Genomic DNA, 57229 nt, shown 5'->3' on the forward strand with positions numbered 1-57229 from the left:
GCGACAGGCTAACATTGTCGTCGGTCAGCTGGATCTCGTTGCCGGCGCCGCGCTGCTGGTTGCCCAGAAGCTGGAAGATTTCGGGCTGCAGGATATAACGGCCGTTGATGTAGAAGTTCGACGGCGCATTGGCCGGCGCCGGCTTTTCGACCATGGCCGTCACCTCGAAACCGCCGCCAATGTCGGCGCCACGGCCGACAATGCCATATTTGTTGGTCTCGGTGGGATCGCAACGCTCGACGGCGATGACGTTGCCGCCGGTCTGCGCATAGAGGTCGGTGATCTCGGCCAGGCATCCGCGCCCGCCGAAGGAGACCATGTCAGGCAAAAGCAGGGCAAAGGGCTCGTTGCCGATGACCTCGCGGGCGCACCAGACGGCATGGCCGAGGCCTTGCGGCGACTGCTGGCGGATGAAGGAGGTGGCGCCGGCCACCGGCAGCATGCTTTCGAGCGCCTCCAGCTGAGTCTTCTTGCCAGTTTGCTCCAGGGTTCCGATCAATTCCGGATGCAGGTCGAAATAGTCCTCTATGACCGCCTTGTTGCGGCCGGTGACGAAGACGATGTGCTCGATGCCGGCCTCGAAGGCCTCGTCCACCGCATATTGCACGACGGGCCTGTCGACGACGGGAAGCATTTCCTTCGGCATCGACTTGGTCGCCGGCAGGAACCGTGTTCCAAGCCCCGCCACTGGTATCACGGCCTTCCTGATTTTCTTCATCGCAAATTCCTTCTGAGGAGATCGACTACAGTCCATTCACAGGCCACGAAAAATCCCTCCATGTGCCTGCATCTTCACCTCCCCGCCCCGACGGCAAACTGTGCCGCTACTCTTCGCAACCGCACGGCGATCGGCATGCCCATATGCCTGACCGCCGCCGGGTCGCTGAGCGCCGTCCGAATCGCCTTGAGCGGGGACCGCGCCTTGATGTGCTGGACCATCGCCAGGAACGAGGCCGCCTTGCGCAGGCTGCGGCCGCGCCGGGCGAATGCCGCCTGCGCGGCCGCGTCCATCGAATGGGTTTGAGCGAAAATCTCGTCGGCCTTGCGCATCGCCTCGACATGATGAGGCTCGAGCACGCGCGAGATGGAGCCGCTGCGGATATGATAGGCATAACCGATTTCAGGCTCGACCACGCATCTGCCGCCCATGGCGAGGGCTTCGGCAAACAGGATGTAGTCCTCGCCGATCCTCAGCTTCTCGTCATAGCGAAGCCGGTTTTCGTCGAGGAACCGGCGCAGGAAGATCGGCTTGAGATAGCCAAGATTGAACTTCGATTCGAAGACGACGTTGCCGGCGATGTAGGTGGCCAGCGAAATCTCGCGCAGGCCTTCCAGATACTGGCGCGGGAACATCGCGTCCTCGACCACGCCGTCCTCACGGACGACCTGGAGATTGTCGACGGCGATCTCGGCGCCCGCCTTTTCGGCGCGGCCGATCATGGCGGCGACGCGTCCGGGAAAGACGGCGTCGTCGGCATCGAGAACCGCTATCCACCTGCCGCGGGCGGCGTCGAGCCCGGCATTCCTGGCCCCTCCGGGGCCCCTGTTCTTTTCCAGCGCCACGACACGCACGACATGCTCGGGATAGGCCCTCGCCACATCAAGCGTGGCATCACGCGACTTGTCGTCGACGACGATGATCTCGAGGCTGACGCCCTTCTGGGCGATGGCGCTGGCGACCGCCCTATCAAGGGTTGCCTCGGCATTGTAGGCGGCGATCACAAAGGAAACATCGGGCACGGACGAAATGTCAGGCTGCACGCTTGCCTCCTTCCCCTGGTGAAGGCTGGCCATAGAGGCGCAGTTCGCGGACACCGACAAGACCGCTGACAACGCCGACATGCATGATGCCGCGCAACACGCTGCGGTTCCTGCGTACCGGACTGGCTGCAACCGGAAGTGCTGCGGCGAAGCAAAAAGCGGCCTTTGCCGCGGCAAGGCCGGCCTGCTTTACTCGCGCGATGCCGCTGGCGCCGCGGCCCAGGAGATGGCCGTGAGTCTGGCCAACCCGGAAGCGGCGGCGGCTGAGCCAGTCGAATGCGGCCCTGGCCCTCGGCACCGCCTCGTCCACCCATGCCTCCGGCGCAAAGGTGATCCGGCCGCCTGCCTTGTGCATCTGGTCGAAGAATTCGGTGTCCTCGCCGCCGGTCTGGCCGCGCGCCAGGCTGAAGCGGCGGCCGCGCAAGCTGTCGGATGCCCTGCGCAGCAGGACGTTGCAGGTGTAGCCGGTGCGGATTTCGCCGTGCACGCGGACCGGCAAGGTGGAATGGAAATCGCCGCGGCGCATCCATTCCGGCGCATCCGGACGATAGAGCGCGCGCACCGGGCCGAGAACCGCGGCGGCGCCGCTTTTTTCGGCCGTTGCCACCAGTTCGGCGAGCCAGTGGGCCGTAGCGGTCTCGTCGTCGTCGATGAAGGCCAGGAAATCGGCCTCGCTGGCCTCGAGACAAGCGTTGCGAGCGATCGAGATGTTGCGGGCCGGGCAATGCCGGTAGCGGACCGGCAACTTCAATTCCTGCGACAGCACCGTCACCAGGTCCCTGGCGCTCGGCGTGTCGTCATTGTCGGCGACGATGACGCCGACCTCGAAGCCGTCAGGCATGGCCAGGGCGGCGAGCGAGCGCAGCGTGTCGGCCAGTTCCGGCCGCCGGAATGTGCACACGCCGATGTCGATGCTGCGATGCTTGACCTCAACCGCCATCACACCGCCCTCCGCCGCGTGCCGAGGCCGAGAAGCTGCAGCCAGAAGCCGACGGACCAGCCGAAATGCATGACCATCGCCGAGACGCCGGCAAGCGCGATATCGGCATTGCGCTGGCTGATGGCCGCCACCAGGCCGTAGCCCAGGCAAACCGCCACCCACAGCACCAGAGGCAGCGCCGCGATCCAGTGCAGGAAGGAGAAGGCCGCCAGCAGAACCACCGGGAAGACCGCCAGCGGCACCATCTGCCTGACCTTCGGGATCACACGATGTTTCAGCACATTCTTGGCGCGGCCGCGGCCATAGCCGAGATACTGGACATAAAGGCCGCGCAGCGAGGTCCGCGGATAATAGACCATCTGCGTCCTGCCGCTCATCCAGATCCTGTAGCCTGCCCGCCTCAGCCGATAGTCGAGTTCCGCATCCTCATTGTGACTGAACGTCTCGTCATAGCCGCCAACGGCCTGGAAGGCCGATATCCGCATCAGTGCGTGATGGCCGTGGTCGACCCACTCCCCGGCGGAGAGATGGCGATGCTTGGAGCCGCCGGTGCCGAGCTTGGAGTTCTGCGCCGCCGCCGCCGCTTTCTGCACCGTGCCGCTGCCGCTGGTCAGCATCGACACCACGACCGAATCCGCGCCGGTCGCCAACGCCTCCTCGACCAGTCGGTCGCAATAGTCGTCGGGATAGCCGCCATGGGCGTCGATGCGGATAAGATAGTGCGCACCCTCGCCAAATTTGGCCACCGCCAGGTTGATCGCGGCGCTCTGGATGCGCTTTTCGTTGTGAAGCAGGATGACGCGAGGATCGTTCCTCTGGCGCTCGCCGACAATGGCCAGCGTGCCGTCGGTGCTGCCGCCATCGGCAACGACGATCCGCGCGCCGAGCCGTTCCGCCGCCGGGCAAAGCTGGTCGAGCAGCGCGCCGATATGAGTCGCCTCGTCGAGACACGGGATCACGATCAGAGTGGAGGCAAGCGCTTGCGTCATCGGGCGATCTCCATCCTATGCCAGGGCCTCGGTCGCGAGCGGCCCGCGCACAGTGGTCAGGCGGCGCAGTTTTTCGACTAGGGCGCCGCAGTCGCTGCGATCGTAGCTCCACATCCTCGGATTGTGGGCCAGCACGCGCGCCTTCAGCCTGCCGAAGCGGTGCTGTTCCATCCCGCCAAGCGCGGTTTCGAGCGCTTCGGGCGTGGCCTGCGGCAGCAAAACGCCGATATCGCGCTGCCGCAGGAACCGCCCGGTCTCGGTGTTGTCCATCGAGATCGGCACCGCGCCGAAGCGGCAGCCTTCATAAAGGCGGTTGGGCAGCAGCCATTCGGAGTTCTGTCCCTCCTCGAAGAAATCGATCGCCCAGGAGAAATGGACGTCGTGATAGATCGCCGCCATGTCCTCCGGGTTGCGATACGGCCCGCGAAACGACATGTAAGGTTCGGCATCGACGAAGGCATGGAAATCCGGGAACTCGGAAAGTGCCGGACGGCCGCGCAAGACGATTTCGAACCGGCCTTCCATGTGACGCGTGAAACCGGCCAGCAGTTCGAGCGAACGGCGGCACCGGAGCGCCCCGAACCAGCCGATCCGCCACGGCGGGGCGAGAGGTCCTTCCACCGCCTCGCGCTCGGCCGGCAGAATCGCCGCCGCCTCGAAATATTTGTTCTCGACCAGTTCAACCGGCGCCGCGACCTGGCGGAAAGGCTTGAAATAATTGGCGATGAAGGCGGGCGAACTGGTCACCAGCAGCCGCACATCCCGCGCCAGATGACGCTCGGTGGCGCGCAGCGCCTTACCCAGGACATCGTCGCGAAGCACCAGGCGGTGAATGTCGAGACATTCATAGACGATCGGGACAGCGGCGCCGAAAGCCGACCGGGCGCGGCGGGCCAGCGCCAGCATCTCCAGGTTACGCGCGATGATGATGTCGGGCTTCGGCACGTCCCTGAGCTTCGAACCTATCGAAACCGCTGTTTTTGCCACCGCCACCAGGCGCTGGGCGAATCGCCCGTCGCGCGTCGCGCCAAGGTCGATTGGCCGCAAGCCTTCGATGTCGGCAATCGGAGTGGCGGCGCGGCGGAAGCCCGCCAGGGTAACCCGGGCGCCACCTGTCCTGAGCATCGTGATCCGCCGGCGAACCGCCGGGTCGGAAACATCATGTACCAGGTACAAGACATGCAGCATGAAAACTCGACCGCTGTTTGACCCACCCAGGGGAAGCCTAGTACAGCTCTTGCTGCATCGCAACATTTTTGGCGCACCGTTCCACGTTTTCTGTTGCACTGCAAAATTATTGCCGTAGTTTGTGGTCGGCGGCGGTTGTGGATTTCGGGGCTCCGAAATCCGCGCAAAGATCAGGAATCCTGAATTTGGAAGCCAATCCATTCGATCCGCCGGAAGGCTCACTGCGCAAATCGGTCGGCCGCGGTGCCGTCGTGACCGCAATGGCGCAATCGGTGCGGGTCGCTACGCAGATCATTTCCGTCATCGTGCTGTCGCGACTCCTGTCGCCGCAGGATTTCGGCGTCGTGGCCATGTGCGCTCCTGTGCTCGCCTTCATCGCCCTGTTCCAGGATTTCGGCCTGACCCAGGCGACCATCCAGAAATCGGGCATCCGGCATGAGGAGGTGAACTACCTCTTCTGGATCAATGTCGCCGTCAGCGCGGTCCTCGCCTGCGTGCTCGCGGGCGCGGCACCCCTGGTCGCCGCGTTCTATGGCGAGCCGCGCGTCGCCGGTCTGGTGGCGGCACTGGGATTGCAGATCCTTGCTTATGGCCTGGGAGCCCAGCATCTGGCGCTGCTGACGCGTCGCATGCAGTTCGGCCGCCTGGCAATCATCGACGTCGCCGGGGCCGTCGCGGGTCTGGCCGTCTCGATCGCCTGGACTTTCATCGACCGTTCCTACTGGGCGCTGTTTGCAGGCACGCTGACCGGCGCGGTGCTGCCGACGCTGTGCTACTGGGCCAGTTCGCGCTGGCGCCCAGGCATGCCGCGCAAGGTCGTCGGGATCAGCGAGCTGATCAATTTCGGTGCCGGGATCACCGGTTTCAATTTCGCCAATTTCTTCGCCCGCAATCTCGACAACGTGTTGATCGGCAAATACTGGGGCGAGGCCCAGCTCGGACTCTACGACCGCGCCTACAAGCTGCTCCTGTTCCCGCTCAGCCAGATCACCAATCCGCTGTCGAAGGTGATGGTGCCGGCGCTGTCGCGACTGAAGGACGAGCCGGACCGCTATCGCAGCGCCTATTTGCGCGTGATGCCGCTGATCCTTCTGGTGGCGCTGCCCGGCGTCGCTTTCGCCACCGCGATGTCGGATGTGCTGATCCCCTTCGTGCTCGGCGAGCAGTGGCGCGCCAGCGCCTCGATCTTCCTGGCGCTCGGCTTTGCCGGCCTGCTGCAGCCGCTCAACAATCCGGCTGGTTGGCTTTTCGTCAGCCAGGGCCGGTCCGGCGACTTCATGCGCTGGGGCATCATCACGGCGGTGACCTCGGTGCTTGCCTTCGCGCTCGGCCTGCCCTACGGCGCGCTCGGCGTGGCGGTCGCCTATGCGGTCAGCGAGTATCTGCGCACGCCCTTCCTATGGCTCTATGTCGGCAAGAGCGGACCGCTGCGAGCCAGCCATGTGCTGCGCACGGCAGCGCCGTTCGTGATTGGCGCGCATCTGGCGCTTGGGGCGGTCTGGCTGGTCAAGCCGATGCTGCCGCAGCAGCATGTCGTCGCCTTGGCAAGCGGCGTCATCCTGGCCTACGCGATCACCATCGTCGTCGCGCTGACCTTCGCCGCCGGGCGCGAAGCCTTGCGGGAGGCCTTGAAAATGCTGCCGGCAAGGGCGCCGGCGGCGACGCCGCGCGAGGCGCAATAATTTCGGCGCCTTTGTCGTCTATTCCATATCCCACCCGAGCATCAGGCCTGATCCATGCACTACCGATCGATCTCCGACATGAACGACGCCATCGTGAGCAACCTTCACCGGCTGCCACGCGACATCGACTTGGTGGTCGGCGTGCCCAGAAGCGGCGTGCTGGCGGCGACGCTGGTCAGCCTTGCGGCCAACATTCCGATGACCGACCTGGACTCCTTCCTCGAAGGCAGGGTCTACACGTCAGGCATCACCAAGCGCCGCGCGGCCCTGGACCGCAAGGTTTCGGACATGCGCAAGGTGCTGGTGATCGACGACAGCATCGCCGGCGGCAATGCGATGCGCGACGCCCGTGCCCGCATCAAGAGCGGCGGTATCGAGGCTGACTACACCTTCGCCGCCGTCTTCGGCCTGGAGCCGGAGCATCAGGAGACCGATCTGGTGTTCGAGGTCGTGCCGCATCCGCGCATGTTCCAGTGGAACTTCATGCATCATAAATTCCTGGCGCGATGCTGTGTCGATATAGACGGGGTGCTGTGTCTCGATCCGACCGAGGCCGAGAACGACGACGGGCCGGCCTATGAAAAATTCCTCAGCGAGGCGCGGCCGCTTCATGCCGTGACCCACAAGATCGGCTGGCTGGTCACCAGCCGGCTCGAGAAATACCGTGCGTTGACGGAGGCGTGGCTCGCCAAGCACGAGATCAAGTACGACAAGCTGATCATGCTCGATCTGCCGAGCAAGGCGGAGCGCCAGCGGCTTGGCGCGCATGGCAGTTTCAAGGCCGATTTCTATCGCAAATCCGACGCCATCCTGTTCATCGAAAGCGAACATGCCCAGGCGCTGAGGATTGCCAAACTATCGGGGAAACCGGTCCTGTGCGTCGAAACGCACATGGTCAGTTTTCCCGATGCGCTGTCGCTGCCAGCACTTGGCCAAGCCGCGCGAAACCTGCCGGCGAGGCTGCGCCAGGTCAACTCGCAGGAGGGCCGCAAGAGCGCCGCCAAGACCATTGCCCGCGCCCTGCTCGGTGCACGCGGCTATGAAACGCTGAAGAACAGGGTCAAGCGCCCAGCCTGATGCAGAACCGATCGCGTCGCTGCTTGGCTACGCGGCCTGGCGTGCGCGCTGCTGCACCGCCCTGTCCAGTATCGAGAAGAAGGTGCCGAACTGACGGTCGGGGTCGAGTTCCGGCCGGCCAGCGAAGCCGCGCGCGAGGGCCGAGACCCGCTGATATTCCTTGTTGTCGTTCCACAAGAGCCTGACGGCCGCGACCCAGTCGGCGAGCGGGGCATCATAGTCGAGCACCGTGCCGCCAGGGCCGACCGCTTCCGGCAGGCCACCGCGGCGCGAACCGACGACCGGAATGCCGCTGCAATGGGCCTCCGAGGCAACCCGCCCCCAGGCCTCTTCCCATTTGCTGGGCGCCAGCAGGATCCGGGTGCGGCCATAGACCGTCTTCATGTCACTGGTGCGGTTCTCCAGCGTGACATTGCCGAGCGGCGTGATCGTCTGTTCGATGCGTGCCCGGTGATCGTCCGCCAGCTTCCAGCTTTCGACGAACAGGAACGGGATTTCGGGGCACGCGGCGGCGATCCGCACCGCAAGCTCGAAGCCCTTTTCCTCATAAGGGTTGATCAGGGTGACGAACTGGCCTGAGGTCGGCGTGCTGTAGTGGGCCGGATTGATGGTCGGAGGGATCACCGCCGCCTCGATGCCGAACTCCCTGGCGTAGGTACGCGCGGTGAATTCGGAATTGGCGATGTAGAGCGCCGAGCGCAGGTCGCGCAGGTCGCCCCCAAGCTCGTGAAACTCGACGTTGCGGAGGTAGACGACCAGCGGCACGCCCTTGGCCTGCAACGCCTTGCCGAGTGGAACCGACTTGTGACACTGGACCACCGCCACATCCGGCTTGACCCTGTTGACGGCGAAGGCCGCCGCCTCCCAGGGAAACCACGCCCGGATCACCGGGTAGCCGGGAAAACTGTCGACGACCGCCGGCTGGCGCAAAAGCTTCATCTTGGCACGCGCCTTGAAGCCGAAGACACCATCGCCAAACAGCGCGGCGAGCACCGCGGCCTCATGCCCATGCTCGATCAACTGCTCGGCCAGATGATGAGTGCTCGACTGGACGCCGCCGCTGAACTCCGGTGGGTAGCCATTGCCGCCTGCAAAGAGAACTTTCATGGTCCTGGCTCCTCGTCTATCGCGTTTCAATGCCCACGGCCGATGAACGGCAGCGTCAAGTGCAGCCTCACGCAGTCTTTAGCGGATCAAGCGTCGCGAACGGATTTGTGCATGGCTGCCATCCGGTGAACCGGATGGGATCACTAGGCGAACTGCGCGAGGCGTAGTCCGTCAACATGTGAAATTCGGCCACGACCCAGCGGTCGAAATGCCGGAGGTCGCGCTGCTTCCGCTTTGGCAACAACTTGCGTGCCTGGCCGAGCTTCACCGTCTCGAGCAAAGTGACGGCGTCGCCCAGTTTTTCGCTGGGAAACAGCCACGGATTGCGGTTGCGGAACTCCAGCACGAACTGCTGCAGGTGCTCGATGCGCATGTTCAACCCGCCGAGATATTTTTCGAGCGTGACGCGAACCAGGTCCTCGTCCGAAAACGAAGACACCGCCGCGAAGGTCACGCCAGTCGATGCAACTCCACCAGCCATGATGGCCAAGACCGAGCGCCGTGAGATTTCCATCATCGGTTACCTCCTTCCCTTCCCGTCACGCCATCCGGCTCGCCGCGCGCAGGGACAAAGCTGCCGCGGTCAGGCTCGGGTTGGCGCAGGAGCAGCTTGGATAGGTGCTGGTGCCGACGACGACCAAGTTTCTCAACCGGTGATGGATCATGTTGCTGTCGATCACCGAATCGGCCGGGCCGGTGCCCATCCGCAACGTGCCCTGGACATGCGATTCCGTTGGGCGGATGCCGCGGTCGAAGAGCCGTTCGACAGGCAACGGGGCAAGCAGTCCGGGCAATTTGTCCAGCGCCCGGGCCATGCCTTTGACGGCATAGTCCGACGGCGCCTTGAAGGAGACGAAGGCGTTGTCAGCCTCGTCGAGGGTGACGAAATTCTCGTGATCGAGCAGGTTCTCGGTGACCACGACCAGCGGCAGCGCCTGGCGCAGCCGGCCCTTCTCTGCGCGCATCCCGTGCTGCCAGCGGTTCTCGAAATAAACGAGGGCCGCCGCGTGCTCGGACCGGTGCGGACCGTCATAGAGGCCGAAATTCAGGCCGGTGGTGATGGTGCTGCCGTCGAAATTGTCGACGCCGTCGAGATAGACCTCGAAATTCCAGCCATAGGATTCATGCAGGCCGCGCCCGACGAATTCATCGCCCAGGCCCGAGCGCAGCATGATCGCCGCGCTCTGGATGGCATTGGCGCCGAGAACGAAGAGGCCGCCGCTTACCTGATATTCCCTGCCCTCATGCACGAAGGCGACCGAACGGACCGTGCCGCCGACATGGTCGAGCCGCCGCACTTCGGAGCCGAGGCAGACCGAAACGTCGGGATGCTCGAAGACATGCATCAGGCCGTTATTGGCGGTGAACTTGGCATCGACCGGGCACAGCCAGCAGCGCAGATTGGCGCAGCAGGAGCTGCGTTGCGCGGTCGGCACGCGCGCCCGTGCGGTCGGCATGACGAAATGCTGGTCGGGCTGGGCCGCCTTCATCATCCTGTCCGGCGTCGACATGCGATGCGGTGGCTGCGGAAAGGGCTTCGAGCGCGGCAGCATCGCCGCCATGTCGGGATCGCCGGAGATCGACATGATGTCTTCGGCGTCGCAATAGAACGGCTCGACATCGTCGTAGCTGATCGGCCAGTCATTGCCGACGCCGTAGGTGCTTTTCAGCCTGAAATCATTGGGGTGGAATCTTGGCGTCTGCGCGAACCAGCAATTGGTCCCGCCACCCAGCCCGATCGTGTAATTCCACGGCTTGTCGGAATTGGTGCTGTAGGTCGTCTCGTCGTCTATGTCGGTGTTGACGTTCTGGTCAAGCTGCCATTCATGCGTGTTGTGGCGACCCCACTCCAGAACCAGGATGCGCGCCTTACGCCGCCTGGCGAATTCATGCAGGAAGAAAGCCGAACCGAAGCCGGAACCGATCGCGACAACATCGAAATGATCTTTGGTGACTTGCTCGGGCTTTACGTCCAGCACCATCAGCTACAATTCCTTCTACGCCGGGCGTTTGGCCCGATCCTGCTTTCGGCTCTCCGCGCCCGATCTCATGCCGCCATTCTGCCGATCGAGTGATATTCGATGCCGTGGCGCGCCACGACCTTGGGATCGTAAAGGTTGCGGCCATCGAAGATGACCGGCGTGGTCAGCGCATCCTTCAGCGCATCGAAGGACGGTGCGCGAAAACTCTTCCATTCGGTGGCGATCAGCAGCGCATCGGCGCCGCGCAGGGCCGCCTCCTTGGTGCCGCACAACAGCAGGTCGTCGCGCAGCCCGTAGATGGCCTGGCATTCCTGCATGGCCTCGGGATCATAGGCCTGCACGGCCGCGCCGGCGTTCCAGAGCGCCTCCATCAGCACGCGCGCGGGCGCCTCGCGCATGTCGTCGGTGTTGGGCTTGAAGGCCAGGCCCCACAGCGCGAAGGTCTTGCCCTTGAGGTTACCCTTGAAATAGCGGTGCACCTTGTCGAACAGAACGGATTTCTGATCATTGTTGCGCTCCTCGACGGCGCGCAGCAGCTTGGCGTCGTACTTGACGCCCTCGGCGGTCTTGATCAGGGCGCGGACGTCCTTGGGAAAGCACGAGCCGCCATAGCCGAGACCCGGATAGATGAAGTGGTAGCCGATGCGCGGGTCGCTGCCGATGCCCTGGCGCACTTCCTCGATGTCGGCGCCGAGTTGCTCGGCGAGATTGGCCATCTCGTTCATGAAGCTGATCTTGGTCGCCAGCATGCAATTGGCGGCGTATTTCGTGAATTCGGCGCTGCGCACGTCCATCACGATCATCTTCTCGTGGTTGCGGTTGAAGGGCGCATAAAGTTCGCGCATCACCGCCTCGGTCTCCTCGCTCGACGTGCCGACGATGATGCGGTCGGGCTTCATGCAGTCGGCGACCGCGGAGCCCTCCTTGAGGAATTCGGGATTGGAGGCGACGTCGAAGCTCAGATCCTCGCGGCCCCGCTTCTTCAGCGTCTCGGCGATCCTGGCCTTCACCTTTTCGCAGGTGCCGACCGGCACGGTCGACTTGCCGACGACGATCTTGGCGGTATCCATCTCGCGGCCGATGGTCTCGGCGACCGCCAGCACATATTTGAGGTCGGCCGAACCATCTTCGCCGGGCGGCGTGCCGACCGCGATCATCTGGATTTCGCCGTGCCTGACGGCTGCCGCCGCATCGGTGGTGAACTTGATGCGGCCGGCGGCGTGATTCTCCCTGACGATGGTTTCAAGACCCGGCTCGAAGATCGGAACGAGGCCCTGATTGAGCCGCTCCACCTTGTTTGCGTCGATATCGACGCAAACAACCTGGTGGCCAACCTCGGCAAGCACCGCCGCCTGCACCAAGCCGACATAGCCAATTCCAAACACCGTCAAGTTCATTCGGTTTCATTCCCATCCAGGGCAGCGGACCGCTTCTCGGCCCTGCCGGTTCAATTCGTCTTTCCCAGCTCTTTTACACTACACACCAGCGATTCCGGAAATTGGCAGGGCTGACCCAGCGCGGTGAACGCGACCCGCTCGACCTGCAGCGAAAGCTTGCGGCCCGGGTCCGCAAACGCTCCCATCCAGCCCTTCATGGTGTCGCTACCCCAAAGGCTGAAGAAGATCTTCTGCGCATGGCTGGGCAGCTTCGCGGGATCGGTGATGGTGTTCACCAGCTGGCCGTTGAGATACCAGCGCAGGCTATCTTTCTCCCAGACGAAGGCATAGTCGTTGAAGGCACTGTCGGTGCCGCCCGGCACGTCGACCAGCTTCTCGTTCTTGCCCTTGCCGGCGATATAGGCGTTGACCTGCACCTTGGAGGTGTCCTTGGTCAGGATCTCGAAGTCGATCTCGTCCCAGGGCTGCTTGTCGGATGGGCCGATATAGGAGAAGAACGCCGCGTTGAGGCCAGGGCCTGTGTCAGTCTTCATCCGCGCCTCATAGGTACCATAGCCGAAACGCTGCTTGGTCTGGATCTCGCCGCAGGCAAACTCGCGATCCTTGGTCTTCTGCTTCGCGAATCCGAGCGAAAGAACGCCATCGGAAAGCTTGACCAAGCCTTTCGACCAGGTGCAATTCTGATGGCTGCCGTTCGTCCAGCCGTCTGAAACGTACCAGCGCTCGTGGTCGAAATTCTTGAAATCGTCGACGAAAGAGGGCGCGGACTGGATATCCTGCGCATGAGACGGGGTTGCCGGCAGGCTGCCAAGAGCGACCAGCAGCAAAGCGACAGCCAGACCAGACCGCCGCCAGGAAAGCAGGGCTGAAGGGGCGTCGATTGCTGTCGTGGACATGGTCTTTGGATCCGAATTCATGAGTGACTCACCTTTGCGCTGTGTCCCCAACCCAAAGTCGACGTTCGAACCGCTTCCAAACGGGCCAACCTTGACCTTTTCAATCACCCTCCCGACGTCCAGCCTTGCATCACCTTCGCCGTAACGGTCCCGCGCCGCCGCCTTCAATTTCGGCCGGCTCCCGCCTGCCTGGCGGGGTCGACCGCCGCCGGATCGGTGCTCGTATTCTCGTCGAAGACCACGTCCAGCGAATGACGGAGCTCGCGCATCCTACCGCCCTGGCGCGACAGCGCAGCGATGCGGCGCTCGCTGTTCAGGATCGACTGCGTCAACGCGCTGACTTCGGACGAGCGGCGATCGGAGGCGGAGCCGTTTTCCATGGCTTCGACCAGAAAGGCCGCGTTGGTCGCCTCCTTGCGGTAGCGGCTCTCCAAGCCGGTTTTCTCCGCCTCGATCTCGGCGGCGATCTGCTCGAACAGCTTCGCCAGCCGGTCCAGGCGCGCAACGTCGGTCTGCCTGTCGCGGGCCGGATCCCTTGATCTGAAGCCGAATATCGAGGCCATGAACTTAAATTCCCGTCATCGCCGGCTTCCTGGACCGGCTTTCAGGCCAGGCCACTGGCCGATCCCCGCAACCGGGGCTGAAAACTCGTAACCGCGTCGCCCAACTCCTCTGACGAAGAGAGACTTCGCACCAGTCCGATCGGGGGCCAGTTCGGCTGGTCGTTTAATTTGTTGCACCGCAGCATAGACTGCCATCCCCAGAGCCGCGAGGCAACCACCCAATTCGTAAACTCATAAATCCGATGGAAATGGTTGCGTGGCGGCCTCGCGGTCGGCAGGTAACACCGCGCCTTACCGTCCTTTGCCGGTACTGGTTCCAGCCATCAGGAAACGGAGCGGCGGCACGTGCTTGTTCCTGGAGACCAGGCCAACACTGCGAAACAGCGCCTCGATCTTGTCGGACGCCACGCCCTGGACGATGGGGACGAGGTTGGATTGGCTTGCGAAGGCGTAGGCCGCGGCAGAAGCCAGGCCCCGCTCGGCCTTCACGTCGAGGAAATTGCGCAGCCGGTATTTGTCGCGCACATGCCGCTCGTGCCGCCGCAGCACTGCTTTCGACCCTTCCGGCAGGCTGTCGATCGCCAGCAGCGCCAGATCGGCATCGGCCAGCCGCTTCAGATCCTGCGTCTTGTGGCGGCCGCTGAGTGAATCGGCGCGGACGATGGCGCCGTAGCCGCAGGAACGGATGACCTTGAACCGTGCCCCGTGGGCGACCGCTCGCGCGTAAAGCTCGTAGTCCTCGCCTAGCCGCAGGCTCTCGTCGTAGCGCAACCCGTGGCGGTCGAGAAAGGCACGGCTGATCACCGGCTTCAAGAAGCCGAGTTCGCCTCTTTGGACGCGGCGCCTGGAGATGTTGCCTTCCACGAATCCTTCGAAATCGAGGAATTCCGGATCGGCGGCAAAATCCGGGGCGACGATTTTGGTTGCATCGCCAGCCGCGTCATCCCTGATGAGCATGATGTTGTCGGCGGCGAAATCCCAATCGGCGCCGACAAACAGGTTGCGAAACCGGCCCTCGAGGAAGAAATCGTCGGCGTCCAGAATGCTGATGAACGGGGCTCGTGAACCGGCGATCGCCGCATTGCGGGCAAAAGAAGGGCCGCGATTGACGTCGAGGCGCATCACCGCAAGCCGGCCGCTGCCATCGTCGGCGGAGCGTGCGACCTCGGCCGTATTGTCCGTGGAGCCATCGTCGACGACGACGACCTCCCCGACTTCCGGTTCGCGCAACGCGGACGCGATGGCGACGGCGATCGTTCGCGCCGCGTTTTTGGCCGCGATGATCACGCAGACTTGAGATTTCGTCATCGACATGGAATTGCCTCTTGCACAGGTTCCGATCTGCCCTCGCCCTGTACGCGTTCGATATCCGCCGCCTTCACGGGCCGGCTGGCCGTTCGAAGATGCGGCGGCTGATGTCCGCCGACGCCGCCCAACCGGCCTCGGAAAGGTAACGGACCGGAGCCCGGCCGCACAATTCCCACAACACCGTGCGTCGCTGCGGCCAGCGCAGCGACGACAGCCATGGCGCGATGACCATGTTGAGCAGGTCTTCATTGCCGATGCGCGACAGGATCGGCTTGGCCCGCTCCGACAGAAGCGTGCCGGTGCCGCCGAGCAGCACATCGGCGGAACGCAGGCCGAGCAGCAGCGTGTCCTCCAGCCCCTGGCTCACCGCCGCATCGAGCACACGCTGCTGATCGGCGTGGCCGAGACGGCTGGCGCTGGCCCTGATATCGCAGACGTAGCCGGCGCAAGGCTCCCGGTTGAACAGTGCCTTGGCGACGCTGATGCAGGCCAGCATCAGCGTGTCGGCAGCCGACGTGAACGGGACTTCGGCGCCGGTGATCTCGACCAGTCGCTTTCGCCGCAGGAACCCGTCGGCATCGCGCGGACTGGGCGAGCCGGGCTGCTGAAGCCGGTAATGAAGGTCGACAGTGGATGATTTCGACCCATTGCCACGGATCATGTGCTGTTCGCCGAGGAAGCGGACCCACCAGACCGAACGCGACTTGCCCGATACTTCGTAGCCAATCGAGCGTAACGCTTCGCGTGCCTTCAAGAACCCGGCAGGCGAAACCAGAATATCGATATCGCCCGAGGGTTTCATGAAATGATCGTCGTAAAGCAGATGCTGCTGGAACGGCCCTTTCAGGAACACAAAATCAATCCGCCTGTCGAGCAGCGCCTCGTGAATGGCGATCGAATCCATCAGGCAGGCGGCGTTCATCGACACCGTCCTCCTGCGATAGGTTTCGAGCCACTGGAACAGTTCGGCCGGCCTCTCATGCGCCGGCGTACGCGACAGCGCCTTCAAGACGAAGGTACCGACCTTGTTCAACCTGGCGATATCAGTGACGACAGCGTCGGAAAGGCCCGGCGTCCACGTTTCACCGGCCGAGGCGGCCGGCCCCGCGAAATACAACCGTAAGCAGGCCCGCACATAAGCGATCTCGTCGGCGCAGTCGGTGGCGCGCAGTCTTTCATAGGAGCTTTCCGGCAAGGCCATTGAGCGCACAGTCTCCAAAAAGCGGTTTGCGCGAAGCGTATGCTGCAGCTGCTAAGCAAAGCATCGTCAAAAACGGCGGCGCCGTAAAGCCTTTCCTTTCGCAGTGCGAAATTTTACAACCATAGCGTTTGCCGGCTTCGCGGAAGGGGATGAGATGTATGGAGAAATTCCCACCCTAGCGCAGCGCTTCGGCCGGGCCATCGATGGGATCAGCTGAAAGTTGAGTATCTTTCGGCGTTGTCCAATGGCAATGGCCAAGCATTGGCTTCCTCTTGTTTATGCAAAATCAATGGTTTACGGAATCTCCTGTGACGAGGGGCAATCACACCCGGCTTCATCTCGAAAGAGGTGGATTTCTTACACGCGGGGTGACGTCCGCAACCCATAATTGATTAACGACCGGTAAATCAGGCTTGACTCATAAATGTTGCTGTGCAGCTATTGCGATGCAGCATGAAAGTGCTGACGGCAATCGACAGGCCGTTTCCAGTCCTTATGGAGAGTAAAATGGAACAGAATGTTGAAAAGCATGAGTACGAAACGCCAAACCTGACAGTACATGGTTCAATCGAAACCATTACCCAAGGCGGTGGTGGCAGCACGGCAATCGACGCGTCGTTTCCCGCGCACACCCCGATTGGCGACCTGACGTTCTCCTGAGACCAGCCTGATTCTGGAGGAATGACGTTGGGCCTCCGGGATCGAAGACAATGAAATGGAGCCGGGGATGAAAATCCCCGACTTTCCATTGAACCTGATGACGCGTAGACCGTGTGTTGCAAACGAGGTTTTAGGATGAACTGGAACCCATCCGAGCACGATTGCGTAAAGGCCACCAAGGACGCCGTTGCTTGCGAATTCGGCGATGGCCTCGCGCTTCTCAACCTGAAGTCCAATATCTATTACAGCCTCAACGGTGTCGGCGCCTTCATCTGGGAATTGATCCAGGAACCCAAGCCGATCGCGGACATCCGCAGCGCCGTCCTCGCTCGCTACAATGTCGACGCCGAACGCTGCAAGGCCGACGTCGACGCATTGCTGAAAGGCCTGGCGGAAAACGGGCTTGCGAGGCTTGAGCATGAGGCACTCGTCTAGGCAGGTGTCGCAGAAGGCCATGGTTGCGCGGCAAAGAGCTGTGACGCAGAGAAATCCCCGGCCGATGAAGCAGCGGCCTGACAGGCGCGGCCTGGCCAGGATCTTGTCCTTGAGCGGCTCGGAAGCGCTTTTCCTGTGCCGGTGCCTGCTGGTGGTCACGACCGTCCGGCTCGGGCTGACATTGTTCTCCTACAACCGCGTCCGCGGGATGGTGACGCGGCTCAACGCGCACCAGTGTGCCAGCATGGGCGAGTTGCGGCTTGTCGCCTGGGGGGTTGCGGCCGCCGCACGGTTCGTTCCGGGCGCCACCTGCCTGACCCAGGCGCTGTCGGGCCAATACCTCCTCGCGCGCCAGGGCAATGCGTCGAACATCCGCATCGGCATCGAGCGCGGCACGGGCGAGCAATTGAAGGCGCATGCCTGGCTGGTCAGCGATGACCACATCGTGCTTGGCGGATCCGTCGATGGTTTCGCCCACCTGATCGACCACGGCAGCCGATGAGCGGCGTAGCCGGAATCCTGCTGCGACAAGGCCCCGCGCCGACTGAAGCGGCGAGCGACATCCAGCAGATGCTGGCGCGCATGCGCCATCGTGGTCCCGACGGAACCTCGTGGTGGCAGGACAGCGGCGTCGCGCTTGGCCATGCCTGGCTCAACACCACCGACGAAGCCGGCCCCGGCCCACTGACCATGGCCGGCGGCAAGCTGGCCATCACCGCCGATTGCCGGCTCGATAACCGCGACGAGCTGCTCGCAAGGCTCGGCATCAGGGACAACTCAGTCGCCGATGCGGCGTTGCTGATGCGGGCCTATCTGCGCTGGGGTGAAACGTGCCCCGTGCATCTGCAAGGCGACTTCGCCTTTGCCATCTGGGATGCCGAGCGGCAGCTTTTGTTTTGCGCGCGAGACCATTTCGGGGTCAAGCCTTTCTACTACCACGCAGCGGAACGCCGCTTTGCCTTTGCCTCCGAGATCGGGCCAATGCTCGGCCTCGACGGGGTCGGTGCGCGCCTCAGCGAGCACCGGATTTCGGGGTTCCTGGCCGGGCTGCCCGATGACCCGCAGTCCACGCCCTACAGCGACATCTTCGCCCTGCCGGCGCGTCACAGCCTCACCGTCACCGCGCAACGTCTGGTGCTGCGCCGGTACTGGCAGATCGAACCATCGCAGCGAGCACCGCGGCCTGATGCCGCGGAGGAATTCGCCCATCTGTTCGCGCAATCGGTCCGCAACCGCATGCGAGGAAGTCCGTCGATCGGCGCGATGCTGAGCGGCGGCCTCGATTCATCCTCGATCACCTGCGTGGCGGGAGTGCAAAATGCGGCCGAGCGCAAGCCGAGGCTACCGACCTTCTCGCTCGTGTTCGAAAAGGGTTCCTCGATGGACGAGCGCCCATTCATCGATGCCGTGCTCGATCAGCGGAAAGCCGATCCGACATTCATCCCAGTCGGCAATTATGCACCCTTCGCTGAATTCGAACGGGTGCTGGAGGAACAGGAAGGCACGTTCCTGGCGCCGGGCCTGACGCTGACCCGCGGGATCTATCGAACGGCCGGCGCCAAGGGCATCAAGGTCCTGCTCGACGGCCATGGCGGCGACGAGGTCGTTTCACAGGGACATGGCCATCTGCACGAGCTTGCCAATGGCGGCAGGTGGCTGGACCTTTGGCGCGAGGTCCGCAGCGCCTCCAACACCTATGGCGACAGCACGCTCGGCCTCTATTTCCAGTTCCTGACCATCTACGGGCCGGCCTGGCGCATCGCCAGGCTGAGACAGCTGGGGAACCGAGCCTTGAACAGGATGCGCAGGCCTGCCCGATCGAAGCGTGGCCGCAGCTGGCGCGACCTGATCAATCCGGACCTTGCCAGGCGAACCGAGCTCATCGACCGGTTCCATCGGGCTGGCTACATGCCGCCCGGCGTCCAAGCCAGCGACGCGCTCAGCCACCGCTGGATCCTGTCCAACGGCTATGTTCCGCACTCTTTCGAAGTTTTGGACAAGGCCGCCGCCAATTTCGGCATCGAGCCGCGGTATCCCTTCTGGGACAAGCCGCTGGTGGAATTCTGCCTGGGGCTGCCGGGCGAGGAGAAGCTCCGTCATGGGTTTGGCCGCTACGTGCTGCGCCGGGCCATGGAAGGCATCCTGCCGGCGGCGGTACAGTGGCGGCGCGACAAGATCGATTTCACCGCCAATCTGGTCAACGGCATGGTGCGCAACCATCGCGACCTGCTGGAGCAGTTGCTGGTCGGCGATGCGGGTCGCATCGCACCCTATGTCAACCTGCCGGAAGTAAACGCCGCCTATGCGCGGCTGCTGCGCCAGCCGGACCAGGCGGCACCGCTCGATGTCCAGTATGTCTGGCGCTCGGCGTCGCTGTCGCTGTGGCTGCGGCAGGTCCAGCATGGCGGGAGCCCCGCATGATGTCTCGCCATGAGCCGTTCGCCGGCGACCTCGACCGTCTTCCCAACCGCGACAGGACAGCGGGAGAACGAAGTTACTACCGCGCCTACGGCCTGCTCATCGCGTCCGACGTGTGGCTGCCCGAACTGGAGCCGGCGGACCCGGCAACGGCCGACATCGAGATCGTCATCGGCCCGATCGATATGCCCAAGCCTTCGGCGAAGGCAGCGACCGTCTTCCGTTTCGAGCCTGGCCGGCAGTATCTGGCCTGGGAGGCCGTCGGCGCATTCCTGATCAGCGACGCCCGCCGCATCGATGTCCAGCCGGCGCCCGGCGTCGACGACGCCTTGCTTGCCTTCCCGTTGCTGGGGCCAGTGCTGGCGCTGCTGCTGCACCAGCGCGGCCTGCTGGTGCTGCATGCCAGCGCCATCGCGGTGGCCGGCAGGGGCGCCATCTTCATGGGCGACAAGGGCGCCGGCAAGTCGACGACGGCAAGCGCCCTGATCCGGGCCGGACACGACCTGCTCACCGACGACGTCGTGGCGCTCGATCTCACCAACCCGGACGAACCGATGATCGTTCCGGGATTTCCGCAGATCAAGCTTGCCGCCGACGCCGCGGCGGCAATCTCGCTTGGGCAAGCGCAAGTGCGACCGCAAGTGCATCCGGCAATCGAGAAGATGCAGCATCGCCTGCACGGCGCCTTCTCCGGCAACAGGGTGCCGGCGGCCAGGATTTACATCCTCGAGCGCGGCGAAGGGGCGGGGATCACCCTCCTGCCTCAAATCGCCGCCTTGCCAGCTATCATCAAATTCTCCTACGTGACGCGGTTTGGCCGCGCGGCGCTCTCCGGCGATTTCGCGGCGATGCATCTTCGCCACTGTTCAGCGATCGCTAACCATGTCGGCGTGTGCCGGCTGGACGTTCCGACGGGCATCGACAGGATCGGCGAGGCTGTGGCGCTGATCGAAAAGGAATTGGCTGGAGATGCCTAGGTCATCGGTCTTCAGCCTGTCGCTGTTTCGCGATGTCGCGGCATTCGGCGCGGTCATTGCCCGGATCGGCGGACGACGAACCTGGACGGCGCTGCTGTTCCTGATCCTCGGCAGCCTGACGGAAGGCGTTTCCATCCTGCTGCTGGTGCCGTTGCTGCACCTGGTCGGCCGTGCCGACCAGGATTTCGCGGTAAGGCTGCCCAATATCGAGTTCGTGCGCTGGCTGGTGCCCGGCGGAACGCTGCAGCTGACGACGGTGCTTTGCGCGCTGGTCGGGCTTGTTGCCGTGCAAGCAGCCTTCAACCGCTTCAAGTCGGTGTACATGGCAAGGCTGCTCTTCGATTTCATCAACCGCTTGCGCATGAACCTGTTCGAGAGCATCGGCAAGGCGCGCTGGGGCGTGTTCACGCGCATGCGCGGCTCCGATCTCGACCATGCCCTGACCGGCGACATAGACCGCGTCCAGGGGGCGGCTTTTGCCCTGCTGATGCTGGTGCAGATCGCCGTGCTGCTGGCGGGCTATCTGGTGATTTCCATGTTCATTTCGCCGGTCATGACGGCCTTTGCCGTCGTCATCGGCATCGTGATGTTCATAGCGCTGCAGCCATTTCGCTCGCGAGCCACCGCCTTCGGCCGGATCCTGACGACCAATCGCCAGGACCAGTACCGCACGGTCTCGGAATTTCTCGGCGGCATCAAGGTGGCCAAGAGCCTGAACGTCGAGGCCAGCTATTTCGCGCAGCTGCGGGTCACGCTCGAAAAGATGAAGGCCGACAATATCGCCTATGTCCGCAACTCTTCGATCGGCACCGCCGTGTTCCAGGTGGCGAGCGTCGTGGGCTTGAGCGTCTTCATCTATGTGGCGTTGGTCCGCTTCCACCTGTCGCTGGCCGAGATCGTCGTGCTGCTCCTGGTCTTCATGCGCATCGCGCCGCGCTTCATGGACATGCAGACGCAGGCCCAGCAGGTGCTGATCAACCTGCCCGCCTATACGGCAATGCGCAACCTGCAGGCGCGTTTCGACGCCGAACGGGAGCCTGGCCACGTCGAATCCACGGATCACCGCAAGCTGACCCTCGATACGGGGCTGAACATTCGCGACGTCTCCTTTGTCTATGACGACGGCGCCGGCAAGGCAGTGGTGAGCGACATCACCTTCGGCCTTCCGGCCGGCAAGGTCACGGCGCTCATCGGCCCGTCCGGGTCAGGCAAGAGCACGATCGCCGACATGCTGCTCGGGCTGCTCGAGCCGACCACCGGCAAGATCCTCGTCGACGGCGTCGAGCTCGATGCCGGCAATCGCCGCCGCTGGCGCGATCAGGTGGCCTATGTGCCGCAGGACGTGTTCCTGCTGCATGACACGATTGCGGCGAACCTGCGCCTTGCCGCGCCCCAGGCCAGCGAGGACGACTTGTGGAAGGCACTGCGCGCCGCTCACGCCGGCGATTTCGTGGACCGACTGGACCTGAGGCTGAATACCGTGGTCGGCGACCGCGGCGTGCGCCTCTCGGGTGGCGAGCGCCAGCGCATCGCGCTGGCACGCGCGTTGCTGCGCAAGCCGTCACTGCTCATCCTGGACGAGGCGACAAGCGCGCTCGACTGGCAGAACCAGTCGCTTATCGCCCGGTCGATCGACGGCCTGCGCGGCGCAATGACGATCCTGACCATCGCGCACCGGCCGTCGATGATCGCCTTCGCCGACTGGGTGGTGGCGATGGAGGATGGTCGTGTGGTGGAGGTCGGGCAATATCAGCGGTTGAAGGCGAAGCCGGGGAGCCGGCTATCCCGGATGCTGTCGGGAGAACAGTCGGAGACCGAACCCGCTGATGTGGCCTGAGGACGATGATGTCCCCGTGGATCTAATGCAGCCCCCGCCGGACGCTGCCCAGCTTCTCGCCCTCGGGCACTTCGGTGGAGTTTTGCTTTCTCTCGGCTTCGCGCAGCCTGTCGGCCGGCGTTGGCGCGCTCCTGGCGATCATGGCATAGACGACCGCGAAATAACCGGCCTGGATGACCACCGCGCAGATGATGACACGCAGCAGTGTCGTGCCAAGCGAAGCTCCACCCAGCCAGGACCAGGCGACGACGATCGCGAGCGCGAACAGCATCCCAACGATGAATTTTGGAAGCGACATACCCAACAGCCCATAAACCGGCTCGGGTATATCCAACGATAGCCCCACCCGAGCGCCGTCCCTTGTGATGCGGGCTTGTTAAACCACCCGCTCTCGACCGGTTGCTTCCGGCCTTTCAACCTGTCGCCACCGTGACAGGTATAATTTGCAATTCTATTAAGGCGAGCAGAAGGCGGCAAGGGCAACCGCACATATTTTTGATTGCGCTTACGCGTTCGATTCTGCCATGCTGCAACGCACCCGGCCGCATTTCACTCAACCTGCAGCCATTGCAGATCTGGAGTACACCCCATAATATTAGATGGTATTTTAGGTGAATAGTCCAGAATATAGCATCGTCAGTAAGGACTCGTATGCTCTGGATCCCGACACTGGGAACGCGCCGCCCACAAAACGCCCTAAAAACGCCCGGATTTTTTTATGCTTGCCCATTTATTGTCACAAATGTGCTAAACATTTCGAAATTTGTGCAGCGCGAGCTTATTATTTAGTCAATTCATGACGCGACTATTTCAGCGGCGTGGGAAATTGTGTGTTGCGCTGCAGCATTTTTTTGGTATCGTGCGGTAAACCATTCGTTCAACGCATGGAGTTTCCGTATGAGGGATATTGCCAAGTCGGCCACGGCGGGGTTTTCGCAGGCCGACACCGACTTTCCGCCGCCGATCGGCGGCCTCATCAAGCGGAGTTTCGACATCGTCGGTTCGCTGGCTGGACTGATCGCGCTCAGCCCGCTGTTCATCATGATAGCGCTGCTCGTCAAATTCTCCGATGGCGGATCGGTTTTCTATGGTCACCGCCGAATCGGGCGCGGCGGACGGCTCTTCTCCTGCCTCAAGTTCCGCACCATGGTTCCGGACGGCGACAAGGTGCTGGCAGCCTATCTCGCGACCAATCCAGAGGCCAATGCGGAATGGATAGCGACCCGCAAGCTGAAGAACGATCCACGCGTCACCCGCGTCGGAACGGTGCTGCGCAAGCTGAGCCTCGATGAATTGCCGCAGATCATCAACATCCTCCAGGGCGACATGAGCCTTGTCGGGCCTCGCCCGGTGGTCCGGGACGAACTGGAAATCTATGGCAGCGCGGCTGTCTATTATCTGAAGTCCCGGCCCGGCCTGACTGGCCTGTGGCAGGTCAGCGGCCGCAACGACGTTTCCTATGACAGCCGCGTCGCGTTCGACCGCCACTATGTCGAGAACTGGTCGCTGTTCGAGGACGTTCGCATCATCATCAGAACAGTGCCGGCCGTCTGGATGTCGCGCGGCTCTTACTGATCGGCCGGCAGGATCAAGGCATCCGGCGGCAAGCTCATCGGGCGATGGGGCTAAAACGGATCGGAACGCTCAGTTGAAGATAGACATTTTCGAAGCCTTTGGCAGCGGCCCGTTTTCCGGCCGCTCGCGGCTCCTGGCGACCTGCCTTGCGATGTCGCTTGCTTTTCCCCAGATGGCCGCCGCCGACGATTACCGTCTGGGCTCCCAGGACAAGCTCACCATCCGCATCGCCGAATGGCAGACGGTCGAAAGCACGTTCCGCGACTGGTCGTCGGTCAATGGCCAATATACGATCGGCCCGGCAGGCACGCTGTCGGTGCCTTTCGTCGGCGAGTTGCCGGCGGCCGGCAAGACTACGGCGGAGGTCGCCGCGGCGATCGGCGAGGCGCTGCAGCACAAGCTCGCTTTATCGGACAAGCCTGAAGCCTCGGTCGAAATGGCACAGTTCCGCCCCTTCTACATTTCGGGCGAGGTGCAGAATCCCGGGCAATTTCCCTTTGTGCCCGATCTTACGGTGCTGAAAGCGATCAGCGTCGCCGGAGGCATCAGGCGCAACGCCGACTACGGTCCCCAGCTCGGCAAGGACCTGGTCACCGCCAAGGGCAATTTCGATATCTCCGACGACCAGCGCGTTCGGCTGATCGTCAAGCGCGCCCGCATCGACGCCGATATGGCCGGCAAGACGAGTTTTGAGGCACCCAAGGAGGTCGAAGGCGATCCGCGGCTGCCGACCATCGTCGCCGACGAGATGACAATCCTTACCGCCGACCAGAAGGCGCTGAAGCTCAAGCTCGAGGCGCTCGACGATCTCAAGGGTGTGCTGCAGGCCGAAATCGAATCGCTGCAGAAGAAGATCGTCAACCAGCAGAAGCAGGTCGACCTGGCCCAGCAACAGCTGGCCAGCATCGGTCCGCTGGCCCAGAAGGGACTGGTGGCCAATGCCAGGCTTCTGGATTCGCAGCAGTCCGTTACCGACCTGCAGGGCAAGATCCTGGACTACGAGACAGCCATCCTGACCGCCAAGCAGGCGATCAGCAAGGCCACGCAGGACGCCATCGACGCCCAGAACACCTTGAGTTCGAGCCTCGCCGCCGATCGCCAGCAGACCGAAGCCGACCTGAACGAGGCCGCGCTGAAGGTGAATATGCAAAAAGGCCTGATAGCCCAGGCCACGGATCCGGCAACGACGGCCGCCATCACCAACGACCAGCAACCTACCTTGCTCTATTCGCTGGTGCGCAATGTCGACGGCAAGACCAGCGAAATCGCCGCCAAGGAAGACACACCGGTACTGCCTGGCGATGTGATCAAGATCAAGCTGGCGCCGCTGGCCAGCCAGTAGAGACGCGGAAGGTCGCGCGGCCCGCCGCGTTCGATCCATAGCGCAAGGGCCTTGAGCCTCCGCCAAGCCTGCTTGGCGGAGGTTTTTGCTGATATATTTTCAGCACCGGAAAACCAGAATGGCTGTTGACGCAATCCCGAACGGAACCGCTACGCGGTTTTCCCGCGATGGCTTTAGCGGACTCTCATCATTACTCGGCTGCCGCGGGACGGTGAGGCCAGGCTGCCTGTCCGGCCTTGGCATCCCCCGGCTCGAAAGCCGGTGACCATCGCGTGCGGGTGACCGGCAGCCTCGCCAGCTTGAAGAAGCTGAAATACATCAGGAATGAACCCATGATGTAGGGGTTGAGTATCTCGACCTCGACGAAGGAGCGGATGAGCAGCAGCACCATCACGCCGATCAGAACCACCGATTCGGCCTGCCATGTCTTGAAGACCACCGCCGCGATGTGGCCGAGGAGCGTGCGCAGCATGATCAGCGATATCAGCACCGCCCCGGTGAAGCCGAGTTCGACAAGGGCTTCGACATAGGTGTTGTGGAAATGGAAGCCGGTGCGGGTGCTGATGTAGAATTCGTTCCACAGCCGCTCCGCCTCGGCAAAGCCCTGCACCCAATAGGCGGCATAGCCGACGCCAAGGATCGGCGATCGCATCGCGGCGTTCCAGCCCTGCTCCCACAGATAAGTCCGCCCGGTGAGCGTCGAATCCTTGCCGAAGATGCCAAGCACGAAGTCCATGAGCCCGAGATTGAGGGCGACGATGGCCACCACGACGATCATGCCGGCGCCGACCAGGAAGATCACCCGGCGGTAGCGTCGCGACAAAAGCTTGCTCATCGCAAGAAGCGCCACCAGCGCCAGAACCGCCGGTATCGAGGCCATCGAGGTGGCGGAATGCGAGACGACCAGCACATAGGCCGACAACAGCACGACCGGCACGGTCAGCATGAAACTCAGCCGGCCACGCCGAAGGAAAGCAAGGAACACGACCGAGAAATAGATGCCGAGCGAGCCGACGAAGCCGATCTGGTTCTTGGAGGCGAATGCGCCGACGAAATTATAGGTGCCGTCGAGGACGTCCTCGGAATAGGCGCCGACTTTCAGCGAATAGAGCAGGACGAAGAATATGCCGACCAGGGCGCCTATTGTCAGGGTACGCACGCTGACGGTGCGTGCGGCGACATAGGCGCAGGCGATATGGGACAAGTACTGGACCGCCGTTCTGGCGGTGACGCCGGGCGCCTGCGACCAGAATACGGAAAAGCAGACATAGGCCGCAAAGAGCAGCGGCAGCCAGGCGCTGGACAGTTGCCGCAGGAAACGCCGGTAGTCGACCAGGATAAGCGGAAGCCAGACGGCATAATAGGCCAGGATCAGCACCTGGCCGAAAATGACGGAATAGGAGAACGCCCAGATCGAAACGGCAACGGCAAAGCTGCCATAGACCGAATTCTTCTCGGGATCGACGAGCAGGGATTTGGGAATTTTCATCTCACGGTCCCGTCGACGCGACCCAGGACCGGCAGGCCGCAAACCAGCCGGCATATCCGCGAACAGGGTCGTACAAGAAACGGCGTCTCCATTGTGCAGTGCAATATAACCTATCGCACCCCGTGCTCAATGGCAAATCCGGTCACCTTGTCTTACAGCGCGGCGATCGCCGAGAGATGTCGGCCGTGGACGGGCCAATCGGTCATGCGCTCCGGCTGCCCATCAGAACGAGACGCTTCCCTTGAGGTTCCTTAGTCCATGCGCACGCCTAGATCGGCCCCGCCGTGGTGGGTATGGTGGAAGCGCTGCGCGACCAGCTCGAAGGAGCCGCGCCATAATCCGGCCGATTGGCCCAGACGATCCGGCCGCATGCCGGCTTGAACTCGGTCGGCGGTCACCTCACAGTCCCAGGACGGGCCAGCACGCGGGGCGGCTTCAGCCAACATGAACAGGGGGGAACACATGCCAATGAATTTCGCGGGACGCTTCGCCGACCGGTCGGCGGTCATCACCGGCGGTGCCTCGGGCATCGGCCTGGCGGTCGCGCAGAGGATCGTCGACGAAGGCGGGCGCGTCTGCGTCTGGGATCGCGATCCCGCACAGATCGAACAGGCGAAAGCCATTGTTCCCGGCCTGCGTGGAGTGACGTTGGACGTTGCGGATGCGGCAAGTGTGGAGGTCGCCGCACGATCGACGATCGACGCCTTCGGCGCGGTCGACATACTGGTCACCAGTGCGGCCATCACCGGCCCCAACATGACCACCTGGTCCTATTCGGTCGAGGACTGGCGTGGAGTCATCGACATCAACATCAACGGCGTCTTCTACTGCAACAAGGCGCTGGTGCCACACATGCTCGAGCGCAACTATGGCCGCATCGTCAACATTGCCTCGATCGCCGGCAAGGAAGGCAATCCCAACGCTTCCGCCTACAGCACCTCGAAGGCGGCGGTGATCGGCCTGACCAAGTCGCTCGGCAAGGAACTCGCCAAAACCAAGGTGACGGTCAATTGCGTGACGCCAGCCGCCGTGCGCACCGCGATCTTCAAGCAGATGAAGCAGGAGCACATCGATTTCATGCTCTCCAAGATACCGATGGCGCGGTTCGGCGAGGTCGAGGAAGTGGCGGCGCTGATCTCATGGATCGCCTCGGAGGAATGCTCGTTCACCACGGCCGCTGTGTTCGACGTCTCGGGCGGCCGCGCCACCTACTGATGCACTACAAATCCGCGTGAGCAGGCAACGATATGCCATCGCCGACGTATAGTCGGTGATGGAAGGTGTAGAAACGGCAAATATTTCAGACAGTTCCACGGGTGTGACCTTTCGCTGCGATCTCGGCGTCCAGGGCGAGGAATTCCCCCACTTCTGGGAACATACGGTCGGCAGCGGCCACGCGACGCTCGCCCTGCGCGCGGACTGGCAGGCACAGATGCGCCGGGCGCATGACGAACTCGGCTTTCGCCATGTCCGTTTTCACGGGCTGCTCGATGACGACATGGGCACGCTCATCGACCAGGACGACAAGCCGCTCTATTCGTTCTTCAATGCCGATCAGATCTTCGATTTCCTGCTGTCGATCGGCATGCGCCCCTTCGTCGAGCTGAGTTTCACGCCGACGATGCTGTCGTCGTCCGGAAAGATCGTCTTCCGTTATCGCGCCAATGTCAGCGCGCCGAAGGACTACGACCAGTGGTCGACGCTGATTTCGAAACTCGTCGCTCACTGGGTTGATCGCTACGGCCTCGACGAGGTGCGGCAATGGTTCTTCGAGGTCTGGAATGAACCCAATCTCGAGGCGTTCGGCAGCGGCAAACAGGAGGATTATTTCAAGCTGTATGCCTACACGGCAAGAGCAATCAAATCCGTTGACACGCATTTGAAGGTCGGCGGACCAGCCACAGCCGACAATGCCTGGATCGATGAGTTCATCGCTTACTGTGGCCAGAACGGCCTTCCCGCGGACTTCGTCAGCACGCACCATTATCCGACCGATGCCTTCGGCCAGCCTGGCGACGACACCGAAGCCCAGCTCTCGAAAAGCACGCGAAGCGTCCTGCGCGAGGAAGCGCGCACCGCGCGACGGCAGGCAGGCGACCGTCCGCTCTACTACACCGAATGGTGCACATCGTCGAACCCGCGCGATCCCATGCACGACGAGCCCTATGCCGCCGCCTTCATCGTCAAGACGGTCATGGAGGCGAGAGGGCTGGTTCAGGGCTACAGCTACTGGACCTTTTCGGATATTTTCGAAGAGAATTATTTTCCATCCCTGCCCTTTCATGGTGGTTTCGGCCTGATGAACCTTCACGGCGTAGCCAAACCGGCTTACCGTGCCTTCGAAATGCTGCATGGCCTTGGAACCGAAATCCTGTCGACTCAAGGCAATCATCCCACCGTCGACAGTTGGTGTGTGCGCGACGGAAATTCGTTGACCGTGCTGATCTCCAACTTCGCTTTGCCGCGGCATCCGATCGCGAACGAGACCGTGCAGATTCAACTTGAGAATGCACGGCGGCCCGACATGGTAACCATCCGACGCGTCGATGCGGCAAATGCCAACCCCAAGGCGCTATGGGCGACGATGGGAAGTCCCGATTACCTGAGCCGAGCAATGGTAGAGCATTTGCATGCGGCCTCGGCGATGCCGAAACAGCCGCAAGCGATCGCCTTCAGCGATCATACCCTTCTGTTCGATGTCACCGTACCTGCGCAGGGCGTTGCTGCCATCAGGCTGGAGTTTTTATCGATTGCTTAGAGCAGATCCCGCCGCGCTGGCCGATGACGAACTGCTGGACCGCTGTCAACGCGCCGCGTTCGGCTATTTCCTGGAGAACGTGAACCCCGACAACGGGCTGGTCGCCGACACGTCGCGGCCCAATTCGCCGTGCAGCATCGCCGTCGTCGGTTTTGCCCTGTCCTGCTATCCGATCGGCGTCGAACGTGGCTGGATAACGCGTGATGCGGCTGCCTGCCTGACCCTTGCGGCGCTACGCTTTTTCCAGACCAGCACGCAAGGCAGCGGCCACGACGTCACCGGCCACAAGGGTTTTTACTACCACTTTCTCGACTTGAGGAGCGGCTTGCGCGTTTGGCGCTGCGAACTGTCGATGGTGGATACCGCCCTGCTGATCGCCGGCATGCTGGTGGCGAGCGCCTATTTTTCCGGCGACAACGACGAGGAAGCCGAAATCCGCCTCCTGGCCGAGGCGCTCTACAGGCGCGTCGACTGGCGATGGGCGCAAGGCAGCAGCCCAACGCTCCGCCAGGGCTGGAAGCCGAGGAGCGGCTTTCTGCATTATGGCTGGGAAGGCTATAACGAGGCGACGATCCTCTATGTGCTGTCGATGGCCTCTCCGGACCGCCCGACCTCGGACGACAGCTACGAGGCCTGGACGGCGACCTATCAATGGGAAAACATCTACGGCCACGACGTGCTCTATGGCGGGCCGCTGTTCATGCACCAGTTCTCGCATGCCTGGATCGATTTCGCAGGCATCCGCGACGCTTTCATGCGGGAGAAGAATTCGGACTATTTCGAAAACAGCCGCCGCTCGACATACCTTCACCGCGACTACGCCCGGCACAACCCTTACGGCTTTGACGGCTATGGCGAGAATTTGTGGGGTCTTTCGGCCGGAGACGGACCGGGCGGCTTCCGCGCCAGCGTGGAGCGGCGGACCCACCGGTTTTCCGGCTATGCCGCGCGCGGCGCGCCTTTCGGACCGGATGACGGGACAATCGCGCCATGGTCCTATCCGGCGTCGCTGCCTTTCGCGCCGGACATTTGCCTGGCGGCGCTGCGTCACCTCGTCGATCGTTATCCGGAGGTTCTCGACGATTTCCGCCTGCCGAGCGGTTTCAACCCGACATTGGCCAACCGCCGCAAATTCGGCCGCAACGGCTGGGTCTCGGAAGGCCATTACGGGCTCGACCAGGGCATCGCGGTGATGATGATCGAAAACCACCGTTCCGGACTGATCTGGGGGCTGATGCGTTCCAATCCCCATATCCGTCGCGGCCTGGGCAAGGCGGGTTTCACCGGCGGATGGCTGTCGCGGCCGGTACCCGGAGGGCGCGATGTCGCGTGAACCGACGAGAGCCGCCGTCTTCCCTGTCGACAGCAATGATGTCGAACTGATCAGGGGCGCGCATCCCGCGCACTGGAAGAACCCGACCCCGAACGGCCCCTACAATCTCGTCGTCATCGGCGCCGGGCCGGCCGGGCTGACCGCCGCGCGTGACGCCGCGAGCCTTGGCGCGAAGGTCGCGCTGATCGAACGCGGGCTGATCGGTGGTGCCTGTGTCAATGTCGGCGGCATCCCGTCGAAGTCGATCATCCGCACGGCCAGGCTCTATGCCGATATGCGCGACGCCGAGAGCTTTGGCGGCGACCCGCCAGACCACCTTCGTGTCGACTTTCAACGGGCGATGACACGGATGCGGCAGATACGGCAGCGGATCAGCCGTGCCAATTCGGCCGTTTCCGTCGCAGCCGAGGGCATAGACCTCTATTTCGGCGAAGCGCGCTTCGCCGGACCGGACACCGTCGTGGTCGCGGACAGGACCCTGCATTTCAAGAAGGCATTGGTCGCGACTGGCGCGCATGCGAGCGGGCCCGCGATTCCGGGGCTTGCCGAGGCCGGTTATCTCGACAACGAGACCATGTACGACCTTACGCAATGCCCGCCGCGGCTCCTCGTCATCGGCGGCGGGCCGCTCGGCTGCGAGACGGCGCAGGCTTTCTGCCTGCTCGGCGCCAAGGTCATCCTGGCGCAGAGCGATCCGATGTTCCTGCCCGGCGAGGAGCGCGACGCCGCGCAGATCCTTTCGGATGCGCTGGCGCGCGAGGGGATCGAGGTGCGGCTGAACACCGAAGTGGTGGCGGTGCGGATGGAGGGCGAGAAGAAGGCCGCCGACCTGATGCGGGATGGCGACACGACGACGATTACGGTCGATGAGATCATCACTGGCGTCGGCCGTTCGCCCAACGTCGATGGCCTGGGCCTCGATGAAGCCGGCGTGGCCTATGACGCCAGCGGCATCAAGGTCGACGATTATCTGCGATCCACCAACCCAAATGTCTACGCAGCGGGCGACGTCTGCCTCGAATACAAGTTCACCCACACCGCCGAGGCAACAGCGCGCATCGTCGTGCGCAATGCCCTGTTTCGCGGCCGCGAAAGGCTCAGCGAACTCGTTATCCCCTGGTGCACCTATACCGATCCGGAGATCGCCCATGTCGGTCTCTATCCCCTGGAGGCGCGGCGCAACGGCATTCCGGTCAAGACCTATACGGTCCTGATGCACGATGTCGCCCGCGCCGTGATGGACGGCGAAGAGGAAGGGTTCGTCAAGATCCACGTCAGGGAGGGATCCGACCGCATCCTGGGAGCGACGGTCGTCGCCAGCCATGCCGGCGAGATGATCAATGCCGTGACCCTCGCTATCCGTTCGGGGATGGGATTGCATGCGTTGGCCGATGTCATCCATCCCTTCCCGACACAGGCGCAAGGCATCAAGATGGCGGGCGACGCTTACCGACGGACACGGTTCACTTCATTGCGCAGGCGCCTGGCGGCCCGCTGGCTGGCCTGGTCCAGGCGATAAGCCTTTGCGCTCGGTCCCAGCCGGATCCGCATTGCGACCGATCCGCAAGGCAAGCGCGCCGGGCATCAGACTGTGATCCAGCGCTTGACGAAAGCACGGTTCGGCTAAACAAGTCGAAGCTGATTTCTGTGGCTGCGGGGGCCTCGTTAATGTCGTCCGAGAAAGAGCTTGCGCAACTTCTGGCGCGAAGCGTCGGGCGTCCGCCTTGAGCGCGCGGCCCGATGCCGACATGCCGGCGCGCGGCAGCGGGCGACGCGTGCTGATCGTGTGCCATGAGCCGGCGTTTCCGCCGACTTCCGGCGCGGATCTGCGCAACTATCGCAATGCCGTGGCGGCGGCCGCGTTCGGACCGGCCTGCCTGGCCTCGGTGCGGCCCAGGGCCATCGCCATGACCGCGCCCAATCCGCTGATCCGCACCGAGGCGCTGTCGATCGAGGGAGAGCCCCGGACGGCTTCCATCGGATGGTGGCGTATAAGGGAGGAGCATCGCATTTCGCGCGCGGCCCTGGCACGGCTGGAAGCACTGATCCTCGAATTCCGCCCTGACACCGTGGTGGTCGAGAGCATCGGCCTGTTCAAGCTGCTGCGGCCTTTGCGATCGCTGGCAAAGCAGCTCATCCTCGACATGCACAATGTCGAGTCCGACTTGTCCGCGCAGATGAAACGCGCCGAAGCGACCACATCGCGCCTTTCCGTTGCCGCATCGGTGCCTGGCATCAGGCATCTCGAAAGAAAGGCGCTCGCCCTTGTCGACAGGGTCTGGGTCTGCTCGAACGAGGATCGCGAGAAGCTGATGCGCTTTGGCGGGCGCGCGATGCCCATCGATGTCGTTCCCAACGGGATTCCCAACGTCGAGGCGATTCCCAATGTGCTGCCCCCGGAACCGTCGGCCAATAGCGGCTTTCCGGTGATCCTTTTCATCGGTCATCTCGGCTATCCTCCAAACGTCGACGCCGCCGTGCGATTGGCCCGGACCATATTGCCCCGCATCCGCCAGGCCTTGCCCGACGCGAAGCTGGTTCTCGCCGGACGCGGCCCGGAACCGGCCGTGCTGGCCCTGCGCGGGTTGCCCGATGTCGAGCTCGTCGAAGATCCCGAAAGCGTGGGGCCGCTCCTGTCCAGCGCGCATCTCAGCATCATCCCGCTCAGGGCGGGCGGGGGCACGCGCATCAAGATTCTGGAGGCGATGGCCTGGGGGGTGCCGGTGATCGCGACACCGCTCGCGGCCGAGGGCCTGGGCCTGGTCGAGAACGACGAGGTGCTGCTGTCGGCCAGCGACGAAGGCTTGGCCGCCATGGCCGTCCAACTTTCACGCGACGCCGGGCGCCGGGCAAGGCAGCGCGTGCGCGCCCACCAGGCCGTATGGGCAAGGTTTGGCCCGCAGGCGATCCGCGATGCCGTCCGTGCCGGGCTTGTCCTGGACAATGACGGCGATGACGACCAACCATCTCCGATCACCCCATGAGCCGCCGATTATCCCACCGATCCACCAGACGTGGAAGACGGACAGCGTTCCCGAACGCTTCCAGCCTATGCCGAGAGCCGGAAGGGCCTTGGGGCCGCAATGTCCTACCGGTCCGTTCGCACACGCCACGCGGAGCCCGGTTGCCAGGGTCAGTCGTGCAGATCCCGCGCAATCGGCGGACCGACCGAAAATCCGGAGAACGTGACTTCGAAACCTTCACGCTGCGGCGAACAGCACATCAACCCGACATCGACGATCTTCGAGGTCGGGAAATAGGCGAGCCGCACCGGCTTCCAATGGCCGTCGGAAGCATCCAAATACTGGACGCGGACCGCCTCGCCGTGGCGGGTCAGGCGGATCCTGACGCCGTCAGGGCCGGCGGCAATGGCCACCAGCGACCAGTCCGAGGTGTCGTTGGTGACGACGACGGAGAAATAGGCAAGGCCATCGGTGTATTCGATGCCGGCCTTGATCCAGTGCGTTTCGCTCAGCCGGACCATCAGGCCGGCCTGATCGTAAAGCACCTCGTAGTCGCCCTTGACGGTCACTTCGGCGGTGAAATCGCCCTCGACCCGCCGATACAGGAAGTGGCCGTTGTCGCGCCAGAAGCCATAGAAGGTCTCACGCCAGAAATCGGTCTCCTTGCCGGTGCGCACGCGCACGCCATCACCTTCGATGGCATGGTGCGGCGGCGGGTTGAGCCAGGTCAGGTCCTGCAATGTCATCCCTTTGCACCGGTCCGTTTCCAGAGGAAGTGACGGTCCGCCGGCGGTCGGCCGGCGCGCCAGGTTATCCCGCGAACGTATAGGCGGTCTTTACCGTGGTGTAGAACTCCATGGCATAGCGGCCCTGTTCGCGCGGACCGAAGCTCGAGCCCTTGCGACCACCGAAAGGAACGTGGAAATCAACGCCCGCCGTCGGCAGGTTGACCATCACCATGCCGGCTTCGGAGTTGCGCTTGAAATGCGTGGCGTGCTTGAGGCTCGTGGTGCAGATGCCCGAGGTCAGGCCGAACGGCGTGTCGTTGGCGACGGCAAGCGCCTCGTCATAATCCTGGACGCGGATGACACTGGCGACGGGGCCGAAAATCTCCTCGCGCGAACTGCGCATGGCGTTGGTGGCCTCGGTCAGCAGCGCCGGCTTGAGATAGAAGCCCGGCGTCTTGCGGTCGAGCCGTTCGCCGCCGAAAGCGAGCGTGGCGCCTTCACGGACGCCGATGGCGATATAGTCCTCGTCCTGCTTGAGCTGGGTGGCGTCGACGACCGGGCCGATCTGTGTCTGCGCGTCGAGCGCGTCGCCGATCACCAGCTTCTCCATGCGCTCCTTGAGCGCGTCGACGAAACGGTCGTGGATGCCTTTGGTGACGATCAAACGCGACGAGGCCGTGCAGCGCTGGCCGGTCGAGAAGAAGGCGCCGTTCAGCGCGCAATCGACAGCCACCGCGAGATCGGCATCGTCGAGCACGACCAGCGGATTCTTGCCGCCCATTTCAAGCTGGAACTTGCGCATGTGCTCGACGCTTGCCGCCGCGACGCGCTTGCCGGTTCCCACCGAGCCGGTGAAGGAGATGGCGTTGACGTCGGGGCTGTCGAGCATCGCCTGGCCAACCACCGAGCCCTTGCCCATGACGAGGTTGAGCACGCCCTTGGGCAGGCCGGCGCGATGCAGGATGTCAACGATGGACCAGGCGCTTTCGGGAACGAGCTCGGCCGGTTTGAAGACGATGGTATTGCCGTGGGCCAGCGCCGGAGCGATCTTCCAGGCGGGAATGGCAATAGGGAAATTCCACGGTGTGATGATGCCGACCACGCCGACCGCTTCGCGCGTGATCTCGACGCCGACGCCCGGCCGCACGCTTGGCACCACCTCTCCCGACAGGCGCAATGTTTCGCCGGCAAAGAAATCGAATATCTGGGCGGCGCGGATGGTCTCGCCAATGCCCTCGGCCAGCGTCTTGCCTTCCTCACGCGCCAGATTGCGGCCGAGTTCGTCCTTGCGCGCCATGATCTCGTCGGCCGCCTTTTTCAGCACCGCATGGCGCGCCAGCGGACCGGAGCGGGACCACGCCGGAAACGCCGCCTTGGCCGCCGCTATCGCCTGGCCCGCCTGTTCGACCCCCGCCGAAGCATATTCGCCGACGACGTCGCCGGTATCAGAGGGGTTGATGTTGCGGGAGCCGGCATCGCCGACCCATTCACCATCGATGAGGTTCTTTCGAAACGCTGTCATGTCCTTGCCTTCCTGGCTGTTGGCCGCGCGGCGGCATCTGTCTGAAGTGGTATTTGCCAGACAATTGCCTTGCGGGAAAGCACGCACTGGGCCTGGAGACCGCGACAAAAATCCCCGGGCCTGCACTCACGCCTTCGCGGCAGCGGCAACGGAGCCGCGTCGCCGAGCAATCCGGCTAACATGGGCGGGCAGCGCTCCGGGTCAAGGCCGGATTGCCCTGTACAAGCATGTCCACAATCTTGATTTGCCTGGTGTGGCGTGTCATGCGTCGTCACGATGGCAGCACTCGAAACGACGATCCAGCGCGCCGGCGCCACCGGCAACGTCAAGGCTACCCGCGAAGACTGGCTGAAGCTGGCGCTTGAAACCCTGATCTCGGACGGCGTCGAACGCGTCCGTGTGCTGACGCTTGGCCAGCAACTCGATGTCTCGCGCTCGAGCTTCTACTGGTATTTCAAGAGCCGGCAGGATCTGCTCGACCAATTGTTGGACCACTGGCGGCAGACCAATACCCGATTCATCGTCGAGCGTGCCGCACGCCCTTCCACGACTGTCATTCGCGGGGTGATGAGCATTTTCGAATGCTGGGTGGACGAAAAGCTGTTCGATCCCCGGCTGGATTTCGCCATCCGGGCATGGGCTCGCCGCTCCCCCACCATCCGGCGTGCGCTCGACGAGGCCGACGAAGAACGCGTCACTGCCATCCGCGGCATGTTCTTGCGTCATGGCTATGAGGAGGAAGACGCGTTCGTTCGCGCTCGCGTGCTCTATTTCATGCAGATCGGCTACTATTCGCTCGAACTCAATGAGCCGATGAGCAGTCGCCTGCCGCATGTTGCCGCGTATCTGCGCAGCTTCACCGGCCAGGAGCCTTCGGCTGCGGATGTCGAGGATTTTTCGTGCTACGTCGCGAAAGCGGTCTCCGGCGGCCGGTAGCCCGAAGACTCCGAACTCGTGATCCCAATAGCGCTTCGCCATGGAACGAAGAACCGGCGGCGATAGGATGGTAGGTTCCGGCTAAAGCGTAAACGACCAGAACAGGCAGGCTAGCGTGGCGGCGGCAAAGATCACGAAGAACAGGCTGCGCAGCAGCACGTTGCGGCGTAACTCGTTCATGACGAAGTGGCAACCGACGACCGCCACGGCAAACAGGAACCGCCAGTTCAACAACGCCAGAAGAGCGCTGCCCTGACCGAAGGCCCATCGGGCGAGCAGGCCGCCGACGATGGTGGCGAACAGCACAATGACAGTCCAGAAGATCGCATCGGCGGCATGGAGGAGGACGATACTGGCCGCGCGGATCGGCAGGATCATCATCAACAGCGCGCTGAAGAAGAAAATTGCCGCAAGCGGAATGAACGTTCCGGCGTCGGCGATGCCGTCGAGACGCTTGACGCCGATCGCCCCATAGGGATAGCCGTGACGGGCCACCGCAAGGCTCAGCGCCATGAGCAAGGCGGTCAAGACGGAGACGAGTGCGAAGGTCGTGAGGGCTTTGCTCATGGGGTTCCTGTCCCGAACGAATCAGACAGGAACCGGTGTAACCGATGGTCCTAAATTGCGCGTAAGCTTTCACCCGCCGCCGGCATCCCGAAGGGGATAACCGTCAGGGCAAAGCCACTCGGCGACGACCAGGTCGACCGCAGCGCGCGCCGTCCGCCTCCGGCAGATCAGCTCCAGGCGTGCAGCGGCGGATTCTCGCCGTTGAGGAAATATTTGCCAAGGATCGAATATTTCCAGCGCACCGGATCGTGCAGCGTGTGCGTGCGGGCGTTGCGCCAATGGCGATCGAGATTGTGCTCGGCCAGCGTCGAGCGCGTGCCGGCCAGTTCGAACAGCTTGTTCGTTGCGGCGATGGCGATTTCGGTCGACAGGATTTTTGCTTCCGCGGTGACGATCTGGGCATGCGCGACCGTTTCGGCTGTCGGCTCGGCCACCGCCTTGTCGATGGCATGGCCGGCCTTTTCGAGCAGCGCCTGCGCCGCGTGCAGGCGCAGCGTGAGGTCGCCGACAGCCTGGATGGTGTAGGGATCGTCCCAGGCATTGTCGAAGCCGCTGTCGATCCAGGCGCGGCTCCTGGTCCTGACAAAGTGAACCGTCTCGTCGATCGCCGCCTGGGCGATCCCGGTGTCCACCGCCACCTGGATGATCTGGAAGATGGCGCCGTCGGCGGTCGGCTTGTCGTAGCCCTTGTAGCCCGGCACCAGATACGTCTTCGGCACCTTGACGTTGTCGATGATGACGGTGCCGGAGAGCGTCGTGCGCTGGCCGAAGCTCGACCAGTCGTCGATAACGGTCAGGCCGGGCGCGCCACGGTCGGCGATGGCATACCAGGCGCGACCTTCGTCATCGAGCGCCACGATCGGCACCAGATGGGCAAGCAGCGCGCCGGACGAATAGAATTTGCGGCCGTTGACGACGACATGGTCGCCGGCGTCGGTGAAGCGGGTCTCGAAATCGGCGGCGCGCTTCGAACCGAACTCGGAAAAGGCGTTGCCGAACCGGGTGCCCTTCAGCGCCTCGGTGAACAGCAGCTTCTGCTGTCCCACATCCGACACGGTGCGGATGGCCGCGATGACGCCGAGATGGTTCTGCGCGACCTGGCCGATTGAGGAATCGGCCGCCGAGATGATCTCGATCACCTTGACCAGCGTCGCATAGGACAGTTCCGGCCCGCCGAATTCCTTCGGCACATTGATCGACCACAGGCCGCTTTGGGAGAAGGCGTCGAGCTCGGCAACCGGCCAGATACGCTCGCGGTCGCGCGTGGACGCCCCCTTGACGAATTCGGCGGCGAGCGCATGGGCGATGGCGATCGCCTCCGCATCGTCCCTGATGATGTGTGCTGGTGCCGAGGGCCTTGCGACCGGCGGTACGGCGGCGGAAGCATGGTCTGTCTTGACGGTCGAGACGGTCATTTCATTGCTCCTTCAAATTTCGGTTCAGGCAACGGCGTGGAGACGGGATGGCTTGGCGGCGGGCGACGGCTGCTGGCCGAGATAGAGCGCCCTGATATCCTCGCGCTGGCGAAGATCGGCGGCCGCGCCGGACAGGACCGAGACGCCGTTTTCGAGCACAGTGGCGTGGTCGGCATAGCCAAGCGCGACCGCCGAGTTCTGCTCGGCGACCAGGATCGACAGACCGGTCTCGCGGTTGAGTTTCTTCAGCGTCTGAAAGATGTCTTGCACGATGAGCGGGGCAAGCCCCATCGAGGGCTCGTCGAGAACCAGCAGGCGCGGCCGCGACATCAGCGCGCGGCCGATGGCAGTCATCTGCTGTTCGCCACCGGAGGTGAGGCCGGACAATGTCCGGCGCTTTTCCCTGAGACGCGGAAAATAGGAATAAACCCGTTCGAGATCCGCGTTGATTTCGGCTCGGCGGCCGCTGCGGCCGATGCCGCCGGCGACCAGGTTTTCCTCGACGGTGAGGCTCTTGAAACAGTGACGGCCTTCCAGCACCTGGACCAGCCCGGCGCGTACGAGATCGCCCGGCTTGCGGCGCGAGACATCCGAGCCATCATAGCGGATGGAGCCGGCGTTGACCTGGCCGCGCTCTGCCGGCAGCAGGTTGGAGACGGCCTTCAACGTCGTGGTCTTGCCGGCGCCGTTGGCACCGAGCAGCGCCAGAATCCCACCCCGCCTGATCTCGAAGCTGACGCCATGCAGCGCCGTGATGGCGTTGATATAGGTGGCGTGGACCGCGTCCACGGCCAGGATGATGTCGTCGTTCGGCATGGCTGTTTCCGTGCTTTGCGGATGGGCCGGGCGCCGCGGATGGTGTCCACGGCACCCGGCCCGGAGATCAGTTGGTGGTCACGGCGTTGGCATCGTCGGCGGTGCGCAGCTTGATGCTCTTCTCGGCGGCATAGGCCTCGGCCGACTTCTCGATGATCGGCCGCAGCAGCGCCCAATCCGGCGCGATCCAGTCGGAAACGACGTTCCACTTCTTGCCGTCCCACTGCTGGAAGGTCACGTAGCCCTCGCCCTCGTGGTTGTCCCAGCTGACATTGATCGAGTGGAACAGGTCCTTGGCGCCGAGCGCCTCGACCTTGGACGGGTCGAGCTTGAGATGTTCGAAGCCCCAGCGGACTTCGTCGCCGGTCAGCGTGCGATGGCCGAACTTCTCCTGCGCGACGCGGATCGCCTCGACATTCAGGATGCCGTTGACGATGCCGAGATTGTGGTAGACAGAGCCGATGCGCGACTTGTCTTCGAGATTGCCCTTGCCGGCGCCGTAGACGGTCTTCACGATCTCCTGCACCACCGGATAGGTGTTGCCCGAGGCCTGGGTGGTGATGGCGGTGTAGCCCTTGGCGGCATCGCCGGCGGGGATGACGTCCTCTTCCGAATTCGACCAGACATTGCCGACGATGTGGTCGACGGGATAGCCGACCTTGACCGCCGTCTTCAGCGCCACCGGGTTCATCACGCCCCAGCCGCGCAGGACGACGAAAGCAGGCTTGGCGCGGCGGATGGTCAGCCATTGCGACTGCTGTTCGTTGCCGGGATGCGGCACCTCGATCTGCTGCACGGTGAAGCCATATTTCTGCGCCAGCAAATCATATATCGGGATGGTCTCCTTGCCGTAGGGCGAGCCGTGATAGAGCACGACGATCTTCTTGCCCTTGAGCTTGTCGATGCCGCCTTCCTTGGCGGCGATATAGTTCACGATGCCTGACGTCTCGCTGTAGGGGTTGAGCAGCAGCGGGAAGACGTAAGGGAAGACGCGCCCGTCGGTCGAGTCGGTGCGGCCATGGTTGACCGTGATCAGCGGCACCTTGTCGGCGGTGATACGGTCGATCATCGCATAGGCGATGCCCACTGAGAGCGGGTTCCAGGCAGCGGCACCCGCATGGCTCTTCTGCCGCTCGTAGCATTCGACGCCGCGCTCGACCTCATACTGGGTCTCACACTCGTCCCAGGTCAGCTTGACGCCGTTGACGCCGCCGTCGCGGATGTTGATGAGGTTGAGATAATCGATGAAGCCGCCGAAGAAGCCGGTGCCGCCGGCCGCGTAGGGTCCGACGCGATAGCTCTGCAGCGGGAAATATTGTTCGTCGGCATGAGCTGATGGCAAGGCCACCGACACGATCATCGCCGCGGACAAAGCCGCCGCCTTGATGGTGCTGAGGAAGGTCATGGCTAGGTACTCCCGGTATGGGCCGTCTTTGGTCCGGCCTCTGGTTCATCTTCGAATAGGATTCTGGAGTGCGAGGGCTCAGGTCGGTTGCCAAGCGAACAGGAGCCGTCTTCGGATCCTGTCCCACAGGGCCACCAGCCCGTCGGGTTCGAGGATCAGAAACAGGATGATGAGGACGCCGAGCACGATGCGCTGGCTCATGTCGAGCACGCCCGAGTCGAAGACATCGCCAAGCAGGAAGCCGCCGAGGCGCGACAGTGCGAGCGGAAAGACCACGATCAGGGCGGCGCCGAAGAATGCGCCGCGGATCGAGGCAAGGCCGCCGATGATGATGATGAACATTATCTGGAACGAGCGGTCGAGATCGAAGCCATCCGGCTCTACGGTCCTGAGATAAGCGAACGCCCAGATGACACCGGCGACGCCTATAACGAAGGACGAGATGGCAAAGGCCAGAAGCTTGGTCTTCAAGACCGGGATGCCGATGATGCGGGCGGCGGTCTCGTTGTCGCGGATGGCGATGAAGTTTCGTCCCGTCTGCGACGATACCAGCCGATAGGCGAAGAAAGTCAGGATGACGACGATGGTCAGCGCAAAGAAATAGCGGCCGACGGGGCCATTGAGTGTGAAGCCTGAAATCGACAGCCTGGGCGCGTCGATGACGCCGGATGCAGAGTTGTTGGAAAACCAGCTGAACTTGGTCAGCGCCCATTGCACGAAGAACTGCGCGGCAAGCGTCGAAACCGCCAGATAAAAACCTTTCAACCGCAGGCTCGGCAAGCCGAAGACGATGCCGATCGCGGCGGCCACGATGCCGGCGAGGAAAATGCTGCCGATCAGTGGCAGGCCTTCGACGCGCAGGTTGAAATTATAGGCGGCAAAGACGCCTGCCGCCATGAAAGCGGCGCTACCCAGCGAAACCTGGCCGGCATAGCCGGTCAGGATGTTGAGGCCGACACCGGCGAGGCTGAGTGCCAGGAACGGCAGCAGGATGGCCTCGAACAGGTAGCTCGAGCCGATCAGCGGCACGACGCCATAGGCGAAGGCGAGCAGGAGTACGGGGGCCACCCATTTCGGCAGCACAGTCACGGCGGAAAAGTCGCTTGCAGTCGCGGCCATGGCTCAGACCCTTTCGACGAGCTTCTGGCCGAACAGGCCGGAAGGACGGATCAGGAGGAAGACAAGCGCGACGACATAGGCGAACCAGCTCTCGATGCCGCCGCCGAAATAATCGCCGATATAGACCTCGGCGAGCTTCTCGCTGGCGCCGATCAGGAGCCCGCCGACAATGGCGCCAAGAATGGAATCGAAGCCGCCAAGCACCAGCACCGGCAGCGCCTTGAGCACCACCAGCGACAGCGAGAACTGCACCCCTAGGCGGGCGCCCCAGAGCAGCCCGGCGACCAGCGCGACCAGGCCGGCCGCCGCCCAGACGGTGGCCCAGATCAGTGGCAGACGCAGGCCAACCGCGAGTGCGGCGAACTGGTCGTCCGCGACGGCGCGGAAGGCGAGGCCGATGCGGGTGTAGCGGAAGAACAGCGACAGCAGGAGAACCATGCCGGCCGCGACCACCGCCGCAAAAATATCGAACTGGCTGATCAGCACGCCGCCGACTTCCAGCGGCACATCCTCGATACCGAGGTCAAGACCATGGACCTGCGTGCCCCAGATCAGTTGGGCGGCGCCCTCGATGATGTAGGACAGGCCAAGCGTCGCCATGAACAAGGTGATCGGCGGCTTGTTGGTCAGCGGCCTCAGCACCGTGCGCTCGATGGCGATGCCGATCGCCACCATGATGGCGAACGTTGCCACCAACGCCAGTGCAAACGGAACACCGCGTTCGACAAGGCTGACGAAGGTAAGGGCGGCGAACAGCAGCATCGCGCCTTGGGCGAAGTTGAGCACGCCCGAGGTCTTGTAGATCAGCACGAAGCCGATCGCGACCAGCGAATACATGACGCCGGAGAGCAGCCCGCCGACGAGCACCTCGATGAAGAACTGATAGTCGAAGTCGGCGATCATATGCCCGCCCCGTCCTCATTGTCTGAGGCGACGCCCAGATAGGCATCGATGACGTGCTGGTCGTTGCGGACCTCGTCGGGTGTGCCGTCGGCGATCTTGCGGCCATGGTCGAGAACGGCGACACGGTCGGACAGGCCCATGACGACGCCGACATCGTGTTCGATCAGGACGACGGTGGTGGCAAAGCGGTCACGCGCGGCGCGCACGAAAGCAGCCATTTCGCTTTTCTCACCTGATGTCATGCCGGCCATCGGTTCGTCGAGCAGCAGCAGGCGCGGCTCCGCGACCAGCGCCCGGGCGAGTTCGACCCGCTTCCGCAGCCCGTAGGGCAGCGTGCCGGCAAGACGATCGCGCACGGCGGTGAGGTCGAGAAATTCGAGAATCTGATCGGCGCGGCTGCGTGTCTCACGTCGCTCGCCGCGCGATCGTCCGATGCCGAGCACCTGGCCGGCGAAGTTGGAACGGACCTTGTAGGCAAGGCCGGTGGCGACATTGTCGAGGACGCTCAGTCCCTTGAACAAAGCAAGGTTCTGGAAAGTCCGGGCGACGCCGAGATGCGCCAGCCGCTGCGTCGGCACCTGCGCATAGTCGATTCCGGCAAGCTGGACCTGGCCGCGATCCGGCCGGTAGACACCGCTGATGACATTGATCAGCGAGCTCTTGCCGGCGCCGTTCGGGCCGATAATGGCGCGGATTTCACCTGATCGAACAGACAGATCGATGTCGGCCAGCGCGACGACGCCGCCGAACGACAGGCCGATGGCCTGGAGTGAAAGCATCGGAGATGTGGCCACCGCAGTGCCTGTTACCGGTGCGGTATGACCTTCGGACGGCTGCAGCGCCGAGGGCAGGCCGCGCGCGAAAACTTCCGGCGCATAGACCGAGGCTTCCATCACGCCTATGGCATAGCTGGGCAACGGCATTCCAATCGTCCTCGATTTCGCCCGCAGGCGCACGAATTCTCGATGCCGCCCGAAAAGATCGAGCGCGCTTGAAAACCTTCATTCGGGTGCTGGCCGGATTACCCGGCCAGCCTTGGAGAGATGACTATTCCGCTGCCAGCGAAGCCGCCTGCCCGGCATCCTCCAGCTCGCGAACGAGCGGGATGACATGCTTGCCGAAATACTCGACCTCTTCCTGGAAATGCAGGAAGCCGAGCAGGATGAGATCGGCGCCGGCGCTCTTCAAATCGACGATGCGCTCGGCAACCTGTCTCGGCGTGCCGATCAGGTTGGAGCGAAAACCGTCATTGTACTGGACGAGGTCGTCGAAGGAGGACTTCGCCCAATTGCCCTCGCCTTCCGGCGAGGCCTTGCCGGCGTTCTTGACCTCGTGGCCGAAGGCGTTGACCGCTTCCGGATTGGCCCTGGCGATGATCTCTGCAAGCACCGCCTTGGCCTCGTGCTCGGTCTCGCGGACAATGGCGAAGGCGTTGACGCCGACCTTGACGGAATGATTGCTGGCCTTTGCCTTGGTCTTGAGATCATCGACCTGTTTGGCGATTTCGGCCGGCGTGTTGCCGTTGGTGAAATACCAGTCGGAGACGCGTGATGCCATGTCGCGTGCCGCGCGCGACGAGCCGCCCTGGAAGATCTCGGGCAGCGGCCGCGGCGGCTTCGGTTTCAGCGAGTATTCGTTGAAGCGGTAGAAGTCGCCTCGGAAGGTGAAGCTGTCTTCAGCCCATATGCCGCGCAGCGCACGGATGAATTCCTCGGAGCGACGGTAGCGCTCATCATGGTCGAGCCAATGCTCACCGATGGCGTGGAACTCGCCACGGAACCAGCCGGAGACGAGATTGATGGCGACACGGCCGTTGGTCAGGTAGCTGATGGTGGCAATCTGCTTGGCCGCCAGCGCGGGATTCCAGGGGCCGGGCAGGATCGCGGCGATCACCTTCAGCGTCGTGGTGGCGGCCAGCAGGTCATGGCTGAATGCCACCGATTCATGCTGCTCGTCGGCGCCGTAGCCGGCGGTGAAACGGATCTGGCTCAGCGCGTAGTCGAAACCGGCCTTTTCGGCGATCTGTGCCAGCTTGCGGTTGTACTCGGCTGAATGGCTGGTGCGCTGCTCGATGTCGGAGATCACCAGGCCGCCCGAAACATTGGGCACCCAGTAAGCGAATTTGACCGCGTCGGTTCCTGCATGTGCCATGAATTGTCTCCCAGTCAGGCTGTTGATCGGTCCAGCCGCAGCCAGATGTCGGTATTTATTATGTTTATGGAATTTATATACAAAGGAGGATTTTCCGTTTTTGGCGCACTTGCGGGACGGAAATACCAATTTTGCCCAGCCATGCCGGCTTGCGGTTGTCAGCCCGCGACCGCAACGCCCCCGGCATTGGGGCCAACCGCTCCGCCTGAAGAAGATGTGTCGAGCAGCCCCGCGATCTCGGCCGAGACCCTTTGGGCATGGCGAGCGACCTCCGGCAGGCCCATGAGTTCGCCAAAGGTGCCTCGCGCCAGCGGACCGGCGACGAAAAGCCCGGCAACCGCCTTGTCATCGCCACCGACGGCGCGACTATCGAGGCCGGTCTCGATACCGAGCCCGTATGCGTCCGCCCTGATCAGACTGGCCTCAGTCAGGGAACGCAGCGCCGGATTTGACTGGAGCGCCTGCCCATGGGCCGGCCCTGTCGTGTTGATGACGGCATCGAAGCTTGCCGTCTCGATTCGCGTCTGTCCGCGCCGTTGGAAGCTGACCGCGAGGCTGTCGCCCTCGTCGTTCGACGCGACAAGCCGGGCGGCAATGGTGTCGAATGTGCCGGCGGTCTGGCGGCGGTCGAGGACGGAAGCCACCTGCGGTGCGATCCTGAAGCGATGCACGTCCCAGAACACGCGCAGCTGGCGGACCAGCCTTGCCCGTTCTTGCGGAGCGAGGGCGGACCACAGCACCGGCCCTTGCATGCGCAATTGGTCAAAGACCGACTGCCAGTTGACGTTGGCGGCTCGCGCCGCGGCCAGCGTGGCGCGAATGTTCTTCAGCAGGCCAAGTGCGGATGTGGCCGGCACCGACGCAAAGTCGCCGAAGGGCTCATGTCTGATATCCGGGTGGCCGCGCGAACGCAGTCCGCGGCGCGACAGCGCCAGGATGCGGCCGCGATGACCCCGGCGGTCAAGCTCGGCCACCATGTCGGCCGAGCTCAGTCCGGAGCCGACGATCAGGACCGACGCCTCCGGCCCGATCCCGGCGAGTGCCGACGGCGCGTAGGGATCGGCGATGAAGCCAGGTGCTTCAGCCAACAGGGCAAGTGCTGCCGGGATGGCCGGCAGAGGATGAGTCGCGGCGAGCACGACGATGTCGGCCGCGACAGGTCCGGCTAAGGTCTGTACGGTCCAGCCCGCGCCGTTGGCTCGAACTACCCGGGTGGCCTGAGCTTCGACATGACGGATAGCGCCCGAGTCAAGCCAAGGTGCGAGCTGCTCGGCGACATAGCGACCGAACACCCGCCGGCGCGGAAATACGTCGCCGTTCTTCCACAGCGCATCCGGGTCCCGCTCGATTTCGCCACTGCCGGCCAGCCAGCGCGCAAAATGCTGCTGGTCTTCGGGAACCATGCTCATCCGGACGGCCGGGACGTTGACGCGGTGCGACGGCTCTTCGCTGGAATAGGCAAGACCGCCGCCGAGCGCGGAACGCGGTTCAATCACCGAGATCGACAGGCGCTCCGGCCCAGGGGCCCGCGCAAGATGCCAAGCGACCGCCGCGCCGGAAAAACCACCGCCGATTATGGCGACGCGCGATCGGCGGACCGGAGGCAGCGCGTTCACGAGGCGCTGGCGAGCGACTTCGGCCGATGGTCACCGGCAATGGTCTCGCCGAACGGCCCGGTATTGACCGACGACCCGGCCGACTTGACCGGATGATCGGTCGGCAGTTTCGGCAGCACCAGTTCGCCGAAGCGATAGGCTTCCTCCAGATGCGGGTAGCCGGACAGAATGAAGGTGTCGATGCCGAGGCGACGGTATTCATCGATGCGCTCGGCGATCGTATCCGGGTCGCCGACCAGTGCCGTTCCCGCACCGCCGCGCACCAGGCCGACGCCGGCCCATAGATTGGGCGCGATCTCGAGCTTGTCACGGTTGCCGCCATGCAGCGCGCTCATGCGCGCTTGGCCGACCGAATCCATGCGGCCGAACACTTTCTGCGCCGAAGCGATCGTCGCGTCGTCGAGCCGACTGATCAGGCTGTCGGCGGCGGCCCAGGCCCGTTCAGTGGTTTCACGGGCGATGACATGCAGACGAATGCCGAAGGAGAGTTTGCGGCCGGCCTTGTCGGCCAGTCCGCGCACGGCATCGAGCTTGCGTCCGACGTCGGCCGGGGGTTCGCCCCAGGTCAGATATTTGTCGATTTCCTGCGCCGCGACTGCCGATCCGGCATCCGATGAGCCACCGAAATAGAGCGGCGGATAGGGCGCCTGCACCGGCGGGAACAGCAACCTTCCGTCCTCGATGCGGAAATGCTTGCCCTGGTGCTCGATCGTCTCACCGCTCAGCACCCGTTTGTAGATCCGGAGGAATTCCTGCGTCACCTCATAGCGCTCGGCATGCGAGAGAAAGATCCCATCGCCCTTGTTTTCCAGCGGATCGCCGCCGGTGACGACATTGATCAACAGGCGGCCGTTGGAGATGCGGTCGAGCGTGGCTGTCATGCGCGCGGCAAGCGTCGGCGACTGCAAGCCGGGCCGCACGGCGACGAGGAAACGCAGCCGCTCTGTCAGTGGCGCCAGCGCCGACGCAATCACCCAGGAATCCTCGCAGGCCCGGCCGGTCGGCAACAGCACGCCGTAATAGCCAAGCGTGTCGGCTGCTTTCGCCACTTGCGACAGATAGGGCAGATCGACGGCCCTGCCGCCCTCGGTGGTGCCGAGATAACGGCTGTCGCCATGCGTCGGCAGGAACCAGAGAACCTTGATGCGGTCGGGGACATCTCGGGTCATGCCTTGCCTCCTGTGGTTCGACGGTAGCGGCCCGGCTCCGGCACGAGTAGACGCAAAAATGCTGGCATGGCGTGGTCCTGTGCAGGAAACAGATCGCCCATGCAGATTGCTTAATTCTACAAAATCTGTAGAGTTAGTTTATTCTAAATCCGTGCACGCAATTGGAAATTCTTCCTCATGCCCGCCGCCTGCGAGCGGAGAGGGCCGGCTCGACCGCGTTGACGTTGTCCTTGCGCCGCCTTGGAAGGGTTGGCGGCCTCCTTCCAGGCGTCGAGTGACTTGGCCACCCCCTCCATTGTCGACAGGGACGCCTCCGCATTGGGTGCATTCCAATTTACGTTCCAATATAATCCGATCATTTCTGGTGAACGAACGCTACGGATTTGCCATGGACCTTGACCCTTCGACCCTCAATCGGGCTTTGCCGCTGCGCGATCAGATCTATCAGAAGATCCGCAACCTGATCGTCGTCGGACAGATGAAGCCGGGGGAAGTGATCAACGAGGTGGCCATCGCCGAAGCGCTCGGCGTTTCGCGCACCCCGGTGCGGGAAGCGGTGAAGCGCATCAGCGACGAAGGCCTGGTCAATATCCTGGCGCAGACCGGCACCTATGTCGCGCCGATCAGCCGCGCCGACCTCGAGGAGGCCTACGTCATCCGGCGGGCGCTGGAAATGGAGAGCGCCAGGCGCGCGGCCATCAAGCTCACGCCGGCATCCGCCGAATTGCTGGAGGACAATATGGCGGCGCACAAGCTCGCCATCGCGCGCGGCCGATATGCCACCGCGATCCAACTCGACGATGTCTTTCACCGCACCATCGCCGAAATCTGCGGCCTGCCGATGATCTGGCGAGCGGTCGACATCTCCAAGGCGCAGATGGACCGCGGCCGCTATCTCGCCATTCCAAGGCCCGGCTATGGCGAACAGACGATCGAGCAGCACGAGGCCATTCTCAAGGCCCTGAGGCGGCACGATGCCGAGGGCGCCGCACAAGCGATGGAACACCACCTCGAGACGTCGTTCCGCAACACGCTCGAAGTCGCCGCGGACCTTCTCGGCTGAAGCCTTCTTCGGCGTCTAGCAGCGCTGCTGCTCCCGGGGACGCCTGACGGTCAATGCTCTTAGCTTTCCACGCAGGCGCAGTCGTTTGCCAAGCCCGCGCATGAAGCGTAAGATCAGCCATCGGCCGCCGTTTGTCCGGATGCAGCCGACAGTAAGAGGGTACATGCTCTTGCCCGATAGGGAGAAGAGCCATGCCTCAATCCACCTTTCGCAACCATGTTCTGAAAACCCTCACGCCTGAGGATTTCGGGCTTTTACGGCCGTCGATGCATCACGTCGAACTGGCCATCAAAGCCCGGCTGGAGATCGCGCATCAGCCGATCGAGCATGTCTATTTTCCCGAAACCGGTATCGCGTCGGTGGTCGCCGCCATGACCGGAGGGCGGCAAAGCGAAGTCGGCATCATCGGCCGCGACGGCATGACCGGGGTAGCGGTCGTTCTCGGCCAGGACCGATCTCCCAATGAAACCTATATTCAAGTCGCCAGCAACGGCTGGTGTCTGCCGGTTGAACGTCTGCGCATTGCGATTGCCGAGAGCCAGACCCTTCGCCCGTCGCTGCTTCGCTACGCCCACGCATTCCTGGTCCAGTCGTCGCGAACGGCGCTGGTCAATGGCCATTCGAAAATCGAGGAACGGCTCGCCCGCTGGTTGCTGATGGTCAACGATCGCGCTGAAGGAGATATCATCTACCTGACGCATGAATTTCTGGCGACCATGCTTGGCTCCAGGCGCCCGGGCGTTACCACCGCCCTCCAAATGCTCGAATATCGGGGGCTGGTTCATGCCAAGCGCGGCGAGATCACGATCGTCGACCGTACCGGAATGATAAAACTCACGGATGGTGCCTATGGCGAGGAGGAGCAACATCACTTCAGCGCAGGGGCTGACTGATTGTCTGGAACCGGACATAGGCTTGAAGACCACCGAAGTCCTGCCGTAAACCATGTTGGTCAGGGTTCAGGGAGGAATTCTCGATGACCAACTCTTTTCACTCCATCACGGTTGAAAGAGCCGCCGAAGCCTATGTTCTTTCCAGGGGCAAGGCACGCTTTCTCTCCGTTGCGCAGGCAATACGCGCCATCCGAACACTCATGCCCGCATGCAGGGCTACCGACCGCGAGTTGGAGGAGTTGCTGGCGACCGCATCCCTCGTTCACGGCGTACCCGTGGCCTTCGACACAAACCCAGCCGATGGCGTAGCGCCGCAGCTCCATTCGTAGGGGCGGAGATGCCTGCGCTCGCGCAGACCCCTACCCTGTCGGACGTTCGCCAAGCGATTGTCCGCTGCCTGATCGACACCGTCGACTGGCCGTGCATTTCGATATCCGAGGTGAGCCACGAGGTGAGGAGAATGTTCCCGCTTTGCGAACTCACGGATTGGGAACTTGGCGATCTCATTGCGCGAAGCGCGATCGACGCGGGATTTGCCGTCGAGTTCGGCGCTGACGTTCCGTGATCGCGCAAATCAGGGATCGCCAATGGTTGAACAGGTCGGAGATGTCCCGCCGAAACAAAGCGTTTCCTTGCCCTGGAAGGTAACTGGTGGAGCCAATCGGGATCGAACCGACGACCTCTTGAATGCCATTCAAGCGCTCTCCCAACTGAGCTATGGCCCCACTCCCGGCAGTCAGCCGGCGCCGTTTCCGGCGAGAGATCGGCGCGGGTTGGAAGACCGCGCCGTTAGTGCAGGCGGCTTCTAACCCCGCCATTCCCAGATATCAAGCCTTCATCGGCGGCTTTTTCTTCACAGGGCGTGAAAGCCGGCAAACGCTCACGTTCGAAGCCTTTGTCAGACTTCGTCGTCGTCGTCGCCGACGCCGATCATGTCGGAAACGTCGTCGTCTTCTTCCTCTTCGTCGGCAAGGAAGGTGTCATCCTCGTCGTCGCCGAGGTCGACGTCATCCTCGTCGTCACCGAGATCGGGAAGATCGTCGCTCTTGGCGTCGTCTTCCGCCTCTTCGAGCGAGACGACCTCGACGCCCTCTTCCTCCTCGGCGTCCACTTCCTTCTCGGCCACTTCCTCTTCCTCCTCGATGGCGGCGATCTTGCCTTCCTCGAAATAGGAGCGCGGATAGGTCTTGCCCGTATAGGGCGAGACGATCGGGTCTTTGTTCAGGTCGTAGAATTTCCGGCCCGTTTCCGGGTCGATGCGTTTTGTGCCAAGTTCGGTTTTTGCCACGGCAAGCCTCGTCGATAAAAGAGTGGTCCCCTTAACCACAGTTTGCAGCGCTGTCAAAGCGAAAAGCCGGCGTCACAAAACCAAGCACTGAAAGGCCTCGCGCCAAGTGACGAGCATGGGGATGACCATTTCGTCCCGCCGTGATACGAGACCGCCGCAACAAATGAAAAGCGTCGGCACGCCGGCAATCCGTCCAGGGAAATTCCATGTCTCACGCCGCCGCTGCCAAGCCGGCCACTGCCCGCAAGTCACCAGCCCTTTCCGGCACGGCCCGCGTGCCGGGCGACAAGTCGATCTCGCACCGCTCGTTCATGTTCGGCGGGCTCGCCTCCGGCGAAACTCGCATCACCGGCCTGCTCGAGGGCGAGGATGTGATGCGCACGGGCGCGGCCATGAAGGCGATGGGCGCGCATATCGAGAAACGCGGTGCCGAGTGGGTGATCCGCGGCACCGGCAACGGCGCGCTGCTGCAGCCGGAAGGTCCGCTCGATTTCGGCAATGCCGGCACTGGCTCGCGGCTGACCATGGGGCTCGTCGGCACCTACGACATGGAGACGACCTTCATCGGTGACGCCTCGCTGTCGGGCCGGCCGATGGGTCGCGTGCTCGAACCGCTGCGCCAGATGGGCGTGCAGGTGCTCAAAGCCACGCCCGGCGACCGCATGCCGATCACGCTGCATGGGCCGAAGCACGCCGCCCCGATCACCTACCGCGTGCCGATGGCCTCGGCGCAGGTGAAGTCGGCGGTGCTGCTGGCCGGGTTGAACACGCCAGGCATCACCACCGTCATCGAACCTGTCATGACGCGCGACCACACGGAAAAGATGCTCAAGGGATTTGGCGCCAACCTGTCGGTCGAGACCGACGAGCGCGGCGTGCGCCACATCTTCATCGAAGGCCAGGGCAAGCTGACCGGCCAGACCATCGCCGTGCCGGGCGACCCGTCCTCGGCCGGCTTCCCGCTGGTGGCGGCGCTGATCGTGCCGGGTTCGGACATCACGATCGAAAACGTGCTGATGAACCCGACCCGCACCGGGTTGCTTCTCACGCTGCAGGAAATGGGCGGCCAGATCGACATCTTGAACCCGCGCAATGCCGGCGGCGAGGATGTCGCGGACTTGCGCGTTCGTTACTCAGAGCTGAAAGGCGTCGCCGTGCCGCCCGAGCGGGCGCCGTCGATGATCGACGAATACCCGGTGCTGGCCGTTGCCGCCAGCTTCGCCGAGGGCGAGACGCTGATGCAGGGGCTGGAGGAACTTCGGGTGAAGGAATCCGACCGGCTGTCGGCGGTCGCCAACGGGCTGAAGCTCAACGGCGTCGACTGCACCGAGGGCGAAGCTTCGCTTGCCGTGCGCGGCAAACCAGGCGGCAGGGGATTGGGCGGCCACCCCAACGGCCGGGATACGACGGTGCAGACCCATCTCGACCACCGCATCGCCATGAGCTTTCTGGTGATGGGCCTGGCGACTGAAAAGCCTGTAACTATTGACGACGCGGCCATGATCGCGACGAGCTTTCCGGAGTTCATGGACTTGATGAAGGGGCTGGGCGCGGAGATCGAGCGATAGTGGCAATCGCAAACCTTGGGGATTGGCTGGCGACATCCCGTGCTTCGTCATCCTGGGGCGAAGCAAGGAGCGCAGCGACGCGGCGCAGACCCCAGGATCCATGCCATGACCTCAACGCCCCGCAACGTTGCAAAATTCTGATCCGCAGCGTTCTTTGGCTGACGTCACGGCATGGATCCCAGGGTCTTCGCTCCGCTTCGCGTTCGCTACGCCCTAGGATGACGAAGTCGCGGGGGCCTATTTCCATGCGTAAGGCGTCTACCCGCCAATGACCCACCCCTTCACCATCGCCATCGACGGACCGGCCGGCGCAGGCAAAGGCACGCTCGCCCGCCGTCTCGCCGATCACTACCGCCTCAACCTGCTCGACACCGGCCTGACCTATCGCGCCGTCGCCCATGCGCTGCTGCGGCTGGGCCTACCGCTCGACAATGTCTCGGCGGCAGAAACCGCCGCCCGCCAGGTCGATCTGGCAAAGCTCGACCGTGCGGTGCTGTCGGCGCATGCGGTGGGGGAGGCCGCCTCGAAGGTCGCGGTTTTCCCTACTGTGCGGCGCATCCTGGTCGAAAAGCAGCGCGACTTCGCAAGGACGCCGCCGGGCGCGGTGCTGGACGGGCGCGACATCGGCACGGTCGTGTGCCCCGGGGCCGACATAAAACTCTATGTGACGGCAAGTGCCGAGGTGCGCGCCAAGCGCCGGCTGGCTGAGATCGAAAGCATCGGCGGCACCGCCGATTTCGCCGAAATCCTTGCCGATATCCAGCGTCGCGACGAGCGCGACATGGGCCGGGCGGACTCGCCGCTGAAGCCGGCGGCCGACGCGCACTTGCTTGATACCAGCGAAATGGCTATAGAAGCCGCGTTTCTCGCGGCCATGTCCGTCATCGACGACGTGCTGGCCAAGAGAAACAAGGCCTGATCCGGGTTTCATGCTGCTTCCGGTTGCCGGAGGCGAAGAAAATACCCATATCGGGCACGAACCAGCCTGCCTGCATTCTTCATGCGCCGGAATTGCCGCTTGAAAAGCGGCCCAGGGCTTTTGCAGCCCGGAACGCCGGCAGGCCAACGCAACGCTAACCCACGGCGCCCGCCCCGCGAAAAATGCGGGGTACTCCAGGAGAAACAATGTCTGCTGCAAATCCCACTCGCGATGATTTCGCGAGCCTGCTCGAAGAATCATTTACCACCGGTCATTCCGGCGAAGGCCAAGTCGTCAAGGGCACGATTCTGGCGATCGAAAAAGACATGGCCATCATCGATGTCGGCCTCAAGGTCGAAGGCCGTGTGCCGCTGAAGGAATTCGGCGTAAAGGGCAAGGACTCGACGCTCAAGGTCGGCGACACCGTCGAAGTCATGGTCGAGCGCATCGAAAATGCGCTGGGCGAGGCCGTGCTGTCGCGCGACAAGGCGCGCCGCGAGGAGAGCTGGGTCAAGCTCGAAGAGAAGTTCACCAAGGGTGAGCGCGTCGAAGGCGTCATCTTCAACCAGGTCAAGGGCGGCTTCACCGTCGACCTCGACGGCGCCGTGGCCTTCCTGCCGCGCAGCCAGGTCGATATTCGCCCGATCCGCGACGTCTCCCCGCTGATGCACAACCCGCAGCCCTTCGAGATCCTCAAGATGGATCGCCGCCGCGGCAACATCGTCGTGTCGCGCCGTACCGTGCTTGAGGAGAGCCGCGCCGAACAGCGTTCGGAAATCGTGCAGAACCTCGAGGAAGGCCAGGTTGTCGAAGGCGTCGTCAAGAACATCACCGATTACGGTGCGTTCGTCGACCTCGGCGGCATCGACGGCCTGCTGCATGTCACCGACATGGCATGGCGCCGCGTCAACCATCCGACCGAAATCCTCAACATCGGTCAGACGGTCAAGGTGCAGATCATCCGCATCAACCAGGAAACCCACCGCATCTCGCTCGGCATGAAGCAGCTCGAGAGCGATCCGTGGTCCGAGATCGGCACCAAGTTCCCGATCGGCAAGAAGATCAAGGGCACCGTCACCAACATCACCGACTACGGCGCGTTCGTCGAGCTGGAGCCGGGCATCGAGGGCCTTATCCACGTTTCGGAAATGTCGTGGACCAAGAAGAACGTGCATCCCGGCAAGATCCTGTCGACAACGCAGGAAGTCGACGTGGTGGTGCTCGAAGTCGATCCGGCCAAGCGCCGCATCTCGCTCGGCCTCAAGCAGACGCTCGAGAATCCGTGGCAGGCTTTCGCCTCGAGCCATCCGGTCGGCAGCCAGGTCGAGGGCGAGGTCAAGAACAAGACCGAGTTCGGCCTGTTCATCGGCCTCGAAGGCGACGTGGACGGCATGGTGCACCTGTCCGACCTCGACTGGACCCGTCCGGGCGAGCAGGTCATCGAAGAGTACAATCGCGGTGACATGGTCAAGGCGCAGGTGCTCGACGTCGACATCGACAAGGAGCGCATCTCGCTCGGCATCAAGCAGCTGGCCAAGGACACGGTCGGCGAAGCCGCGACGTCAGGCGAACTGCGCAAGAACGCCGTCGTTACCTGCGAAGTCATCGGCGTCAAGGATGGCGGTCTGGAAGTGCGGCTGGTCGACAGCGGCATCGAGACCTTCATCAAGCGCTCCGACCTCAGCCGCGATCGCGACGAGCAGCGCCCCGAGCGCTTCACCGTCGGCCAGAAGGTCGACGCCCGCGTCATCGCCTTCGACAAGAAGACCCGCAAGCTGCAGGTCTCGATCAAGGCGCTGGAAATCGCCGAAGAGAAGGAAGCCGTCGCACAGTACGGCTCGACCGACTCCGGCGCTTCGCTGGGCGACATCCTGGGTGCCGCGCTGAAGAAGCAGGGCAACTAAGGATTCACCGCTTGCCGCACGATTTTCGTGCGGCTTGAACAAAGACCCCGCCGGAGCGATCCGGCGGGGTCTTTCTTTACGGCAAGATAAACTTCCTCGCGTATTTGGCAGTCATCCCGGGGAAGCTTTCCATGAGCAATGACGACGACAGGGCCGCAGCGCAATCTTCGTGGCTGCCGCGTCTTTATATGAGCGCACCGGCCCTTTTCTGCTTCAGCGGCATGGTGACGGTGATGATCGTCCTCTGGTCCCTGGGCTTCCGGCTCAATGCCGATGCGGACGACCTTCTCAAAATACACGAGATCCGCACCTTGCTCGTGACCGGGAATATCTTCGACCGGACAATGCCCGGCATTGCCCAGCCCGAGCCCTACATCTCGCACTGGCCATGGATCGTGGACCTGCCCTATGCCGCTTTTGCGTGGCTGCTCGCGCCGTTCGCCGGCTTCGAGCCGGCGCTGATGGCAGCAAGCTTTGTCGTGCCGCTGCTCCTGTTTGTACCCGCGCTCTACTTCTACAACCGGCTGATTGTCGCGATGGGCTTTGCCTATCCGGCCATTGCATTGCCGTTGGCCTTGATCTTCGCCGCGCGCACCTTCTTCGAATACGCGCCGGGGCGGATCGACTATCACAATCTGCAGATATTGCTTCTGCTTGCCGCCCTGGTCCTGTTGCTGTCGCGGAATCGCCTTTCGCCCTTCGTCAACGGCTTGCTGACAGCCCTGGCAATCGCGATCAGCGCCGAGTTCGCACCGTTCTTCGCCCTGGTGATGGCCGTCTACGCCTTCGACTGGATCGCCGGCCGCGACGAGAGTGCGACAGGGATCACCGGCTTTGGAGTGGCCCTGGCGATCGGCGCGATCGGCCTGTTCGCCGCTACCGTCGCGCCCTCGGCTTATGCCGCGGTCAAATGCGATACCTATTCCGCGCCGCATGTGCTGGCGCTGACCGCCGCCGGGCTCTCATTCGCCGTCGTACCTCGGCTTGTCGGCACGCGTGGCGGCTGGGCAATGCGGGCCGCGCTTCTGCTGGTGTTCGCCGCCATCAGCCTGGTGGCGCTGGTGAAACTGTTTCCGCAATGCCTGGACGGCCCTTACGCGTCGATGGACGCCTATGTCCGCGACAACATGCTCAACAGAATTCTTCAGGAATTGAGCCTGTTTCGGCGCCCCGATTTCGTCCTGTCGTCCGGCTTTCCCAGCATGTTGCTGCTGTTCGTCGGCGCGCTCGCGCCGGTCGGCATCTGCACCGGGTCGCATGGCCGCAGCCGGCCTCTGGTCATACTGGCCCTGTTTTCGCTGCTCGGATTGGTGCTGGCGATCGACTATCTCCGCTACTTCCGCTATCTTCCGATTTTCTCCGGCATCGG

52 protein-coding genes and 1 tRNA gene (1 of these 53 cut by a window edge) are annotated in these 57229 nt (G+C 63.2%); 24 read left to right on the forward strand and 29 right to left on the reverse strand.

Annotated features, from left to right (window positions below; translation table 11 throughout):
- The 5 genes from FJ954_RS00005 to FJ954_RS00025 form a co-directional block, all read right to left on the reverse strand.
- Positions 1-718, reverse strand: a 718-nt coding sequence (locus tag FJ954_RS00005) for a UTP--glucose-1-phosphate uridylyltransferase (RefSeq protein WP_140660017.1), incomplete at its 3' end; no start/stop codon positions are given.
- Between the two features lie 74 nt (positions 719-792).
- Complete coding sequence (locus tag FJ954_RS00010) at positions 793-1761, reverse strand: glycosyltransferase family 2 protein (RefSeq protein ID WP_140660018.1); 969 nt, start codon at positions 1759-1761, stop codon at positions 793-795.
- Positions 1751-2701 (reverse strand): glycosyltransferase family 2 protein, encoded by a 951-nt coding sequence (locus tag FJ954_RS00015; RefSeq protein WP_140660019.1) that lies wholly within the window; start codon positions 2699-2701, stop codon positions 1751-1753. The genes FJ954_RS00010 and FJ954_RS00015 overlap by 11 nt, the downstream gene beginning before the upstream one ends.
- A complete protein-coding gene (locus FJ954_RS00020) occupies positions 2701-3690 on the reverse strand; it encodes a glycosyltransferase family 2 protein (protein ID WP_140660020.1) in 990 nt (329 codons plus the stop codon). Before FJ954_RS00020 ends, FJ954_RS00015 begins: the two co-directional genes overlap by 1 nt.
- A 15-nt stretch (positions 3691-3705) precedes the next feature.
- Positions 3706-4878 (reverse strand): glycosyltransferase family 4 protein, encoded by a 1173-nt coding sequence (locus FJ954_RS00025; protein ID WP_140660021.1) that lies wholly within the window; start codon positions 4876-4878, stop codon positions 3706-3708.
- 185 nt (positions 4879-5063) lie between these two features.
- Between FJ954_RS00025 and FJ954_RS00030 the strand changes: the two genes are divergently transcribed.
- Positions 5064-6560: a lipopolysaccharide biosynthesis protein gene (locus FJ954_RS00030; RefSeq protein ID WP_140660022.1), complete on the forward strand. Its 1497-nt coding sequence runs from the start codon at positions 5064-5066 to the stop codon at positions 6558-6560.
- Positions 6561-6614: 54 nt separating this feature from the next.
- Positions 6615-7637 (forward strand): phosphoribosyltransferase family protein, encoded by a 1023-nt coding sequence (locus tag FJ954_RS00035; protein ID WP_140660023.1) that lies wholly within the window; start codon positions 6615-6617, stop codon positions 7635-7637.
- Positions 7638-7664: 27 nt separating this feature from the next.
- On the opposite strand, the gene FJ954_RS00040 is transcribed toward FJ954_RS00035, so the two are convergent.
- The 8 genes from FJ954_RS00040 to FJ954_RS00075 form a co-directional block, all read right to left on the reverse strand.
- Positions 7665-8744, reverse strand: coding sequence for a glycosyltransferase (locus FJ954_RS00040; RefSeq protein ID WP_140660024.1), 1080 nt, complete (start codon positions 8742-8744; stop codon positions 7665-7667).
- Positions 8745-8811: 67 nt separating this feature from the next.
- Positions 8812-9261 (reverse strand): hypothetical protein, encoded by a 450-nt coding sequence (locus FJ954_RS00045; protein ID WP_140660025.1) that lies wholly within the window; start codon positions 9259-9261, stop codon positions 8812-8814.
- 22 nt (positions 9262-9283) lie between these two features.
- Positions 9284-10726 (reverse strand): GMC family oxidoreductase, encoded by a 1443-nt coding sequence (locus FJ954_RS00050; protein WP_140660026.1) that lies wholly within the window; start codon positions 10724-10726, stop codon positions 9284-9286.
- A gap of 65 nt (positions 10727-10791) precedes the next feature.
- The gene (locus tag FJ954_RS00055; RefSeq protein WP_015314220.1) at positions 10792-12123 is read right to left on the reverse strand and encodes a UDP-glucose/GDP-mannose dehydrogenase family protein; all 1332 of its coding nucleotides are present in this window, start codon (positions 12121-12123) and stop codon (positions 10792-10794) included.
- Between the two features lie 50 nt (positions 12124-12173).
- Entirely contained in the window at positions 12174-13040 is an 867-nt protein-coding gene (locus FJ954_RS00060) for a family 16 glycosylhydrolase (RefSeq protein ID WP_140660490.1), read from the reverse strand.
- 143 nt (positions 13041-13183) lie between these two features.
- Entirely contained in the window at positions 13184-13582 is a 399-nt protein-coding gene (locus FJ954_RS00065) for a hypothetical protein (protein ID WP_140660027.1), read from the reverse strand.
- Positions 13583-13873: 291 nt separating this feature from the next.
- Complete coding sequence (locus FJ954_RS00070) at positions 13874-14896, reverse strand: glycosyltransferase family 2 protein (RefSeq protein WP_015314223.1); 1023 nt, start codon at positions 14894-14896, stop codon at positions 13874-13876.
- A 64-nt stretch (positions 14897-14960) separates the two neighbouring features.
- Positions 14961-16091: a nucleotidyltransferase family protein gene (locus tag FJ954_RS00075; protein ID WP_140614938.1), complete on the reverse strand. Its 1131-nt coding sequence runs from the start codon at positions 16089-16091 to the stop codon at positions 14961-14963.
- A 507-nt stretch (positions 16092-16598) separates the two neighbouring features.
- Between FJ954_RS00075 and FJ954_RS00080 the strand changes: the two genes are divergently transcribed.
- The 6 genes from FJ954_RS00080 (at position 16599) to FJ954_RS00105 (ending at position 22418) form a co-directional block, all read left to right on the forward strand.
- Positions 16599-16751, forward strand: a complete 153-nt coding sequence (locus tag FJ954_RS00080) for a lasso peptide (RefSeq protein WP_015314225.1) — start codon at positions 16599-16601, stop codon at positions 16749-16751.
- A gap of 135 nt (positions 16752-16886) precedes the next feature.
- Positions 16887-17186: a PqqD family protein gene (locus tag FJ954_RS00085; RefSeq protein ID WP_015314226.1), complete on the forward strand. Its 300-nt coding sequence runs from the start codon at positions 16887-16889 to the stop codon at positions 17184-17186.
- 109 nt (positions 17187-17295) lie between these two features.
- Positions 17296-17688, forward strand: coding sequence for a lasso peptide biosynthesis B2 protein (locus FJ954_RS00090; RefSeq protein ID WP_224584338.1), 393 nt, complete (start codon positions 17296-17298; stop codon positions 17686-17688).
- On the forward strand, positions 17685-19607 hold the full coding sequence (locus FJ954_RS00095) for a lasso peptide isopeptide bond-forming cyclase (protein WP_140660029.1): 1923 nt from the start codon (positions 17685-17687) through the stop codon (positions 19605-19607). Before FJ954_RS00090 ends, FJ954_RS00095 begins: the two co-directional genes overlap by 4 nt.
- Positions 19604-20581 carry a serine kinase gene (locus FJ954_RS00100; protein ID WP_140660030.1) on the forward strand — a complete coding sequence of 326 codons (978 nt, stop codon included), beginning with the start codon at positions 19604-19606 and terminating at the stop codon, positions 20579-20581. Before FJ954_RS00095 ends, FJ954_RS00100 begins: the two co-directional genes overlap by 4 nt.
- Positions 20574-22418 carry an ABC transporter ATP-binding protein gene (locus FJ954_RS00105; protein WP_140660031.1) on the forward strand — a complete coding sequence of 615 codons (1845 nt, stop codon included), beginning with the start codon at positions 20574-20576 and terminating at the stop codon, positions 22416-22418. Before FJ954_RS00100 ends, FJ954_RS00105 begins: the two co-directional genes overlap by 8 nt.
- 22 nt (positions 22419-22440) lie before the next feature.
- On the opposite strand, the gene FJ954_RS00110 is transcribed toward FJ954_RS00105, so the two are convergent.
- The gene (locus FJ954_RS00110; protein WP_015314231.1) at positions 22441-22716 is read right to left on the reverse strand and encodes a hypothetical protein; all 276 of its coding nucleotides are present in this window, start codon (positions 22714-22716) and stop codon (positions 22441-22443) included.
- Positions 22717-23315: 599 nt separating this feature from the next.
- On the opposite strand from FJ954_RS00110, the gene FJ954_RS00115 reads away from it, so the two are divergent.
- Both FJ954_RS00115 and FJ954_RS00120 read left to right on the forward strand, forming a co-directional pair.
- Entirely contained in the window at positions 23316-23993 is a 678-nt protein-coding gene (locus FJ954_RS00115; protein ID WP_015314232.1) for a sugar transferase, read from the forward strand.
- Between the two features lie 85 nt (positions 23994-24078).
- On the forward strand, positions 24079-25335 hold the full coding sequence (locus tag FJ954_RS00120) for a polysaccharide biosynthesis/export family protein (protein WP_181172928.1): 1257 nt from the start codon (positions 24079-24081) through the stop codon (positions 25333-25335).
- A 190-nt stretch (positions 25336-25525) separates the two neighbouring features.
- Here FJ954_RS00120 and FJ954_RS00125 read toward each other — a convergent pair whose 3' ends face one another.
- Positions 25526-26824, reverse strand: coding sequence for an O-antigen ligase (locus FJ954_RS00125; protein ID WP_140660033.1), 1299 nt, complete (start codon positions 26822-26824; stop codon positions 25526-25528).
- 462 nt (positions 26825-27286) lie between these two features.
- On the opposite strand from FJ954_RS00125, the gene FJ954_RS00130 reads away from it, so the two are divergent.
- The 5 genes from FJ954_RS00130 (at position 27287) to FJ954_RS00150 (ending at position 33899) form a co-directional block, all read left to right on the forward strand.
- Entirely contained in the window at positions 27287-28039 is a 753-nt protein-coding gene (locus FJ954_RS00130; RefSeq protein WP_140660034.1) for an SDR family NAD(P)-dependent oxidoreductase, read from the forward strand.
- Between the two features lie 103 nt (positions 28040-28142).
- Positions 28143-29582 (forward strand): glycosyl hydrolase, encoded by a 1440-nt coding sequence (locus FJ954_RS00135; protein WP_246681001.1) that lies wholly within the window; start codon positions 28143-28145, stop codon positions 29580-29582.
- A complete protein-coding gene (locus FJ954_RS00140) occupies positions 29575-30915 on the forward strand; it encodes a glucoamylase family protein (RefSeq protein ID WP_140660036.1) in 1341 nt (446 codons plus the stop codon). Before FJ954_RS00135 ends, FJ954_RS00140 begins: the two co-directional genes overlap by 8 nt.
- Complete coding sequence (locus tag FJ954_RS00145) at positions 30905-32434, forward strand: mercuric reductase (protein ID WP_140614949.1); 1530 nt, start codon at positions 30905-30907, stop codon at positions 32432-32434. The genes FJ954_RS00140 and FJ954_RS00145 overlap by 11 nt, the downstream gene beginning before the upstream one ends.
- Before the next feature lie 205 nt (positions 32435-32639).
- Positions 32640-33899 (forward strand): glycosyltransferase family 4 protein, encoded by a 1260-nt coding sequence (locus FJ954_RS00150; RefSeq protein WP_246681002.1) that lies wholly within the window; start codon positions 32640-32642, stop codon positions 33897-33899.
- Between the two features lie 149 nt (positions 33900-34048).
- Here the strand turns inward: FJ954_RS00150 and FJ954_RS00155 are convergent, their stop codons facing one another.
- Positions 34049-34624, reverse strand: a complete 576-nt coding sequence (locus tag FJ954_RS00155) for a DUF1349 domain-containing protein (RefSeq protein ID WP_015314240.1) — start codon at positions 34622-34624, stop codon at positions 34049-34051.
- A 64-nt stretch (positions 34625-34688) separates the two neighbouring features.
- Positions 34689-36128 carry an aldehyde dehydrogenase family protein gene (locus tag FJ954_RS00160; protein ID WP_140660037.1) on the reverse strand — a complete coding sequence of 480 codons (1440 nt, stop codon included), beginning with the start codon at positions 36126-36128 and terminating at the stop codon, positions 34689-34691.
- 276 nt (positions 36129-36404) lie between these two features.
- On the opposite strand from FJ954_RS00160, the gene FJ954_RS00165 reads away from it, so the two are divergent.
- Positions 36405-37064 carry a TetR/AcrR family transcriptional regulator gene (locus tag FJ954_RS00165; protein ID WP_181177724.1) on the forward strand — a complete coding sequence of 220 codons (660 nt, stop codon included), beginning with the start codon at positions 36405-36407 and terminating at the stop codon, positions 37062-37064.
- A gap of 81 nt (positions 37065-37145) precedes the next feature.
- Here the strand turns inward: FJ954_RS00165 and FJ954_RS00170 are convergent, their stop codons facing one another.
- The 10 genes from FJ954_RS00170 to ssuD form a co-directional block, all read right to left on the reverse strand.
- Complete coding sequence (locus FJ954_RS00170; protein WP_015314243.1) at positions 37146-37631, reverse strand: hypothetical protein; 486 nt, start codon at positions 37629-37631, stop codon at positions 37146-37148.
- 167 nt (positions 37632-37798) lie between these two features.
- A complete protein-coding gene (locus FJ954_RS00175; RefSeq protein ID WP_140660039.1) occupies positions 37799-39046 on the reverse strand; it encodes an SfnB family sulfur acquisition oxidoreductase in 1248 nt (415 codons plus the stop codon).
- Between the two features lie 24 nt (positions 39047-39070).
- Positions 39071-39862: an ABC transporter ATP-binding protein gene (locus tag FJ954_RS00180; protein ID WP_140614961.1), complete on the reverse strand. Its 792-nt coding sequence runs from the start codon at positions 39860-39862 to the stop codon at positions 39071-39073.
- Positions 39863-39929: 67 nt separating this feature from the next.
- The gene (locus tag FJ954_RS00185) at positions 39930-41267 is read right to left on the reverse strand and encodes an ABC transporter substrate-binding protein (protein ID WP_140614963.1); all 1338 of its coding nucleotides are present in this window, start codon (positions 41265-41267) and stop codon (positions 39930-39932) included.
- 78 nt (positions 41268-41345) lie between these two features.
- Positions 41346-42386: a branched-chain amino acid ABC transporter permease gene (locus tag FJ954_RS00190; RefSeq protein ID WP_140660040.1), complete on the reverse strand. Its 1041-nt coding sequence runs from the start codon at positions 42384-42386 to the stop codon at positions 41346-41348.
- A 3-nt stretch (positions 42387-42389) separates the two neighbouring features.
- Positions 42390-43289 (reverse strand): branched-chain amino acid ABC transporter permease, encoded by a 900-nt coding sequence (locus FJ954_RS00195; RefSeq protein WP_015314248.1) that lies wholly within the window; start codon positions 43287-43289, stop codon positions 42390-42392.
- A complete protein-coding gene (locus FJ954_RS00200) occupies positions 43286-44212 on the reverse strand; it encodes an ABC transporter ATP-binding protein (protein WP_140660041.1) in 927 nt (308 codons plus the stop codon). Before FJ954_RS00200 ends, FJ954_RS00195 begins: the two co-directional genes overlap by 4 nt.
- Before the next feature lie 124 nt (positions 44213-44336).
- Positions 44337-45440, reverse strand: coding sequence for a dimethylsulfone monooxygenase SfnG (gene sfnG, locus FJ954_RS00205; RefSeq protein ID WP_140660042.1), 1104 nt, complete (start codon positions 45438-45440; stop codon positions 44337-44339).
- 158 nt (positions 45441-45598) lie between these two features.
- Positions 45599-47056: an FAD/NAD(P)-binding protein gene (locus tag FJ954_RS00210; protein ID WP_140660043.1), complete on the reverse strand. Its 1458-nt coding sequence runs from the start codon at positions 47054-47056 to the stop codon at positions 45599-45601.
- Positions 47053-48225 carry an FMNH2-dependent alkanesulfonate monooxygenase gene (gene ssuD / locus FJ954_RS00215; RefSeq protein ID WP_140660044.1) on the reverse strand — a complete coding sequence of 391 codons (1173 nt, stop codon included), beginning with the start codon at positions 48223-48225 and terminating at the stop codon, positions 47053-47055. Before ssuD ends, FJ954_RS00210 begins: the two co-directional genes overlap by 4 nt.
- Before the next feature lie 388 nt (positions 48226-48613).
- Between ssuD and FJ954_RS00220 the strand changes: the two genes are divergently transcribed.
- The 4 genes from FJ954_RS00220 (at position 48614) to FJ954_RS00235 (ending at position 50746) form a co-directional block, all read left to right on the forward strand.
- Entirely contained in the window at positions 48614-49288 is a 675-nt protein-coding gene (locus FJ954_RS00220; RefSeq protein ID WP_140660045.1) for a GntR family transcriptional regulator, read from the forward strand.
- 191 nt (positions 49289-49479) lie between these two features.
- Positions 49480-50181, forward strand: a complete 702-nt coding sequence (locus tag FJ954_RS00225; protein ID WP_140660046.1) for a Crp/Fnr family transcriptional regulator — start codon at positions 49480-49482, stop codon at positions 50179-50181.
- 83 nt (positions 50182-50264) lie between these two features.
- Positions 50265-50510, forward strand: a complete 246-nt coding sequence (locus FJ954_RS00230) for a hypothetical protein (RefSeq protein WP_140660047.1) — start codon at positions 50265-50267, stop codon at positions 50508-50510.
- An 8-nt stretch (positions 50511-50518) separates the two neighbouring features.
- A complete protein-coding gene (locus FJ954_RS00235; RefSeq protein WP_140660048.1) occupies positions 50519-50746 on the forward strand; it encodes a hypothetical protein in 228 nt (75 codons plus the stop codon).
- Between the two features lie 84 nt (positions 50747-50830).
- On the opposite strand, the gene FJ954_RS00240 is transcribed toward FJ954_RS00235, so the two are convergent.
- Positions 50831-50906 (reverse strand) — tRNA-Ala (locus FJ954_RS00240).
- A 173-nt stretch (positions 50907-51079) separates the two neighbouring features.
- Positions 51080-51469 carry a TIGR02300 family protein gene (locus FJ954_RS00245; protein WP_140614975.1) on the reverse strand — a complete coding sequence of 130 codons (390 nt, stop codon included), beginning with the start codon at positions 51467-51469 and terminating at the stop codon, positions 51080-51082.
- Positions 51470-51675: 206 nt separating this feature from the next.
- Here FJ954_RS00245 and aroA point away from each other — a divergent pair, with 206 nt between their 5' ends.
- The 4 genes from aroA to FJ954_RS00265 form a co-directional block, all read left to right on the forward strand.
- Positions 51676-53037 (forward strand): 3-phosphoshikimate 1-carboxyvinyltransferase, encoded by a 1362-nt coding sequence (aroA, locus tag FJ954_RS00250; protein WP_140660049.1) that lies wholly within the window; start codon positions 51676-51678, stop codon positions 53035-53037.
- Between the two features lie 268 nt (positions 53038-53305).
- A complete protein-coding gene (gene cmk / locus FJ954_RS00255; protein ID WP_140660050.1) occupies positions 53306-53956 on the forward strand; it encodes a (d)CMP kinase in 651 nt (216 codons plus the stop codon).
- A gap of 206 nt (positions 53957-54162) precedes the next feature.
- Positions 54163-55860 (forward strand): 30S ribosomal protein S1, encoded by a 1698-nt coding sequence (gene rpsA, locus FJ954_RS00260; protein ID WP_015314259.1) that lies wholly within the window; start codon positions 54163-54165, stop codon positions 55858-55860.
- Positions 55861-55991: 131 nt separating this feature from the next.
- Positions 55992-57229, forward strand: partial view of a hypothetical protein gene (locus FJ954_RS00265; RefSeq protein ID WP_140660051.1) — the 5' portion only. 631 nt of this gene lie beyond the right edge of the window; the window shows 1238 of its 1869 coding nt (coding positions 1-1238); its start codon is at positions 55992-55994; the stop codon falls past the right edge of the window.

The organism is Mesorhizobium sp. B2-3-15, assembly GCF_006442875.1.
Lineage (GTDB): Bacteria > Pseudomonadota > Alphaproteobacteria > Rhizobiales > Rhizobiaceae > Mesorhizobium > Mesorhizobium australicum.

What these genes read in the sequence shown, in the direction of transcription:
- FJ954_RS00015 (WP_140660019.1), bottom strand. Translation starts at nt 2,701, where the DNA reads ATGGCGGTTGAGGTCAAGCATCGCAGCATCGACATCGGCGTGTGCACA.
- FJ954_RS00020 (WP_140660020.1), bottom strand. Translation starts at nt 3,690, where the DNA reads ATGACGCAAGCGCTTGCCTCCACTCTGATCGTGATCCCGTGTCTCGAC.
- FJ954_RS00025 (WP_140660021.1), bottom strand. Translation starts at nt 4,878, where the DNA reads ATGCTGCATGTCTTGTACCTGGTACATGATGTTTCCGACCCGGCGGTT.
- FJ954_RS00035 (WP_140660023.1), top strand. Translation starts at nt 6,615, where the DNA reads ATGCACTACCGATCGATCTCCGACATGAACGACGCCATCGTGAGCAAC.
- FJ954_RS00040 (WP_140660024.1), bottom strand. Translation starts at nt 8,744, where the DNA reads ATGAAAGTTCTCTTTGCAGGCGGCAATGGCTACCCACCGGAGTTCAGC.
- FJ954_RS00045 (WP_140660025.1), bottom strand. Translation starts at nt 9,261, where the DNA reads ATGATGGAAATCTCACGGCGCTCGGTCTTGGCCATCATGGCTGGTGGA.
- FJ954_RS00050 (WP_140660026.1), bottom strand. Translation starts at nt 10,726, where the DNA reads ATGGTGCTGGACGTAAAGCCCGAGCAAGTCACCAAAGATCATTTCGAT.
- FJ954_RS00055 (WP_015314220.1), bottom strand. Translation starts at nt 12,123, where the DNA reads ATGAACTTGACGGTGTTTGGAATTGGCTATGTCGGCTTGGTGCAGGCG.
- FJ954_RS00060 (WP_140660490.1), bottom strand. Translation starts at nt 13,040, where the DNA reads ATGAATTCGGATCCAAAGACCATGTCCACGACAGCAATCGACGCCCCT.
- FJ954_RS00065 (WP_140660027.1), bottom strand. Translation starts at nt 13,582, where the DNA reads ATGGCCTCGATATTCGGCTTCAGATCAAGGGATCCGGCCCGCGACAGG.
- FJ954_RS00070 (WP_015314223.1), bottom strand. Translation starts at nt 14,896, where the DNA reads ATGTCGATGACGAAATCTCAAGTCTGCGTGATCATCGCGGCCAAAAAC.
- FJ954_RS00075 (WP_140614938.1), bottom strand. Translation starts at nt 16,091, where the DNA reads ATGGCCTTGCCGGAAAGCTCCTATGAAAGACTGCGCGCCACCGACTGC.
- FJ954_RS00080 (WP_015314225.1), top strand. Translation starts at nt 16,599, where the DNA reads ATGGAACAGAATGTTGAAAAGCATGAGTACGAAACGCCAAACCTGACA.
- FJ954_RS00085 (WP_015314226.1), top strand. Translation starts at nt 16,887, where the DNA reads ATGAACTGGAACCCATCCGAGCACGATTGCGTAAAGGCCACCAAGGAC.
- FJ954_RS00095 (WP_140660029.1), top strand. Translation starts at nt 17,685, where the DNA reads ATGAGCGGCGTAGCCGGAATCCTGCTGCGACAAGGCCCCGCGCCGACT.
- FJ954_RS00100 (WP_140660030.1), top strand. Translation starts at nt 19,604, where the DNA reads ATGATGTCTCGCCATGAGCCGTTCGCCGGCGACCTCGACCGTCTTCCC.
- FJ954_RS00105 (WP_140660031.1), top strand. Translation starts at nt 20,574, where the DNA reads ATGCCTAGGTCATCGGTCTTCAGCCTGTCGCTGTTTCGCGATGTCGCG.
- FJ954_RS00110 (WP_015314231.1), bottom strand. Translation starts at nt 22,716, where the DNA reads ATGTCGCTTCCAAAATTCATCGTTGGGATGCTGTTCGCGCTCGCGATC.
- FJ954_RS00115 (WP_015314232.1), top strand. Translation starts at nt 23,316, where the DNA reads ATGAGGGATATTGCCAAGTCGGCCACGGCGGGGTTTTCGCAGGCCGAC.
- FJ954_RS00125 (WP_140660033.1), bottom strand. Translation starts at nt 26,824, where the DNA reads ATGAAAATTCCCAAATCCCTGCTCGTCGATCCCGAGAAGAATTCGGTC.
- FJ954_RS00130 (WP_140660034.1), top strand. Translation starts at nt 27,287, where the DNA reads ATGCCAATGAATTTCGCGGGACGCTTCGCCGACCGGTCGGCGGTCATC.
- FJ954_RS00145 (WP_140614949.1), top strand. Translation starts at nt 30,905, where the DNA reads ATGTCGCGTGAACCGACGAGAGCCGCCGTCTTCCCTGTCGACAGCAAT.
- FJ954_RS00155 (WP_015314240.1), bottom strand. Translation starts at nt 34,624, where the DNA reads ATGACATTGCAGGACCTGACCTGGCTCAACCCGCCGCCGCACCATGCC.
- FJ954_RS00160 (WP_140660037.1), bottom strand. Translation starts at nt 36,128, where the DNA reads ATGACAGCGTTTCGAAAGAACCTCATCGATGGTGAATGGGTCGGCGAT.
- FJ954_RS00165 (WP_181177724.1), top strand. Translation starts at nt 36,405, where the DNA reads ATGGCAGCACTCGAAACGACGATCCAGCGCGCCGGCGCCACCGGCAAC.
- FJ954_RS00170 (WP_015314243.1), bottom strand. Translation starts at nt 37,631, where the DNA reads ATGAGCAAAGCCCTCACGACCTTCGCACTCGTCTCCGTCTTGACCGCC.
- FJ954_RS00175 (WP_140660039.1), bottom strand. Translation starts at nt 39,046, where the DNA reads ATGACCGTCTCGACCGTCAAGACAGACCATGCTTCCGCCGCCGTACCG.
- FJ954_RS00180 (WP_140614961.1), bottom strand. Translation starts at nt 39,862, where the DNA reads ATGCCGAACGACGACATCATCCTGGCCGTGGACGCGGTCCACGCCACC.
- FJ954_RS00185 (WP_140614963.1), bottom strand. Translation starts at nt 41,267, where the DNA reads ATGACCTTCCTCAGCACCATCAAGGCGGCGGCTTTGTCCGCGGCGATG.
- FJ954_RS00190 (WP_140660040.1), bottom strand. Translation starts at nt 42,386, where the DNA reads ATGGCCGCGACTGCAAGCGACTTTTCCGCCGTGACTGTGCTGCCGAAA.
- FJ954_RS00195 (WP_015314248.1), bottom strand. Translation starts at nt 43,289, where the DNA reads ATGATCGCCGACTTCGACTATCAGTTCTTCATCGAGGTGCTCGTCGGC.
- FJ954_RS00200 (WP_140660041.1), bottom strand. Translation starts at nt 44,212, where the DNA reads ATGCCGTTGCCCAGCTATGCCATAGGCGTGATGGAAGCCTCGGTCTAT.
- sfnG (WP_140660042.1), bottom strand. Translation starts at nt 45,440, where the DNA reads ATGGCACATGCAGGAACCGACGCGGTCAAATTCGCTTACTGGGTGCCC.
- ssuD (WP_140660044.1), bottom strand. Translation starts at nt 48,225, where the DNA reads ATGACCCGAGATGTCCCCGACCGCATCAAGGTTCTCTGGTTCCTGCCG.
- FJ954_RS00220 (WP_140660045.1), top strand. Translation starts at nt 48,614, where the DNA reads ATGGACCTTGACCCTTCGACCCTCAATCGGGCTTTGCCGCTGCGCGAT.
- FJ954_RS00225 (WP_140660046.1), top strand. Translation starts at nt 49,480, where the DNA reads ATGCCTCAATCCACCTTTCGCAACCATGTTCTGAAAACCCTCACGCCT.
- FJ954_RS00230 (WP_140660047.1), top strand. Translation starts at nt 50,265, where the DNA reads ATGACCAACTCTTTTCACTCCATCACGGTTGAAAGAGCCGCCGAAGCC.
- FJ954_RS00235 (WP_140660048.1), top strand. Translation starts at nt 50,519, where the DNA reads ATGCCTGCGCTCGCGCAGACCCCTACCCTGTCGGACGTTCGCCAAGCG.
- aroA (WP_140660049.1), top strand. Translation starts at nt 51,676, where the DNA reads ATGTCTCACGCCGCCGCTGCCAAGCCGGCCACTGCCCGCAAGTCACCA.
- cmk (WP_140660050.1), top strand. Translation starts at nt 53,306, where the DNA reads ATGACCCACCCCTTCACCATCGCCATCGACGGACCGGCCGGCGCAGGC.
- rpsA (WP_015314259.1), top strand. Translation starts at nt 54,163, where the DNA reads ATGTCTGCTGCAAATCCCACTCGCGATGATTTCGCGAGCCTGCTCGAA.